Genomic DNA, 57671 nt, shown 5'->3' on the forward strand with positions numbered 1-57671 from the left:
CCAAAAGACCGCTTTGCGTGGCCAGCACGTTGAGAATTTCCTCCAGGGACTTGCCGGTGTGCTTCATGATCACCGGCAGTGCAAATGGGTCGAAATCACCCACGCGGTTGTTGTTGGGGAGCCCTGTCTGGGGACTCATGCCCATACTCGTGAACACGCTTTTCCCGCCAGAAATGGCGCAGACCGAACTGGAACCTCCCAGGTGGCAGGAAATGACCCGCAAATCGTTCCGCCCAAAAATTTCCGCTGTTCGCGTGGCGATATAACGGTGACTGGCCCCGTGAAAACCCCAACACTTCACGCCCCATTCCGCCCATTCGTAGGGAACGGCGTAGAACCGGTTACGATCCGGAATGGTGCTGTGAAAACCGGTTTCAAAGGCGGCGACCAGCGGGATCTCTGGAAGGTTTTCCCGAAGAATTCGCATCGCCCGAATGTAGGGAGGATTGTGCGCTGGCGCGACCGGCACCATTTCCTCCATGGCGGCCAGCACTTCTTCGGTGACCAGTTGAACGCCGCTGATCCGCCCTCCGTGAACAGCTTTGAAACCGATGGCAGCCACTTCCCGAGCGTCTTTCAGGCACCCGGTCTGCGGATCGGTGAGCTGGGCAAGGCACTGGCGAACCGCTGCGGCATGATCGGGAACATGAGCCATCAATTCATACCGCTGCCCCTTAATTTCCACAAAGCAGCGGCTTTGCGGTGTTCCGATGCGTTCGACACCGCCCCGAGCGATCTGCGTCTCGGTCTGCATGTCGAACAATCGGTATTTGAAGCTCGTGCTTCCGATGTTCGCCACCAAAATATGCATCCTGCAGCCTCCTGACAAATCCCGTTATCCCACAGCGCCAACGTGTTCCTCGCCGAAAAAGCCACTCTTCTCCCTTCCCCGGTTCTTAGGACGTCCCGCGCAGGCGCGGCCTTCCTATGTACGGAGCCCGCACGCCAGATGGGAGGCACTCCCGGGCAATGGTCTTCCTTCAGGAGCCCGCCATCAGAGTGCCTCGTTCAGGTCAGATACGCTGCAATGACGCCCTCGGCCGGGCGAGGAATGATGTGGCTGGCCACCAGTTCCCCGACCTGCGCTGCGGCATTCGCACCGGCTTCCACCGCAGCCCGCACGCTGCCGACATCGCCGCGCACAATGGTGGTGACCAATCCACCGCCAATCTGCACACGTTTGACGATCTGCACATTGGCCGCTTTCGCCATAGCGTCTGTAGCCTGAACCAGCGCCACCAAACCACGAGTTTCAATCAAACCAATTGCGTCTTGCATGGCGTTCAGTCCCCCTATGCTGCTAACCGAATGATTGTTTTTTCGTTGTTTCCGTGCCATTGCAACTTGCCGTTATCAGTCAGTCTTGCCACCCTTACCGGCACCTGCCGGGAGGACCACCGATAAGTCGTCGTGCGGACGCGGGATCACCTGCACACTGACGACCTCGCCGATTCGGGCTGCGGCAGCCGCACCGGCGTCGGTGGCCGCCTTCACCGCGGCAACGTCTCCGGTGACGAAAACGCTCACCAGACCGCTACCCACCTTGTCCCAGCCCAAGAACTGCACGTTAGCGGCCTTGAGCATGGCGTCCGTCGCTTCAACCAGGGTGACAAAACTCTTCGTTTCGATCATTCCCAGAGCTTCCATTTGTTTGGCCATTGCTGTTCACTCCACCTCAATACTGAAGAACAACACCTTCGTTTCCGAATTCCCTAAACGCACCGCAACAGTGAATCGCTCATCCTCTCTGGTCTTGCCGTCCATGTCACGGTTTGTACAGTTCCACTCGAGTTGCATGCTCGATGTCCGCCGCGTTGCCTTCGTCCGTGTCCAGGTGGACTTCAAGCTTACTGGTTTCATCCGCCCGGACGATCACATTTTCAAAGACCGTGGTGCACGGCCCCGACTCGATCCTCAGACACATGACGTCTCCATTCTTGACGCCGTAATACTCGGCGTCACGGTAATTCATATGCACGTGCCGGGCAGCCCGAATAACCCCCTCCTTAAGGTCCACACTTCCTGCTGGTCCCACGAGCACGCATCCTGGCGTCCCTTTCAGATCGCCACTCAATCGAACCGGAGCATCAATCCCCAGCGAGATGGCGTCCGTGAAAGCGAGCTCCACCTGGGTTTTGGAACGCGGAGGCCCCAGGACGCGGACCGTCGGCAGCATCCGCCGGCGAGGACCGACGATCATCACGGTCTCCTCCGCTGCGTAAAAACCCTCCTGGTACAGCCATTTGTAAGGCTTCAGTTCGTGCCCCGGTCCAAAAAGGATGTCGATGTGTTCCCGGGAAAGATGGCAATGCCGCGCGGAGATGGTGACCACCACTTCGGGCCTTTCCTTTGGCCCGCCGAGAAGTTTGACCACAATCTCCCGAACAATCTTTTCAACTTGAGCGCGATCAATCGAAGGCGCCTGTGCCATAGCTCTCAAACCTTATTGGTCGGAATGGGAGAAAACTGCGTTTGAGCATCCAGAACCGAACGCAATACCGGTTCTTCCGCCGATTCGGCAACCGACGCGAGAATCAACTGCACACCCGCAGAGGCGAGCCTTTCCCGCCACGCTTCCGGAAGCTCGGCGTCAGTGACCACGTAATCCACATCCTCCAGCCTGCAGAGATGAGCAAGGCTGCGATAACCGAATTTGGAGCTGTCGGCAACGATGATCACTTCGTCTGCCGCCCGCATCATTGCCCGCTCGGTCTCCACAAGCAAAAGGTTGTTGTTGAAAAACCCCTCTTCGTCCACCGACGCCACACTCAAAATGGCCTTGCGAACCCGCAGCGAGGCGATCATGGCGTCGGCCTGCGGCCCCTGCGTGACCCCAGAGCGGGGACATACATTGCCACCAACAAACACTAGGTCACTGGTGGGGTCAGAAGCAAGTAAATTTGCCACGGGGAGAGAATTGGTCACCACGTGGAGCGGCATCCCCAGTAAAAGCCGCGCAACCTCGTAGGTCGTTGTTCCCCCATCAAGAAGCACCGAATCCCCCGCCGAAATCAACTCGACTGCCTTCCGTGCAATCGCCCGCTTCTGCTCCCATCGCATCGGCTGCCGGGTCTCAAAATGGGGCAGTTTGGGCGAACTTCCCGTGTACAAAGCCCCACCATGAATCCGTTTGGCATCGCCCTGCTTTTCGAGATACTCCAAGTCCCGCCGGATTGTGGACTCCGAAACCCCCAAAGCGCCGGCAAGCTCATCGAGCGTCGCAAAACGACGTGAGCGAATGAGCTCCAGAAGCTGCGTCCGACGCTCCTGCACTGCCGTGGTTGGATGACCTGCCGGCATATCTCATCCTGACAGAACAGTGAACAACACGTGGTGAAAATCTACCATCCTTCGACTAACTTCAGCCTACCATGCCGGCTTAATTCTGTCAACAGTTGCGCGAATTGTGTCGCAATTTCGAATTATTTTTGGCAATTAGGCGTGAAAAATTCGGCACAATATGTCAACAAGGTCGCAGGCGGGTGGCGGTATCCCCCCGCGCTTTGATCCCCTTGTCGTGCCAATTCCCGTCACATTCCAAAAAGCCCGCTTTTTCAGAAAAGACCTCAAGGTTTGCCTAATTTCGACCGATGGTAACCGGCAGCAGGAGTAATCCCTCGTCTGCTTGACCGGTGCGGGTTTTTCGACCGGTGCCGGTGAGGTGACATATAGCAGGCAAATACCCGGAGGATCCACATGAACAAGCCTCTCCACACGGATGACGCCCCCTCGCAAGGCACAGTGCGGGTGCTGGCACGGCTGCCCTATGTTGGTAGGGAGCGAGAGACGGGGCCCGAGCAAGCCACCTATCCGTTTCGTGCAACTCCCACCCCTTTCTTCTCCGATCCGATTCGTCGCGGACTGGCGTTGGGAGTGGCCGCCGTTCTCCTGCTCGGCGTGATCTGGTTTATCGCCGGGCGCGGGAAGAAATCTGAAATCGCCAGCAACGGACAGGACAAACCGTGGCAAACGGCCGTACCGCGGCCTGATGCCCCGGAAGCACCTGCTTGGAGTCCCCCCTCTGTCAGTCTTCCAGGGGAAGGCGTTCAATCGACGCAGGCCCAACCGTTCGGCCTGGCAACTGATTCCCAGCCGGTAACGCGGTCTCCGCTCGGTTTCGAGCTGCCGCCAGGCAACAGTTGGGGAAGTCCCCAAGAGAACCCGGTAAATTCTCCCGCCATACAACCGGCGTTAACAACTGGCGAGCCGATTATGGCGTGGGAAAACCCGCAACTCACCCAGGGATCTCCGGGACCGGTGGCCATGCAGGCCCAAATCAATTCCCAGTATGGCATGCCTCCGGTGAGTCCCTCCGGAAATCCATCGACTCCCTGGGCTAACGCAGCCGGATTTGGCGCCAACCCGCCTGGACCCACTCCGATGAATTCCACACCGTATGGCTATGCCGGTGTCGCACCGGTCGCGCCGACCGCGGCATCGCCCGCCGGATCAGGGCAGATTGTTCGTAACCCCTACTTCAACAACCAGCCAGTCGCCCAGAGCGCCAATGTGCCGTTGAATCAGTCGGCTGGTGACTTCACACCGGGGGACAATCCGTGGGGCCAACCGGTGACAGCGACACTTCCAGCTTCCTGGCCGACTCCCGTGGAGCTTCAACCACCGAGTACCGTGAGCGGTCCTAGCGTCATAGTCGCATCACGACCGAACGCTCCGCAATTCGCGCAACCCAGCGGTTCGCCGACCGTTCCAAGCTCCGCTCCTGGTACCGGTTACCCGCAGGCCGCGCAATGGAATCTGCCCTCTCTAACAGCGGGAAGCTCGAATTACAGCAATGCGCCCTCGGCCTCCGTGGGCGTTCCCCAAAACGCATGGGGCAATCCGATGAGCCAACTTCCGGCCCCCGGCCATACACTTCCTTCAACCGGTGGAAATTCGTTGGATGGTGGCCTCTACTCGAACGGTGTGCGCGTCAGTCAGTCCGGTTACCAGGGACCGGTGGGCACGCCAGGACAGCAGCAAAGTCCCGCGTATAATGGCCCCAGCGCCACGGTGTGGGGCGATCCCAGAACAGCGGCTCCCGGCCAGATGTTGCAGCCCGGCCAAAACCAGCAGGGCCCCAGCTATCCCAGCACCGATTCGTATCGCTATTACGGTCCCACGTCGCAGCCGGGTGCTCAGCAGCCGCACGACAATCAGGTCGTGCCTGCCACGTATGCGAATCCGTCATGGGGCAACCAGATGAATGCTTTCGCCCCAGGTTCGACAGGAGCTACAGCCTCTCCAGGCAGTTCTCAACGGCAGGTTGGCACCTCTACGGACCAGCTTTACCCGACAACCGGCCAGACCGGCTACAACCTGTATCCCACGTCGGTGCTGCGGTAAAAGAGGAACAGCCCGTGTGACCAATGGTTGGGCAGCATGCCGAGACGCGTCGAGCCGACGTTGTCATTGTCAAGAACCAGCGGTGAAAACGCGATCCGATGGATGGAGGCTGTCCGCGGCTCCCTTTGGTGACTGCACCGGTTCTGTCTGCTTGTGAGTGAGACGCTGATATGAGAGATCGGTCAACGACAATCCGGCTGGAAGAAGCGTTTCTGAAATTGGGGCCTCCAGGCCAGACTAGTGCCGCTCCACCTTTGGAACAAAAACTTCAGGACCAACTCAACGACCCAAGAGCGGCCGAAACGGCTTCCTCAACCCCGGCAACCAGTGTCGCGCAGAACGGCTCTCCTCCTCACGTTCGGCCGGCGTTAGAAGTCGACCGTTTCGCACCCCCACCCGCTTTGGTTCACCTTCTTCAGTTTGCAGCAGAGGCTCTGGAAGGCTGTCTGCAACGCATTCGCCAGAGTGTGCACTCCAGGCCGCGAGTCGTTGGCTTCGCCTCCTGTGAGTCGCACCAGGGATGCACCACGACCGTTCTGGCCGTCGCTTACGAGTTGGCACGCGCTGGGGAAAAAGTCCTCGTTATCGACGGCTCACCCGACCACAGCCTGGCCAACTCCCTGGGAGTCGTGGCCGAGCGCGGCTGGCAAGATGCTGTCCCTAGCAAACTGTCGCTGCGAGAAGTGATGATCCGGTCGGTGGAGGATGGCTTTGACATCTTGCCCTCGCGTCCCGCCCAGACATTTTCCCCTTCCTCGGCGACAGGAGTTCGCCTGCTTCCAGAATGGCAAAACACCTACGAATGGATTCTGGTAGACTATGGCACCGCTTTTGTAAGTGGTCCAGTTTCGCAAAGGGACGACTCCCAGGATATTCGGAGTTTGCCCTCGCGGAGTTCCGTGCCTTTGTCGGAATGCCGGGATTTCGTTGTCGTTCAGCGCATGGATTCAGTCACTTCAATTGTGCGTGAACTCCAAAAACGGGGGCGCGTGCTGGGCCTGATTGAGACGTTTGTTCCTCGCACAGCGGAAGCCAACCGTGTGTTCTGCGAACGTGAGGCGGCATGAGCACAGGCCCGTGCGGTGAAAACACCGTTCGGTGGAGCGAGTATGTATACAGGTTTCTGGAAACTTCGCGAACAGCCCTTTCGGAACGAGTTTCGCCCCTCATTTTATTTCCCAAGCGGCTCTCATCAGGCGGCTATCTTGAAGGTGCGCTACGCCGTAGAACAGCGCCATGCCAGCACTCTTCTTGTTGGTCCGGCGGGAACCGGCAAGTCCTTTGTTACGGAGCTGCTTTCCGCGTCACTTCCCGACTCGTATCAGCCTATTGTCCGCAAAACAGCCCTTTTCGACGATCCTGAGGCGTTCCTCGTGGACCTGGCCGAAGAGCTGGGATCGGCACCGCAACGGTCTGGATACACAGCTTTCCGTTATCTCGAAGAAACTCTGACAAAAAACCGAAGCGAGGACCGTCACGGCATCCTCATAATCGACAATGTACACGTTTTTCAGCACCAGCGAACCTGGGAGGTCCTCCGTAACCTCATGACAATCACCGTCGACGGCCAGCCTGCCTGGACCGTGATCCTGGTGGGACACCCCCTCGTATTGCCGATGATGGAACAACTTCCCCATGTCGATGAATTGCTGGCCATAAAGTCTTTCCTGCGTCCCCTGACGGCTGACGAAACCCGGCACTACGTGGAACACTGTCTCCGGCAAGCAGGTGCCACGGATTCGATTTTCACGCCGGAAGCCCTCCAACGGGCAGCCGACCTCTCCGGCGGTATTCCCCGCCGCATCAACAGGTTGTGCGACCTTGCTCTCCTTGTGGCCTATGCCGAAAAATCACCCCGGGTGGACGCCCACCACGTGGAAGCGGTGTTTGACGAACTCTGCGGTATTCCGGCGCAGTGACGTCTTCTAGAGGTTCGGAATTCCTCATGCATCCTTCTCCAAAAAACCGAAAAAACCGGCTTTTCACAAGTAGTTTGCATACAGCGCAGTACCCCTCTCCTATTTGCAGTTGAGTTGAACTGCTCCTTTCAAGGCAGAACATTACGCCGGTGGATCCGCGGGGTTTTCGCTGGGCCCTTGGTTGGCAAGGCCGTGACAAGCCCGGTGCGGCCGGTGCTCCGTATCTAAATTTGCGGGATTCCGCTTCCAGCCTTTCCTGGGCAGGAGAGTTGTCCCACTCCCTCCCTGCGCTCAGCTTGCTAAAGATAATGGAGGTATGGACGACGTCCCTTCCGTGCTGCCAGCATCTGGCGTGAACTTCCGTGGCCCTCTTCATCGCACCCCCGGGTGGATTGGGTGCGCCTGCGGTGTCATCACCTTCTGCTGCCTGCTGCTGACGTCGCCCATCACACCCATGGCCTGGGACGAAGGCGACGCCATTCGTCGGGCCGAGCGAATTCAGACCTGGGTTTCTGAGCTCTTCTCACCTTCCGACAATGGCGAGATGCCCAAGGGCCATCCTTTTTCTCGGCGTAAAGTCTGGTGGGGATTTCCTTTCACGACACAACGGGAAGGCCATCCGGCGCTGTATGGAATCGTCATCGCCCTTGGAGAGGCCGTAGCGCCGGAAGTGCCGGATCCTCTTACACGCTACCGCTTCGGTCCAATTCTGCTCTTTGCTGTGGCGGTGGGTGCTGCGGCTGCGAAAATGGCTCGTTATTGGGGACCGCCGGCAGCGTGGGCCGCCGTGACCGCCCTGATCCTCCAGCCGCGTTTGTTTGCTCACGCTCATTATGCGTCCTTTGACGGGCCGCTCACCGCATTCTGGCTCCTCTCCTGGGCTGCCTTTCCAGAAGGGGCTTTCACCCGAGCCGCAAAGCCCACACTGAAAGAGGACATCCTTCCAGCGATACGCTGGGGGGCCCTGCTGGGCGCAACAATGAGCTGCAAATTCACCGGTTGGTTGGCTCCACTTCCTTTTCTGATCTGGCCCATTTTACAACGTAATCGTCGCACGTGGTTGCTTTTGCGCTGGGGATTTCTCACGGCCGTGGTGACCTTTTTTGTGTGCAACCCTCCCCTGTGGGTGCGTCCGGTCGTCGGGATGCTCATGTTTTTCCGCTTCAATCTGCACCGCGAGCAACTTCCGGGACTCAATATTCCCACTTATTTTTTGGGAAAGATGTACGACCTCTATCATCCCCTGCCCTGGTACAATACGTTATTCTGGACTGCTATCGCGGTCCCCCTGCCGATACTGCTTTTCTTTATCGTGGGTCTTGCCACCATAATCCAGCGACAGAACCGTAATTGGGTGGCTCTCCTGGCAGCGCACTGGGGTATTCTCATTCTGGTGCGGGCAATGCCCGGGGCACCGCCCCACGATGGAATTCGACTCTTCCTTCCCGCGTTTGCATTTCTGGGGTTGTTCGCGGGCTTGGGTGTCGTGATGGGGCCAAAAATTCTAGTGGGAAGTTTATCCAGTCAAAGATGTCCGTCACGGAATTCGGCCGACGTTCCAAAGCAGAGGGAGGAGGGTGAGAAACTTTTTTCGCCACGGCGTTCGCAGTGTTGGTTTTACCACCTGCCGCGGATTCTGGCGTGGGTCGGATTGTTTCTATGTATCATTCCTCTCTCCTGTTTCGCACCGCAGTGGCTATCGTACTACAACGTGGTGATCGGCGGCTTGCCGGGCGCGACCGAACGGGGCATGGAACCGACATATTACTGGGACGGTGTGGATCATGAGGTCCTCCTGTGGCTGCGTATCCACTGTGTTCCCGGTGAACAAGTCTATTTTTCCGCAGGGTCGCCGGACAATCTCGACCTCCAGCACGCGTGGGGATGGTTGGCTCCAGCACCCGCTTCTTCCCCTGCTGATGCCCGGTGGTACGTTATTCAGCACCGCCCCAGCGCATGGAACGCCATTGACGAATGGCTGGCCCGGCACGGCGAACCGGCGTATGTGAAATACGCCGGACAGGCGTCCTGCTGTCCTCTCGTGGGCCGCGTTTGGGTGGTGAAGATTTTTCCCATCACAGAATACTGGCGCGCCAGTCACAGCACGGCCGTCGAGACCAACCCTTGATTTCTCGCGACCAAGAAGTCTTCCGGTTGGCAGGCGACTGGTGATAAGAGCCGGCCAGCGGTGAAGCGTTTCACTTGCACCTTTTCAACGGACACCCGCGGTTCGCGAGAGGAAATGCTCTTCCACATACTGTGTGATGAGCCGGGCACCGTCAGGCAGGGAAAACTGTCGGTCTACATTGCCTTCGACAAAGGCGACTTTGTTCATCCCATAAACGTCGGAAGTGGCCTCATCCTGGCCCAGCACATATCCGCCCGCTCTGCGAATGGCGCGACAGCCATCGGCGCCATCGCGGCCCATTCCCGTCATGATGACCCCCAGCACCCGTTTGCCGTACACTTCCGCCACGCTGTTCATCATCACATCCACCGAAGGTTTATGTCCGCTGACCGGCTCTCCATCGAATACGCGGATTCTTACCACCGGTGGGCGTCCGGAGACAGCCATATGAGATCCCCCCGGTGCCACATAAGCGTGGTTCGGTCGGACCACCTCGCCGGATTCTGCCTCTTTGACCGTCAGTGCACTGACGGAATTGAGCCGCCACGCAAAAGGCTTGGTGAACTGCGGCGGCATGTGCTGTACCACAAAAATGGGAGGCATCGGCGGCTTGAGTTCTCGAAACAGGGCGGTCAACGCGGGCGGTCCACCTGTGGAAATCCCGATGGCCACACACGCATCGCGAAGCTGCGGGCAATCGCTGTCGTCCTTGGCGGCAAGAGGTTTCACGGCTGACGGGACAATGGCCGTCGCCTGCAACCGTTGTCGGCGAAGCCGGATGATTCGTGCAACGTCACAGGCGGCAGCAAACCGCACCTTACGAACCAGTTCGATCCCAAAAGACTTCCCAACCGCCGCAGCACTGCTCGGTTTTGTGACGTAATCCACGGCACCGCGTTCCAGGGCATCCAAAGTGATGGCGGCCCCGGCCTGCGTCAACGAGCTGACCATAATCACCGCGACCGGACGCTTGGAGACAAGGGCATCCAGCACGCTCAGACCATCCATGCCGGGCATCTGAATATCCAGCGTCACCACGTCCGGCTGCAGCTCGTCCGCTAATCGCAGGCCGCTACGTCCGTCCGGTGCCATTCCCACCACCTCCATGTCGGATGCGGATGAGAGCACATCGCTAATCAACTGCCGCATAACCAGCGAGTCATCCACCACAAGAACTTTGATACGGGGTTTACTCAGCATTGCTCTGTGTCCTGCTTCAGTTTCTCCGGTCGCCGGTTGTTACATTCGCTCAGGACGAACATGGCCGCTCGTGAGAGACGTCGTGGCCGGGCCGCGGTCCCACTCACGTGGTACCATGGTCACCGTCAAAAATATGGCATTTTCTCCGGCGGAGTATAGGCAGAATTGATCCACAAAGCCGATACATGCGTTACGATCGGAACCGCAAAAGTTACAGTGGGGTCCAATTATGCAAGTCGGAAAAGTTTTCGCAGCGCTTCGAGAAGCTCGTGCGGAGAACTGGCGTGCGAATGCTCGTGAAGAGACGCCAGAGGCGGATGCAGCAACTTGGCCACAAGTCGATCGAAGCTCTTTTGGATTTCGGCCTTCAATTGCGGATCAAGGTTTGGATACTTTTGCCAGAGGCGCCGCAATTCGTCTTCCTTTACAGCGTCCCATTCTGCCCGCAACCGCTGGATGACAGGCGTGGCCGCACGCCGATACAAGGTGTTCAGTAGTGCGGAAACCTCCTGTTCCACGATGGCGTAGGCGTGCGGAAGCTCGCGATCCCGGGCTTCCCGATTTTTCTGACACACCTCCTGCAGGTCATCCAGGCAGTAAAGATAGACGCCCGGAATGTCGCCCACACTCGGTTCAAAATCTCGCGGGAGAGCCAGATCCAGGACAAACAGCGGGCGTTCCGGTCGGGAGGCCATGACAGGCACCACAGTCTCCCGCCTCACAATGGGTTCTGAGGATCCCGTGGTACTGATCACCACATCCGCCTCCCGCAGCGCGTTCCCCAATTCATCCCAAAGACGGGCCTCACCTTCCCATCGGGCGGCCAGCTCTTGCGCCCGTTCGAAACGTCGGTTGATGACGATGATTCGCCGAGCGCCTTCCTCGCGCAGGTAGCGAAGGGTTTCCTCGGCCATCTCCCCCGCCCCAATCACCAGAGTAACTTTATCCTCGAAATGCTCAAAAATTGCCCGGGCAAATTCGGCTACCGCGATACTGGGAATACTCACGCGACGCTGCTGGATGGAAGTTTCCGAGGCTATCCGTCGTGCCGCTTTGAGGGCGTACTGAAACGTCTGGTGGAAAATTGCCCCCACCATCTCGTGATCGACGGCGATTTGATAAGCTTGCTTAACCTGGTTGAGAATTTGGGGTTCCCCGAGCACCATGCTGTCCAGTCCGGCAGCGACACGAAAGAGATGCCGCACCGCATCATCCAGATCATACGTGTAAAAAAAGCGTTCCCATTCCTCGTGCTCCTGTCCACGCGAACTGACAATAAAATCGATCGTTTCGGCGACGGGCGGCAGAGGATACGTGTCACTGGCCAGATAAAGCTCCACGCGATTGCATGTGGAGAGCAGCACAACTTCCGTGGGTCCCTTTTGCTCTCGCCACGCCTTCAAAACATCGGGCACCTCCTGGAGTCCGAAGGCCAGTTTCTCCCGGATCTCCAGGGGTGTCGTGCGATGACTGCATCCAACGACCCGAATATGCATGATGATCTTAAAAGTTGACAAATTCGATGTCACACCGAAAGTTTATTGATGTACCTGCGGGCCATCGGCGCTCGTCTGATCTGGTGAGGCTATCCCCCGTATCTCCGCAGGTCTTTTGCCGCCTGGGACGGCATGCAATGCGGTCCCCCGTGGACGCCCGTGCTGCGTTATCCCCATGGCGGCCAGAATGAGCACCACCAGCATGAACAGAAAGCTCACTGCAGTGAGGAAGACCACCCGACGTCCCTCACGCAGCGGTGGATAAACCAGTCCCACAACCAGTGAGGCCCCCAGCCATAAGAACAATACCGAGGTCGCCACTACGACGGGATCACTCCAGGGAAGACGTTCCTGTGGCGCGGCCCCTTCGATGGCGTTGAGGAAAGCTCCCGAAAAAATCCCCACGGCGAGCATGGCCACGGCCAATCCCAGGGCATGCGTGTTGGCTTTCTGAGACCATTCCAAACTGGGGAGAGTCCATCGAGCGGTTCGCAACGGTCGAGATTTCAGCCGCCGCACCTGGCCGAGGTACATTAATCCCGCCACAAAAGCCACCGAAACAGCAAGCACCGCCAAAAGAAGTGACGCGCCGTGAATAAAGCCCCATACCCGGGAAGCGGCATGCCGGGCAAAAGGCAGCGGATCCCCCCAGAAATACCCCACTACGATCAGAAACAGCACCGGAGGAAGTAAGAACAAACCGAAAGGCGTTTTGGGGCGAAGTATCATCCAAATCAGGCACACCACCGCTAATCCCCAGGCAATCCCGTAGTACCAATCCTGCCGTACAGACAGCGGCGTGCCCCCCGATTGTGATTGTTCGAAAAACGTCACCCCCCGGTAAGCCAGCCAGACGGTATGCAGGAGCAATCCCGCCACCAGAAACCCGATGGCCAGGCCCGGTTGAATCCGCGATCCACGAAGCCGGAGCCACTCTGTGCCGATGACGGCCGCGTAGGCCAGCGCCATGCACATCAGCAAAACTTCCATCATAGGCTCAATGGTTTTTCTGACAGGATGTGTTGGAGAAAGGGGTTTCCCCGTCCCATCTATAGGGCTTGCTTCCCGTAGACCGCCGGGCGGGCTGTAAGCCTACAGTGAATCAGCCATCTCCGACCGGCGCCGAGGATTTCTCCTGGTCGTCGGGTATGCTTTCATGATTTCCTGAATCTGGCTCCAATCCCCATTCTTTCAGCTTTTTGCGCAGGGTATTGCGATTGAGCCCAAGTTGCGCTGCGGCCTTAATCTGAACATGATGACAGCGATCCATGACCTGGAGGATCAATTCGCGTTCGACCCGTCCCACAATCTCTTCATAAAGATTTCCCTTTCCCGGGGCAAACTGGATCAGCGCGGTTGAGACCAGATCCCTAATCATCCGGTCGAGATTTCGTCGACGATAACCCAGCCGTGGTGATTGCCTTCCGACAACGGCGTCCGGCAAAAGATCGCAGGTGATCTCATCACCTGGTGCCAGAATCACAGCGCGTTCGATGTAATTCTGCAACTCGCGGACATTTCCCGGCCAGTCGTATGCCTGGAGTGCCCGCATCGCGTCCGGATGAACAAACGGGACATGTCGCCGGTTCTTTTCGTTGTACAAGCGCAGAAAATGCCCCACCAGTTCCGGGATATCTTCGCGTCTTTCCCGCAGTGGGGGAAGATAAACCGTCACCACGTTGAGCCGATAGTAAAGGTCCTCGCGAAATCTTCCTGCTTCCACTTCTTCCAACAGATCACGGTTGCTGGCAGCGATGACACGGACATCAACCTGGATCGTCCGCGTATCACCGACCCGTTCAAACTCGTGCTGTTGTAACACGCGGAGCAGCTTAACCTGAAGCTTCGCTGTGGTCGAGTCGATTTCATCCAAAAAGATCGTACCGGTGTGGGCTGCCTCGAATCTTCCGGTCCGGTTCTCGACAGCACCTGTGAAAGCCCCTCGCACGTGGCCAAAAAGCTCGCTTTCCAAAAGGCCTTCCGGAAGGGCTCCACAATTCACCCGGATGTACGGTCCCCCTCGTCGAGGGCTGAGCTGGTGGATGGCCTTGGCGATCAGCTCCTTCCCCGTCCCCGTCTCGCCCAAAATAAGGACGGAGGCATCGGAATTCGCCACCCGCCGAACAAGTCGGTACACTTCCCGCATGGCTGGGGAAGAGCCGATGATCTCGGGTAAGGGAGGCGAATCGTCGGCCCCGGAAAATGGGGGGATCCTGGAACTCATTCAGCGTCTGCTCCGCTAGTCTCCTTGCCAAGCGCGGCATTCTCTCAATCAAACTGTTATTGTACGCGGAACCGTTCCCAACGGGGATTCCTGACGGTCAGTCAGGCGATTCCTTCGTGCGTGGCAGGACGGACACTCTACGGGTTCAGTGCTGTCCCTGTTTCGCGGAGTCGCGCCGGAGTTTCAATACAATCGAGGATGAGTCCCAGGAGCTTCTGCACGGCCGGATCGCGGTGCGCGCTCTGATTGTATCGCTCGTACTGCCGAAGAATTTGGTCGGTCGTCAATTGCACCCCTCGTTTCTCAATAGCCTGTCGAAATCCCCCGAGGGCCTTCACGCGAAGTTCGAGCGGCCACTCCTCGCGACTGGCCGCTTCCACCAATTGGGTCTGCGCTCCCGGAGTCGCCAAACGGGCGAGAATCTCGATGGCCAGCATTTCCTGACCGGGCACCTCCAGAGCGGTCGTTGCGATTCGCTCCAGATCCGGGATGGATATCCCCTGCGGCAGACTCTCACAAAGAACAAGGATCCAGGTCAGCGCCTGCTTGGCCTGCTCGAGTCGCCGGGCCCCCGTCGTCCGATCGGCACCCTCCAAGCTGGCCACACGAGTAATCAATCCCGCCAGGTCCTCCGGGCTTTGCGGCGTTGCCACACTGATACTGACGGGAATCCTCTGGGCGACATGGTCGGCCCGCGGCAGCCACTCGCTCTCGGCATACAGTAGCACGGGGATCTGTGCCGTGTGCGCGTTCGACCGTAAACGCTGGAGTGTCAAATCCAATGGAGGACTTTGAATCGCGGCCGACACCAGAATCACCTCGCAGTCCGGCGACTGTGCCGCTATCCGCAGAAGATCGCCCCCTGTAGTGACGACCGCCACGCGACGAAACCCGATCGTTTTCAAGTAAGCAGCCAATTGCGCTCCCTGCGTCGGACTTGGTGCGGCCACCACAGCTTCGCGGGCCCCCGTTGCCCGTGCAAAATACATCAGTTCGTCCCACAGGTAACTGCTACCCCGAAACATGCCGCCCGGTGCCAACTGGAGAACTGCTTTCAAGGCAGCGAAACGCAGCGACCGATCAGCCGCTCGTGCTGCTCTCACAAGTGGGGGAATTGTCTTGGAGTTCAATACCGCGGGGTTCTTTTCCTCCGCCAACCACGCGATCGCCGCCCAGGCTCCAGCATTCCATCCCTGATCCAGGCACTGATCCAGCCAGCGGTTCATATCGTCGAGGGTGGGCTTCAAGAATGCCAACGCCTGGTCCACCTCCTGACGCACCGTGGTAAAATCATTCGTCGCATCAGTAGTTTCGGCCGGAGAATGATTACCCTCGTGCGCCGGCTGCATCGAATTTTCCGTCCACTCAACGCGATGCCCATAACCGAGTTTCTCGAGGGTCAGCACCGCCACCAGGTCGCGAAGTTGTGGATCGTCCTGTGAAACCGCCCAGGCGGCCTGAGCGAGATAGGCAGCTCGTTCCCTCCGCCACAGTTCATACGTCATTTGGCGAAGAACGACGGTGCCTGTCGCTGTGTCCCATTGAAGAAGCGAGACCACCTCCCGCCCCAGCGGCACGGGCGATTTGATGACCACCTCTGCCTCACGAATCATGAGCCGCACCGAATCGCGGGCACTCGGCATCGCTCCGACAAGGGCTTCCACCGCTGCTTTGGCTGCACCCCGGACCTCGACTCTACCCATCTCGCATGTGGCGGTGGCCAGCAGGAAGGGAACCGCCGACTTTATCTGAAGGGCCGTTACGGCATGGATCGGCCCCAATTTCTTGTCTTCTGGCACAGACAACAAAAGGGAAATGACGGCCTCCTCTGAATCCGGTCGAAGGCGGGCAAGCACTGTTTCCACGCGCGGCCAGGCTGAAAAGCGGTTGGGATCCAGGAGAACACTAACCAGAGGAACGATAGCCGAAGTTCCAACCTCGATGAGTTCCTCGGCAGCCTGGGCCCACCCCTCTCCCTTTTCCTCACACAGTTTATCCACCAGTGACTGGAGCCGGGATGGGTCGGTTCGAAATTGCCTCACGGCATCAAACACCAGTTGGGCCAGTTGAGGGCCTTCGGGAGCCAGATCCGAGCGCGAAGCAAACTCAAAAAAGGGGGCCGAACCAAATTCCTGATGGAGCGCGTTGAGCGTGAGCGGATCGAGGGGACTGCTCACCACCTTCTGGAGCATCTGTTTGGCGAGATCCACCCGCCCGAGTTTCAAAAGCACGATTGCCGCCCGAACTCGCTCGCGGGGAGTCAATGGATTGGCCGCCAGAATGGCAGCGACTGCGGGATCTTCCAGTGGAGCCTCCTGCTCCTCGGTGGAAGCCTGATTCGCTTGCGGGGCCGGCCGGCCCGGTGGTTCGGCCTTCACTCCCGGTGTGGGAAATGCGAGTAGGCAGACTGCCGTCCCAGCAACGACAACACCCACCCATCGGAGCCGGCGGTGCTCACCCATTCGCTCAACCCTCATCGATCCGATTCAGATCGCCTGTGTTTTACGGGCGGTCTTCTCAACGCATTCTGGAGGAGCCAGAATGATCGCCCGGCATCCTACCCCGAAGGAGCAAATGCATTTCCCCTGCTTTCCATGATAATTCACGCATCGACGGGTGTGAAATTTTTCCTTCGGCCGCGGGCGGGTTTCAGTACATTGATCCAGATCCCCAGAGTGACCCGGCGGGCCACAGCATCCGCCTGGGGAGATGCATATCGCACTTTCACTCGATTTGTTTCCGTGTCAAGCCTTGGCAGCCGAACGGTAAACCGTGATGCGCGGATGTTACGAGCGCTGGGCCAGTTTTTCCCTCCACCAGTCGATCTGCCGCCTCACCTCATCGGGGGATGTTGACCCATAACTATGCATGGCTTGGACCGCATTTCGCACGCCGAGCACGCCATACACACGCGAATCCAAACTCGGTTCCACCGCTCGGAAGACATCCAGTGGCAGATCGGCCAGCCGACAGTTGCGATCCATGGCTTCGCGGACAAGCTGTCCCACCATCCCATGAGCAGTTCGCTGGGGAATTCCCCGCGAGACTAGATACTCCATCAATGTGGTGGCATCCAGGTGGCCTTCTTCCAGGCGAGCGTTAATTGCCTCGCGATTGAGCTGTGCGCCCCGAATGAGGGGCTCCGCCACCTGCAGGCAGCCCATCACTGTGTCGTAAGCATCGAAAACCGGTGGTTTGTCCTCCTGGAGATCTCGGTTGTAGGCCAGCGGCAAACCTTTGAGAAGCACCAACAGCGTCTGCAAGTCCCCAATTACCCGCGCGGTTTTACCGCGGATGAGTTCCAGAACGTCGGGATTCACCTTCTGCGGCATAATGGACGAGCCCGTGCAAAAACCCTCGGGTAACTTTAGAAATCCGTATTCGGTGGTGGACCAGAGGATCCATTCCTCCGCCCAGTGACTGAGGTGAACTGCCAGAAGGCTGAGCGCAAACACAAATTCCACAGCAAAATCGCGATCACTCGTGGCGTCGATGCTGTTGCGTGCCGGGCCGTCGAACCCCAGTTCTCGCGCCGTCATTTCGCGATCGATCGGCAAGCTCGTACCAGCGACCGCGGCCGAGCCCAGCGGACAGACATTCACCCGCTTTCGACAATCCACCAATCTTTCCACATCGCGTTCCAACTTTTCGCAATACGCCAACCAGTAGTGCGGTGCAAGGACAGGTTGGGCCCGCCGCAGGTGCGTATATCCGGGAAGGATGACGTCGAAATCAGTTTCGCAGCGATCAACGAACGCCGCTTGCACAGCTCGGATCCGGGGAATGAGCTCGTCGATCGCGTCCCGCACCCAAAGCCGAAAATCTGTCGCCACCTGATCGTTACGGCTGCGTGCCGTGTGCAACTTTCGCCCCACATCACCCAGACGGTCGATGAGTGCCCTTTCAATGTGCATGTGGATGTCTTCCCACTCTTCCGAAAAGGGAAACCGACCGCTGGCAATCTCTTCCCGGATTTCCTGCAGGGCCGTGACGATCTGGTTTGCCTCATCCGGGGTGAGCAATCCCACCTGGGCCAGCATCCTAGCGTGGGCCATAGAACCCGCTATGTCCTGCTGATAGAGCCGCTGATCGAAGCTGATACTTTCCGTGAACCGTTCCACACGCCGATCTGTGGCTTCCCGGAACACACCACCCCAGGGTTTTTCTGTCACAGCGAAAACCTCCTATTCGATGAACAAACGGGGACCCGGTCATGCCAAGTTGGCTTAACGAGGGAAACCTCCCCCGCTTTCCGCGTTCAGGACAGATTGGAAAAGTGCACAGCCGAAAGTTTTTCCGGCATGTGCGCGACTTGCTTGTAACCATTGTCTTCCAAACAGTACAAGCGCGACGGCGCACGGATTTTTTCTAGACGAGTTCGTACGTCCCGTCAATCGAGCCTCCCGGCTGACCCACACCCACTCTTGCGAAAACCCACGACATGCCACGAGCCCAATTTGTTGTAGGGCCAATTCATGAAGTGTCCCTACCGTTTAACCGGCCATTGACCCAAGCAGTTGGAGCCGGGTCGGTGAAATGGATAGTGCCACACTCGAATGTGGACGTGACAAGTACGTCCCTCCGAAAACGGACCTGACAAGCAGGTCCCTCCGGGTTGAATCTCGCTCTCACGCGAACCCGGTGAAAGTTTGCATCCCCGCCGGCGAGCGAGAAGTAAGCATGAACCAGCCGAAGGGTGGGTTGAAATTCTGCGCCAATTGCCCATAAATGAAGTAATTTGCGCCCCGCTTCACCGAGGTGCCAATGGATGACCGGCGCGGCTCTCCATCGGTCGGGAATTTGACTCGCCTATGAAACTGGCGGGGCCAAGAGGAAATACCGGCGGGTTGTCCGCAGTGCTCATTGATGACGTGGTGGCCGCCCGTTTTTTTCTGGGAAATGGCTCCAAGTTTCGTTAGACCACTGAGAAATCCTGGGGGTTACTACAGACGTGCCACGACGAAACGATATCCACAAAATCCTGCTGATTGGTTCTGGTCCGATCGTTATCGGTCAGGCATGTGAGTTTGACTATTCCGGATCGCAGGCATGCAAGGCCCTCCGTGAAGAGGGGTACGAGGTGGTGCTCATCAACTCGAACCCGGCCACCATCATGACCGATCCGGAAATGGCCGATCGCACCTACATCGAGCCGATCACCTGGGAATTTGTGGCCAAGGTCATCGAGAAAGAACGGCCGGACGCTCTTTTGCCGACGCTCGGCGGGCAGACAGGCCTCAACGTGGCGATGGACCTCTACCGCCGGGGCATCCTCGATCAGTACAAGGTGGAAATGATCGGGGCCAATGCCGAGGCGATTGCCAAAGCAGAGGAGCGCGACCGCTTCCGCCTGGCCATGGAACGCATCGGCCTGGATGTTTGCCGAGGTCGGACTGTCCACAATCTCCAGGAAGCCCAGGAGGTTCTCAAGGAGATCGGCCTGCCCTGCGTGGTGCGGCCAAGTTTCACTCTGGGAGGAACCGGATCCAGCGTGGCGTTTAATCGCGAACAGTTTCTGGACCTCGTGACCCGCGGGCTAATGGCCTCGCCCATTCATGAAGTCCTGCTCGAGGAGTCGGTGCTCGGCTGGAAAGAATTCGAGCTGGAAGTGATGCGGGACGCAGACGACAACGTCGTCATCATTTGCTCGATTGAAAATCTCGATCCCATGGGAATCCACACGGGGGATTCCATTACCGTGGCGCCCGTGCAGACCCTCACCGACAAGGAATATCAGCGGATGCGTGACGCGGCGATCGCCGTGATTCGGGAAATTGGGGTGGATACCGGAGGGTCAAATATCCAGTTTGCGGTCAATCCCAAGACCGGACGGATGGTGGTCATCGAAATGAACCCCCGCGTCAGCCGCTCCAGCGCCTTGGCATCCAAGGCCACCGGCTTTCCGATCGCCAAGATCGCGGCGAAACTGGCGGTGGGATATCGCCTGCACGAACTGGCCAATGATATCACCCGACTCACCAAAGCCTGCTTTGAGCCCACCATCGACTACGTTGTGACCAAGATTCCGCGCTTCGCCTTTGAGAAATTTCCAGAGGCCGATCCTACACTCACGACGCAAATGAAAAGTGTGGGGGAAACGATGGCAATCGGCCGCACTTTCAAAGAATCGCTTCAGAAGGCGCTGCGCGGTCTGGAGGTGGGAGCGTTCGGTTTGGGCTGCGATAGAAAGGATCTCTGGGGCACACCGCAGCAGCCGACGCTCGATGAAATCCGTTACAAACTGGCCCATCCAAACGCGCAGCGGATCTGGTACATCCGGTACGCCTTCAAGGCGGGCATGTCGGTGGACGAAGTGCACGAACTCACGTCTATCGATCCCTGGTTTTTGCACAACATCAAAGAGATCGTGGATCTGGAAAACGAGCTCCGCGGCTACCGCGACATCAGTGAGGTCAGCACGCCAAAGCTCCGGCAGGCCAAACAGTACGGATTTTCCGATCGCCAGCTCGCGGTCATCTGGAACCGCACTGAGATGGAAATCCGCGAAGAGCGCAAACGCCGGGGCATCGTGGCGACCTTCAAGGCCGTAGATACGTGCGCTGCCGAATTCGAGGCCTACACCCCCTACTACTATTCCACCTACGAAGAGGAAGATGAGATCCCGCCTAAAAAGCCGGGCAAAAAACGGATCATGATCCTCGGTGGTGGTCCAAATCGCATTGGCCAGGGCATTGAGTTCGATTACTGCTGCTGCCATGCCAGCTTCGCTCTGCGAGAGCTCGGGATCGAAAGCGTGATGGTCAACTCAAACCCTGAGACGGTGAGTACGGACTACGACACGAGTGATCTGCTTTTCTTTGAACCGTTGACCTGTGAAGACATCCTCAACATCCAGGACCGCGTGCAGGCTGATGGGGTGATTGTCCAGTTCGGCGGGCAAACCCCACTCAATCTTGCCCGGGCCCTCCAGGTGGCAGGCGTGCCGATCATCGGAACCAGCGTGGATACCATCGAGGATGCCGAAGACCGCGAAAAATTCGCCGAGGTTCTCCGCCGACTCAATCTGCGGCAGCCGCCAAATGCAGTGGCCAGAACTCTGCCCGAAGCCCAGCTCGCCGTCCAAAAAGTCGGTTTCCCGGTGCTCGTCCGTCCGAGCTTCGTACTGGGCGGCCGGGCCATGGAAATTTGCTACGACATGGAACAATTTGAACGGTTCGTCAAAGAGGCATTTGAAGCGGCGGAAGGCCAGCCTGTCCTCATCGACCGATTCCTGGAAGACGCCACCGAGGTGGATGTGGACGCCATCGCTGACGGAGAGACAGTCGTAGTGGCCGGTGTTATGGAGCATATCGAAGAAGCGGGGGTACATTCGGGCGACTCCGCCTGTGCCATTCCACCCTACAGTCTCCCCGGTCCGGTGGTGGAGGAAATTCGACAGGCCACCTGCCTGATGGCCAAAGATCTCCAGGTGAAAGGCCTCATGAACGTCCAGTTTGCCGTCAAGCGCGAGGACGGAAAGCCGGTGGTTTACATTCTGGAGGTGAATCCTCGCGCCAGCCGAACTGTGCCCTTCGTCTCGAAGGCAGTAGGCTGGCCACTCGCCAAATCGGCGGCCAAGGTAATGGTCGGTGTTTCGCTGAAAGAACAGGGCTGGACGCGAGCACCGATCCCCAATCGCGTATCGGTCAAGGAAGCCGTCTTGCCTTTCGTCAAGTTTTTCGGCGTGGACATCGTTCTCGGGCCCGAAATGAAATCCACCGGCGAGGTCATGGGGGTCAGCCGTTATTTCTCCATCGCGTATGCGAAAAGTCAGATTGCCGCGGGAACGGCACTTCCCCGCAGCGGACGAATCTTTATCAGTGTGGCTGATCGCAATAAGCATCAAATCGTGCATCTTGCCCAGCGACTGCAAAGCATGGGCTACGAATTGCTCGCCACCAAGGGGACGGCAGATCGTCTGGAACAGGCCGGCGTCAAGGTCATCCGCCTGAAGAAAATCAAGGAGGGTCATCCCAACGTTGTGGATTACATCCTCAATGGCGACATCCAGCTCATCATCAACACCCCGAGCGGTAAGGGCGCACGCACCGACGAAGGTCAAATCCGTGCCCTGGCTATCGCCCAGGGAATCCCCTGCATCACGACAATCTCTGCAGCCGAGGCCGCTGTGAAAGCCATGGAGGCGATGCAGGAAAACGCTGAATTCGATGTCGAGGCCGTTCAGGATCGCTTCCCGAATTACGGCAGACCCGGAGCTTACTAATCCGCGGCTCATAGGGAGAGAACGGTGTGCCTGTGGTGCCCTGCGAGAAGCGGGCTTCGCTGCGGCGATCTGAGTGACCGATCACCGCCGCCGTTTCCAGATTGGTCACTCAGACCGAAAGCCTTTGATACTTTCTCATCGCTAATCGCGCCGCGCTTGTGATAACTGAGCAACTTTCCAGACTGTAGCTTTCCCGAGCTAAACAAAACGCTATCATGGGGAACACACGCGACGGGGTGCATAGCCCCGCCCCCCTGTTTGAGCCCCCGTCAAGGAGTCCACCATGTCACAGCCACCAAAACGCGGTACGAGCTTTCCCAGTTTTTCAGCCCGCCCGAGGGCGAAGACCCGGTTCTGGGTTGTTCGCATCTGGACGGTGTTATGCTGGGTGGTCTTGCATCTGCTTGCCGGCTATTGGGCAAAAGATCTACTGGCCAGTGATCCAGTATTGCGGATCAAGAGACCGGCTTCAGATGGCCTGGTGATTGCCGAGGTCAATCTCACGCCCGCATTCCAGGCATGCGGTGTGACTCCCGGTGACTGGCGAGGATTGCGGGGGTACCTCGAGACGGGCACTCCCGTGCCGGTGCAATTCATTCCCGCTGTAGATTTCGACGCTCAATCGAATTTTGTCGGCACGCTCATTGTGAATCTGCCTCACGCCAATGTGCAGCGCATACGGTTTCGTTTTGAAAAACCCTCCGAGTTGGCGAGCGCTTGGGATGGTAGTGTGGCGGCTGGTAACGTCCGGATTCGGTGTGATCTGGAGCACCAAGCTGGATTCCCTGTGGAATTCGTCTTTTCCGAGTCGGGCACGACTTTCCGAGTTTCCCGCTGGGCCGACCGCGTCCACGATCGGCAGCTCGGAAGCTTCCTCCTCACCGCCGATCCCCATCCGGAAGTTACAAAACTTTCGGAGGGCCCGCTGTGTACCGTGATCAGGATCCGCGCCCGGTACGGAGCCAGCCAGGGAAATCCGCCGCCTGGCGAACCCTTCGCTGTTTACGACTGGCTCTACTTCCACGATCGGCCGTTGATTCTCGTGCAGGCTGTCGCCGTCCAAAACCCTGTTCACCCGTGGAACGAGCACCATTTCCTGGAGCTCCAATTCAACCAGAAAGAATTGCCCCGCTGGACGGTGGCCGATCCCATCGAAAACGGTTCTTTTGCGAACACCCAACAGAGCTATCGCGGCGCACAGTGGGGATTCCTCAGCAATGATAGCCATGCGCTGGGCATGTTGGCCGCTGGAACCGTGCTGATTTACGACGCGCCCGGTGACGATGGCAACTACATTCAGGCATGGGGAGATCGCGCGTGGCAAACGTGGGACACACCGCTGCTCAAAAAGTCGGCGCTCATCTGGTTGGGTCCCGCCAAAAAAGCCGTTTCAGAATTGGCCTCGTTCTCGCAAGCCTGGCCTCGCAGGGAAGAAGTAGTGGCCACAACATGGGAGCTCAGCGACCGTCTGGCAGAGCTTCGGGCGAAGTACCCAGAACTCCCCATCGCGGAACGTCAGCAGGTCTGGTGGCAACTCGCCGCTGAGGAGCTCGAAAAGCAGGGACAAGTCAAGGAAGCCCTGGTGGTCAGCAAAGGTGAAACTCCCTCGCGGTGGTCTGTTATTTCCGCCGGAGAGTTGGGACTCATTCTCGAGCGCACAGAAGACGGGCTGAAGGTACTGGGTCTTTATGACATTCCTCAGGGCCGCTTGCTGGCGTCCTCTGAAAGCGCGCCGCTATTCGAGCTCATCCTCCAGGACACCTTCCATCCCGACAATCCACCACGCCGTCTTCGAGCAGACAAGGGGTGGGAAGCCGTCACCATGGAGAGAAAGGACGTCATCACTTGCGTTTGGAAGTCCCCCTGTGAACTCCCTGGAGCGCCACTGGAACTCGCCGCCGTCATTAAACCCGACGCCGCGACCTCCTCCCTCATCTGGGAGTTTTCGACCCGCCGGGTTCCACCACCCTGGAGTGTTCGGCAAGTCATCTTTCCTCAGCTCGCGATAGCCGACCTGGGTCCCCAAGGGTGTGTCTTGTATCCGCAGGGATGTGGAATCGTCACACGAGATCCGTGGTCGCAAAACTTCCAGTATCAGGGACGTTATCCCAGCGGTTGGACCACCATGCAGTTCCTTGCGGCCTATGAGCCCAACTTAAAGACCGGTCTTTATGTAGGGCTGCACGATCCTTTCGCCAGCACCAAGGAATTAACCGTGGGGACCATTCCCGACGTACGACTTCTCCGACTAGCCTACGAGCATCCCGCGCCTAATATGGGTAAGCCGGAGAACGGCTTCACACTTTCGGGCCAGGCCGTGTGGCGGCTTCTCCGTGGGGACTGGTACGATGCTTCCCAGATATATCGAGACTGGGTCGTCCGCGAAGCCCGGTGGCATCCACAACTCGGTGCAAATGGCCGTGAAGACACCCCGTTGTGGATGCGCGAGCTACCGTTGTGGGCGCTCTACGGTGGGCCGACCGATCAGTGTGCCGAACAAACAATCCGCTTCGCCGAGTATTTTGGCGTTCCCTGTGGGGTCCATTGGTACAACTGGCACATGAATCCGTTCGACAACGATTATCCCCACTACTTTCCGACCAAGCCCGAGTTTCTCCCGGGAGTGGAAACTCTCCGCAAAGCGGGAGTTCATGTCATGCCCTATATCAACGGGCGCCTTTGGGACACCAGGGACAAGGGGCTGGAAGACTGGCAGTTCACCCAGCGGGCGCTTCCGGCAGCCACCAAAAATGAAAAAAACGAACCCTTTATCGAAACCTATGGAAGCAAGGAAAGTGACGGTTCATCGGTTCGACTTGCCGTGATGTGTCCCACCACCGAACTGTGGCAGAGTACTGTACGGGAGATCGTGCTCCGGCTTTTCCGTGAATTCAAAGTGGACGCCGTTTACATCGACCAGATCGCGGCCGCCGCTCCAACGCTGTGCTGCGATCCGACCCATGGTCATCCACTCGGGGGCGGCCATTGGTGGACCGAGGGATACTGGCAACTCCTCGACAAGATTCGGCGGGAAAAACCCGTCGATTGCATGCTCACCACCGAATGCAACGGCGAGCCGTATATCCGTTGGATGGACGGTTACCTCACGTGGCACTGGCAATACGACGGCCAGGTTCCTGCCTTTCCCGCCGTCTACGGGGGTGCGATTCAGATGTTCGGACGCTCCTACGGGGGCGGTCCTACCCGCGACCTGGCGCTTCGAATGCGAGCAGCCCAGCAACTCGTATTCGGTGAACAGTTGGGCTGGATCTCACCGACTGTCATCAATGAAAAAGAGAACGCAGAGTTTCTTAAGCAACTGGCGCAATTGAGATGGCTACTAAGGGAATATTTTTATGCCGGCCGGATGCTCAGGCCACCACAATCTGATCGACCGTTGCCCACTGTGAAGGCGGACTGGCAATGGGGCGGCATCCGGTGGGTCACCACGGATGCGGTTCTCACCGGATGCTGGTGGCAACCTGGCAAATGCCGAGCGGTTGTCATCGCGGTCAATGTGAGTGATCAGCCCGTGGAGACCACGTTGATCGCAGATCTCGCGCCTGCCTTTTCGTCAGACAGGTCCTTTCAAAGTAAGCCGGTCGGCACAACGCCTGCTGTCACCATGGAAGCCTCACCAACCGGCGTGCGAATCCCGATGACCATTCCTGCCCGGGTGGCCTGGGCCTGGGAAGTGACTTCCCCAGAGACCCCGCATCGCAGTCAATGATAATTGCCCGCGGCATGCTCACCCACATTCTGCCTCTCTTCCTGGGCTCCAAAATTGCCCTTGACCCCTGGAACTTTTTCTTGGTAACTTACGCCTGTTGATCATTTGGTGGGAGGTGTTATCTTCTGATGTGAAGGGTAGCCTGACGGGAAACTGACCACCAGTAAAGAAAAGGCGATCAGCAGGTGGCCAGTTTTCAATACAGGCAAGCCACGGAAGGCAGAATTCACATCGAGTCCCTGCTGGTTCGGCCAGGGAAGGCGTAACGGCGGGAAGCGGAAATACCTCCCATTTGCTCCCGGAACAGTCTTATGTCCTCCCCCCTGGGACGCTGCATTCCGGGGGCTTTTTCTTTGCGCTGATGTCTCACCAAGCGGCTTGCTCCCAGAGCTCGCCCGAGGTCTCCGCCTTGGCAATGACGGTCACGCCGTTCTCGGTAACCACAAAGCCGCGAGCACGATCTTTTTCCGGGTCGTAGCCGATTTCGGTTCCCTCAGGAATCCGCACCCGCTTATCGATGATGGCCCGACGGATGCGGCAATGTCGCCCGATTTCAACCCCTGCAAAAAGGATGGAGTCTTCCACCCAGGCATAGCTATTGATGCGGACGCGATGCCCCAGGATGGATCGAATCACAGTCCCGCCCGAGACGATCGTCCCATTACAGACAATGCTGTCAAGCGCCTGACCACGGCGCTGGGGATCAGCAAACACAAATTTCGGTGGTGGATAATTGGGCTGGTAGGTGCGGATCGGCCAGATCTCATCGTAGAGATTGAGCTCCGGTTCGACGGCCACCAGGTCCATGTTGGCTTCGTAGTAGCTGTCGAGGGTCCCCACGTCCCGCCAGTAAGCGTTCTTTTTGCGGTTTTCGTCCATGAAGGGATAGGCATACACGCGGTTCTCGTCGATGAGCGAGGGGATAACATCCCGACCAAAGTCGTGGGTGCTTCCACGCCGTGTGGCGTCCCGACACAGAACCTCGAAAAGGAATCTCGCCGGAAATACGTAAATCCCCATGGAAGCGTAGCAGAACTCGGGTTCTCCGGGGATCGGCTTAGGATGCTCCGGCTTTTCCTCGAAGCCGATCACCCGGTTGTCCCGGTCCACCTGGAGCACCCCGAAGCGACGGCTGGCCAGCTCACACCGTTCTTTGAGGACACCGATGGTGACATCGGCTCCCCGCTCGATGTGATAATCGACGAATTTACGATAGTCCATTTTGTAAATATGGTCACCGGCCAGAATGACGACGTATTCTGGCTGTTCTTTCTCGATGGCGTAGATATTCTGATACACAGCGTCCGCCGTGCCCTGATACCAGTTTTCGTCGATCCGCTGTTGGGGCGGCACAACATCGGCGAATTCGCCAAGTTCTCGACAAAAATATTTTTGCCAGCCCATATTGATATGGCGATCCAGACTCATCGCCTTGTACTGCGTCAAAATCAGGATTTTTCGCAGTCCGCTGTTGAGGCAATTCGACATCGTGAAATCAATGATTCGATAAGCTCCGCCGAAAGGCACGGCAGGCTTGGCGCGATCACGAGTCAGCGGATCGAGTCGCGAACCTCTTCCCCCGGCCAGGATAACCGTGACGATCTGGTCATTTCTCACGTAAGCCATCGTGTGCCCTCCCTGAATCGTCTTCCGGGGATTTACGGAACATCGGATGTTCGAGACAAAACAGTTTGCCAACACTGTTCTCGGACACAAAGCGTCCCAGGCTATGAACAGAAATCCTTTCCCGCTGGCAACGGGTTTTGTCTTTGAAAGCCTCTTGGCCAGAAATGCCAGTCCGTACTGACGATTTTCGATCTTCGCTGGCAATTCTCGATTTCCGGGTAACAACCTCAAAACAGCCGTTATCCCGCCAATCGCTCCAAAACCACAGCCTGGTGTGGAAGTTGAAACCGCGGTGAATCGCTTCACCCCGATCAACCACTCATTCCTGTAACTTGTCGCCTGGACATTATTTTAACGGGGAATCGCACACCTCGGCAGGCGTTGCCTACAGGACGTCAGGCCTGCTAGACCGCTCGACTCACCGGAGTCAACATGTTTCCCAAGTCAAGGAACTCTTCGGCATCGATCCAACGCCGAATCCACAGTTCGAGAAAAAGCAGCGCCCAGATGCGATAACTGTGGTTCCACCGCCCTTGCTGGTGCTCTTCGAGAAGCTTTTCAATGGCCTCCTGGCGGAAATACCCTCGCCGCATTGTCCGTGGATGGAGAAGAATCTCGCGGGCCAGTTGGGCCAGCGGCCCACGAAACCAGTGATCCAGCGGTACACCGAATCCCATCTTTCCCCGAGTCTGAATGGCCGGAGGGATGAGATCACGAAACGCCTCAATGAGAATGCGTTTACCCCGCCTGCCGCGCACTTTCCACGAGCCGGGTAGTTTTCCTGCATACTCCACGAGATGATGATCGAGGAATGGCGGCCGAGTCTCCAAACTGTGGGCCATGGCCGCAATGTCCACTTTGACCAGGAGGTCACACGGCAAATACGTGAACAGGTCGGCCAGACTGATGGCCGAAATCACGTCGCGACCAGCCACCCGCGCGAAGGTCTCCAAAAAGAATCTCTCGGGATGGGCCATCGCCAGACACTCTTGAAACTCTGGAGTGTACAGCGCCCAACGGCGGCAGTTATTGAAAATCGCGATCCATTCCAGATATCGTTCACCCACAGGGAGGTGGAGGCCCTCTGTGAAACGTCGCACCCGGCCCCAGAATGACTTCTGCCGCGACTGCGAGGCCCACCGCCATAAGCGCTCATGGAACACCCAACGCAGCCAGAACGGAAGCCCATGAATACCTTCTGCCAGCGCAATGGCCCAATACCGCGGATAACCACCGAAGAGTTCATCGCCTCCGTCTCCGGTCAGGGCAACTGTCACGTGCTGGCGGGTCATCTCCGCCACGTACCATGTGGGAATCGCAGAACTGTCGGCAAAGGGTTCGTCGTAATGCCAGACTAGTCGCGGGAGAATTTTCACCGCATCTGGCTCCACGCAGAATTCTCGGTGATCCGTGCCAAAACTCTCCGCTGCAATTCTGGCGTAACGTGTTTCATCGTACTCAGCCACCGGAAAGCCGATCGAAAAGGTCCGCACCCGCTCACCGGCCAGTCGTTGCATAAGCCCCACCACAATCGTGGAATCGATGCCCCCGGAGAGAAAGGCACCCAGGGGAACCTCGGCTTCCAACCGCAATTCCACCGATCGCCGGAGGAGTTCTCGTACCTGCTCAACGGCATCCTTCCAGTCGGGGCGTTCCTCTTGGGAGAAATCCGGCGTCCAGTAAGGTCGGACCGTCAACTGGCTATTCTCATAAACGGCAAGGTGCCCAGGCGGTAATTTTCGGATACCCCGATAAATGGTCCAGGGGTGCGGCACGTACTGATACAGCAAATATGCGTCGAGGGCTTCCGGATCGATTTCTCGGACAACACCGGGTACCTCCAGCAGAGCCTTCAGTTCACTAGCGAAAAGGAGACGATCGGCTTCGCACTGATAGACGAGCGGTTTTTCGCCCAATCGATCTCGTGCGAGTACAAGGCGCCGTCGGGGCTCATCCCACAGCGCCAGAGCAAACATGCCGTTGACATCGGCAAGAAAATCGAGCCCTTTTTCTTCATAAAGGTGCAAAAGGACCTCTGTATCCGAGCGAGTAGCAAAGCGGTGCCCTGACTGCTCAAGGTTCTTGCGGAGGCTCCGGAAATTGTAAATCTCCCCATTGAACACAACCCAAAGCGTCCCCTCCTCGTTGCTCATCGGCTGGTGCCCGCCCGAAAGATCAATGATGGAAAGCCGCCGATGCCCCAGAGCGACGCCACATGCGGGCTGATTTTCACCCGCCAGACGTTTCAGGTAAAAGCCTTCATCGTCCGGGCCGCGATGCCGCAAAACATGCATCATTCGCCCGAGATCTTCTTCACTGAGGGCTTTTCCTGCGTCGTACCAAACGGCTCCCGCTATTCCACACATGTCACAGCCGTATCTTGCTTAGCTCGGAGTGAGTGGCAGAAATCGCCCCGGCACCTGTTAAGGCTCGATAAAGCGCCTCGTAGGCCTCCACCATCTGTTCCACGGAAAAGTGCGTGGCGATCCTTTCCCGACCTGCCATTCCCAAACGGGAGGCCAGCTCGGGGTCCTCAAGTATTTTCTTCGTGTATTTGGCCATCCCAGCCCGAAATTGAAACCCTCGCGGCACCAGATATCCCGTCTCTCCGTGAACGACAAGATCCCGATTACCGGGAATGTCCGAAGCGACCACCGGGATCCCCAGGGCCATTGCCTCCATGAGAGAATTGGACTGACCTTCGTATCGACTCGTGTTCCAAAAGACATCAAGATGCGCCGTGATGCGCAGAGCATCGCGCCGATGGCCGAGAAAATGAACCCGATCGGTGATTTCCAGGTGCTCACAGTAGCGCTCCAGGGCGCGGCGCTCCGGGCCGTCTCCCACAATGAGAAGATGAACGTCGTCGCGAATGCGTTTCAGAAGGTCCTCCGCCCAAATCGCATCTCGAAGACTTTTTTGCGGCCACAACCGTCCGACCACTCCCACAAGCCGGGCATCTGCGGGCAGCTTCAACTCCAACAGGAGGGACTCTCGTGATCCGACTGGTCGTTCCGGAATGGCCATTCCGTTTGGAATGACGACAATTTTTTCTTGGGGAACTCCCCTGGACACATAGAAAGACGCCACACCCGAACTGTTCACCACGATGCGATCGGTCCACCGTGAGAGATACCGATCGAACACGAAATGCCACCAGCTTTTCCAAAGATCGACGCAGCGTTCGGACGTCAGGATGTGCGGTACTTTTGCCTGTTTGGCGGCGATTCGTCCATACACGTTGGCCGCAAAAAGCCACGTCTGAACGATCGTCGGTTTCACCTCTTCCAGCCAGCGACGCAGGCGAATGAGTGCCGAAAAGTCCACCTTGCCCCGTTTATTCACATAAAACACAGGCACCCCCGCGGCTTCCAATTCGGCTCGATAAGGACCATCCCGAGTGAGAACGGCCACGCGGACGTCCCAGCCACGGCGGCGGAGCTGGCAGACGAGCGTCGTCATCTGTTTTTCCGCGCCCGCCTGATCCAGCGTTGGTATGATATGGACGATTTTGTCTGTGCCGGATGCGCTCATTGCCGATTTCGGAAGTTCGTAACGCGGTTCTTCACACTCCGTTTGTTGCCATTCCCGCAGGCATGCCTGGGACAGCCGATTGATCGGGCATCTGAACCCGGAAAGTTATCGCAACCGGACTCCCCCTGATACCTTGCCGAAAAATGGGCGGTTCCTTTTATCATCCTATCTGCACATTTTTCATGAATTGGGTGTAGATCTGATCAAAAAGTTCCAGATGGCGGCGGACTGTTTCCTCCAGGGAGAAGTGCATCACTGCCACAAAACGGGCGCGCTGGGCCAAGCGCTCGGCCAACTCCCGGTTTTCGGCGAGGCGAGCGACCGCCCCCGCAAGCTCTTTCGGCGAATCAACTGGCACCAACAGTGCCGATTCGTCGTTTTGTACCAGAGCCCGATTGCCCGGAATATCGGTGGCCACAATCGGCAGTCCCGCCGCCATCGCTTCCAGCAGTGCCAGAGACATCCCCTCCCGATGGGATGGGAACACAAACAGATCTGCTGCCTGGAGGATTTCTCCCACATCATCAAAACTGCCGGTCAGCACAACCCGTGAATGAAGCTTAGCCGCCTCGATTTGGCGAAGGAGTTCGGTTTCCATGGGGCCCTCCCCCACCAGCCACAGCCGCAAGTTCGGGCATCGCTGGACCACCAGCTTCCATGCTTCGACTAATTCGCGCAATCCCTTGCCCAGATGAAGCCGTCCTACGAAGACGGCCAACTTTTCATCGGGCTGGAGATGAAACCGCGGATGCAACGCCGCAAGACTTTGACGGGCTTGGTAGCGACGCTCCGGTGTTCGCTCTGGAGGTATTTTCACCCCATGTGGTAGATAATGGATTTTTTGCGGTGGATAACCGGCCTGTAAGAGCTCTTCCTGGATTTCCCGACTGGGCGCGATCACCGCGTCCGCCCGGTAACAAATTCGGCGAATCCACATCCCTAAAACAGCCTGCTCCTGCCAAGCACAGTCCCCTGTGCTGCCACTTCCCTCCGCGATGAGCACCAGGGGACGACGGCCTTTCACAGCCCAGTGAGCCGCCACGGCGTCATGCTTCAAAAGAGACACGAAGACCAGGTCATAGGTCGATTGATGCCGGCGCAGCCAGCGCCGAAGCGCTGCCATATAGACGAGCGTGCCGACGAACCGTGCTCTGAATTGCGGAAGCCGAATCACGGGCACCTCACGATAAGTGAGTGAGCTCGGCCAGGAAGGTTCCCACCGTGCCGTGAGAAGTGTCGTGGATCGCCCCTGCCGTTGGGCTTCCACAGCAAATTCTCCCATAAATCGTTCCGCCCCACCGATCAGTGGCCAAAATCGCCGCGTCACACACACCAGCCGAGCAGCGATCACGTATGGTTCTCCCGAAAGTTGGCCATTTCTTCGGGGGTTAAAGAAGCGATATACGGAAGATTCCGGTAATATCCGCGGTAGTCCATCCCGTAACCCACCACGTACACATCGGGAATTTCAAAACCCACGAAATCGGGGGCCACGGGCACACGCTGCCGACCCTGCTTCTTTAACAGGACCGCAGAATGGACGGAACTCACATTGAATTCATCGAATTGAGGAATCAGTTCCCACAAGGTCTCACCCGTGTCATAAATGTCATCGATGATCAGCACGTGTCGCCCCTTGACCTCTGGCATAAGGGAATCGGCGTGAATAACAAGCTGTCCCGGCCGATCCTCCTCGGTGGCCATCTGCCGGGAAGAAATCATGGCCACTCCGTAGGGAATCGTCAGTCGCCGCATCAAATCCGCGAGGAATACGACACTTCCCAAAAGGACTCCCACGAGGGTGAGTTTCTTCCCCCGATAGCGATCCTCAATCTGCTGGGCAAGACGGTCAACGCCTTCCCGAAGCGTGTTCTCATCTAGTAGGACCTGCATGCGTACCTCCTTTGAAGCCTGCGAACAGTTTCAGCAGGTCTGCCGCTATTAACTCAACCAGACGGCAATAAATGCCCCGACACCAGCTTGGAGCGATTGACTTCCCGCATGTTAGCCGAGTTTTTGCCCCATTGGCAAGATCAGCCCAGATGATGGGCATGCACGTTCTGGCGTGTTCCAAAACCAAGCGGCGGAAGAAGCCACGTACCCACCTGCAGACGCAGTTCCAGCGGTATAATACCCGCGGACGCAAATCTCAAACTGTGATGAGGGAGGACCGAACCGTGAAAACGAGCAGACCGGAATGGACACGCGGCAACGTTTCTACCGAAAACGCGCTGCTGCCAAAAACCGTTTTGTTGATCGCCTCGGCGATTGCTACTTCGGGGATATTGCTTTGCCATCCCGCCCTCGTGGCCTCGGAGAGTGGTCCTCAAATTACTGAGAAAGTTCGGTGCGAACACCCCCGAATCTGGCTAACCCCCGAGGAATGGCGACGATTTCCTTCTCGCCGCGAAGAGGCCAGCTTTCCTGCCGAAGAATACGAAGACCTTCGGCGTTTTGCTTATTCCGAAGGTTTCAACCCCAATCTTTGGGTCACGCCGGACCAGGCCATCGCCACGCTCATGGTCTTTCTTCTGGACAAACAGGATCCCAAACTCCGCCCGCGCATTGACAGGTTCACCGACTACCTCTGTACAGCGGAAGGGGACTCGTGGACACGGCCCAGGATGCTCAAAGCGCTGGCGATAACCTACGACTGGCTCTATCCCATGCTGTCGCCGAAGGAGAAGGCCCGTCTCAGTCGGCGCATGCAGGATCTGGTGGCCGCCATGAAAAAGCAGTACCGCCACTCGGATTACAACAATCACGTGTATCTGGAATACGGTCCTCTGGTCTACGGAGCCCTGGCTCTGGCCCACGAAGAGGCATGGGCCGACGAACTGCTCGTGGAATGCGACCGAATGCTCAAGCAGCACTTCATTCCCACGTTAAACCAACTGGGCGGTGGCAAGCCTGGTCGGATAGGCGAGGGTGGCTGGCACGAAAGCATGAGCTATTTCAGTTTCTTTGCCTACGAACTCGCCCATCAAATGGAGGCCTGGCGGACGGCTACGGGTGAAGATCTGTTCGCGACGTGTCCCGGACTCGGGGGTGCCGGGCGGTGGCTCCTCTACTGCACTCGACCTTTCGACAATTCTTTCGCCCCGATCGCCGACATCGAAACCCCTGCCCGGTGGGGCCATCAGGAAACAGCCTACCTCTGGCTGCTGGCCCAGCGGTATCAGGATCCCTTTGCCCAATGGGTGGCCAATCATACTCCCCTGCGGTACCCCTTTCACATCTGGCCCAAGATTCTCTGGTTTGATCCCTCGATCCGTGAAGTGCAGCGGGAGAGCCTTCCCACGGGCTGTCTTTTCCCGGCTGTAGGCTGGGCCAGCTTCCGCAGCGACTGGGGTCCCGACGCCGTTTGGGGTGTGTTCGTGTCTGGTGATAGCTTCGCCGGTCACCAGCATGCCGATCAAAACAGTTTTGTGCTCGCTGCCGGGGAAGAACTTTTAGTGGACGCGGGCCAATATGGTGCAAAAGCCACAGAATTCCACAATACACTCTTGATCGGCGGTGGACAGCGCGTCCTGGGAAATGATCCGCGACAGTTTGTCGGTCCCACGGTTCCGGAAGGACCATTCGACACAGGCGACATCCTGGCGTTCCAAGAACATCCGCGATTCACGATGGTGGTGGGGGATGCCTCGAACGCTTATGGTCGTTTCGAGAAAGGCCGCCGAATCGATCCTCGACCCACGTTCATTCGGAGGCTCCTCTTCCTCAAACCCGACGTTCTGGTATTGGACGACTATGTGGTTCCCCCGACACCTGAAACCACTGTCTCGATCCTTTTCCATTTTCCCCAACCCCCCGCGATTGACGGTAACACCATTCGTTACGCCGGGAGCAAATCGGCACTGGAAATGCTCCGGATTTGGCCTCCGTCTCTTCCTGCCGAAGCCACCACCGTCAGCGAGGAAGTTGCTGGACAGCAAAAGCGGCGGAGTACCCGCGTGACCATTAGCTTGCCCAACCAAACTGCCCAGCGGAACCTCTGGGTCATGGCGGTGGGAAAGGCGGACCAGCCCCCGCATTTGAAAGACCGCGTCAACATCCTTTCAGCGACAGCGAGTAAGATTGCGCTCGCCATCCGGTCGGCGGAAGGGTCCACCGTTCGGCTCGATCTCCCTCTCCCGGACTGGAGTCAGGCCACCATTGCGTACACCGACGACCCAATCATTTCCGTTGATCGTCCGTGGCCCTTGGCTGCAGGGGTTCTGCCATTCACTTTAGAGGGCCTTGCCCTCATCGAGCGCTGGGACGGCGCGTATCACTCGGGCAACAGGCCACCCTGGGACACAGGTCGACCCTCCAGCGATCTTCGCCAGGCTATCGCAGAGAAGTGGCTTCACCCCGGCCAAGCCCTTGAACTGGGCTGTGGCACCGGCACGAACGCCATCTATCTGGCACAACAGGGTTTTGATGTGACGGCGATCGATTTGGCACCCACCGCCCTCGCCATCGCCCGCGACAAAGCCCAAAAGGCCGGCGTGAACGTCCGATGGCTGCTCGGCGACGTGCTCAATCCTCCGGCGTACTTGCCGAAGTTTGACTGTATCTACGATCGCGGGTGTTACCACGGCGTCCGCCGCACGGCCGCAGCCGAGTATCTCGCCACTCTTCGCCGTGTGACGAAACCCGGCAGCCGCGTGCTCATTCTGGCGGGCAATGCCAATGAACCGGGGACGGGTGGTCCACCCCGGGTGAGCGAAGAAGAAATTCGGGGAGATTTTTCTCAGGACTTCCACATCCTCAAACTGGAACCGACACGATTCGACACATCCAGCAGTGACCGGCAGGGGGCGTTGGCGTGGACCATCCTGCTCGAGCGCAAAGCCACTCCATGACAGAGCCTGCGAAGCAAGGGATGGCCCCAACCCAACAACCACCGCCCTTTCGTTGACACGATCTCCAGCGACCGGTAGCATTCAAATTGTGGCGACCGAACTGATCAAGAGGTGTGGCTTCTTGACGGTCTCAGGGCTCAATAAGGATCTTCGCACGTGTCCACAAACAGTGGTCTGGCTAATGGCCGCACGCTGGATTTCCCGTTGCGGGTAAGGGCCGGGGGCTGTGTGCCGGTCAGTGCGATTCTTATCGTGCTTGGACTGATTGCGGGAAACCCGGCGATGGGGCAGCTTTCCCCCGACAGCCCTCTGGTGCGGCAAGCTGTAGAACGCGGGCTGGCTTTTCTGGAAAAGCCCGATTCCCACTACAGCGGAATGCAGATCGGGGCCTGGGCCCTCAATGGTCTGGCCATGATCAAGGCCCATCGCCCGGCTAATCATCCCGTGATTCTCGAAGCAGCGCGAGAAATCAGTCAGCGGATTCCCCAGAGTGGCCAACCGCAGGATTTCGACATCGGAACCTGGGACATTTACAGCACAGGGCTGTCGCTCATCTTCCTGTGCACCTATGATCCGCAGAGTTACCGGCGGGAAATTCAGGCCATCATGGATTACCTATTGTATCGGCAGAAACCGCACGGGGGCTGGGGTTATCCCCCCGGACACACACATGCTGCCACGGGCGATACATCTCAAACGCAATATGCCGTGCTTGGCTTGTGGGAAGCAATCCAGGCCGGCTTTGCCGTCCCCTCCGAACCGCTCAACCGGGTTGCTTTGTGGTTGATGCGAACGCAGGATCCCAGCGGTGGTTACGGCTACCAGGGTCAGGTGGCCCCGGGTCCGCAGCTTATCCCGCAAAATAGCGTTCGCATCGGTATGGCCGTAGCGGGGGTCGGAAGTGCCTACGTCCTGGCTTCCCTTTTAGACAGACAGCGCGTTTCCACTCCCGAGACCGACCTGCCCCCTGCCCTGCAACGAATCGACAATGCGCGAGCCAGCGGCCGACTCCGATTGTCGATCGATCCGGTCGCTCTCCGTGCCTGTCTCCAACGCGGCAATGCTTACATCTCCAACAACTTCAAAATTCCGTCGGGAATGTACAACTACTATTACCTTTACACTCTGGAGCGCTATTTCACCTTTCGTGAACTTGTTGACGGGCCGGGAAGCACCATTCCAGGCTGGTATGAGGCCGGCGCCGATTACATCCTCAAGACCCAAAACTCTGATGGAAGCTGGAATCACCAATGCGGCCCTGTACCCGATACAGCGTTTGCCATCCTCTTTCTGGTGCGATCCACGAAACAGAGCATCGAACGGGTGCGGGATTTCGGACCCGGTGTTCTCGTCGGTGCTCGGGGACTCCCCAAAGAGACCGACAACGCCATTATCAAAAACGGGCAGGTGGTCGCTCTGCCGCTGCGGACCACGCCGGAGGATCTGATTGCCATTTTGAACTCCGGCGAGAAATCGCAGGTCCTGGGCGTCATTGAGGCCCTGGAGAACCTGCCCCCTCAACAGGTCCGACTGCTTGTTTCCGACCAGGAGGAGCAATTTCGGCGACTCGCCGCCAGTGATCGGCCGGAAGCTAAAGTCGCCGCCCTCACAGCACTGGGACGAAGTGGAGATGTCCGCAATGCCCCTGTGCTCATTTTCGCGCTCAACGATCCCAATCCGGAGGTCGTCCTGGCCGCCGACAGAGCCCTCCGGCGGCTCAGCCGCCGGTTGGAAGGCGGCCTGCCTCCAAATTTTAGCGAAACAGAACGGCAGGCGGCTCTGGAGAAATGGAAAGCCTGGTACCGTCAAATCGACCCAACTGCCAGCTTCGACTAATTGATTTCGAAGAAGTGTACGTCACGCTCGGATGGTGAAATAAAAGCAAATGCCCAATTGTGAAACAGAGTGGAAACGAAAAGGAGGAATCGAGCCTCTTCCCTTGGAACTAGTTGTCTCAAAAACTCCCCCAACGGTTTTTCGCCTGAGAGGCAGAGCTCAGATTTACCCATGAAATACGAAAAATGACGGAGCGCACCGCACCCTTAATTAACGATCCCGGTTATGCTCTCCGCGTGACCGCTTACGATCGCGCGGTCAGCGCCATTATTTCCTGTCTGATTCTGCTGGGGATCTGCGTGCTGGGGCTTTTCATCATCTGGTTGACGGGACGCTCGCATGTCTCCCAGGTGACGGTGCCGGTCAGTTATCAACCGATCGGTGAAGGAGGACTCCCTCTCGGACCGGAGATGGAAATCAATACAGAGCCCCCCGGGCAGGAAGTGGAGATGGAAGAACCAGAGCTGCGGGACGCCCTGGCCTCGGTGGCCGACGTGGTAGCGGCTCGACTGGCCGATCTGGAAAACCCGCTCGTTGCTGATCCGGAATCAACGGAGCGTGGCGGTCCGAAAGGTTCCCCCGTCCGCAGTGGCGCCGGCGGAACCGGTGGCAGCGGTATCCCGCGTCGGTGGGAGATTTTCTTCGACAAAGGCAACACCCTCGACACGTACGCTCGCCAGCTCGATTACTTCAAGATTGAACTGGGGGTTCTCCTTCCGGGAAACAAAGTTCAGTATGCATCGGGCTTCTCACAACCCCAGCCCAAAGTGCGGATCGGCCCGGCCGACGCTGAAAAACGATTCTATCTCACCTGGCAGCGTGGTGACCTCCAGGAGGCCGACAAACAATTGCTGGCCAAAGCAGGAATCGATGCAGACAATCGAATCATTCTCAAGTTTCTTCCTCCGGAAGTCGAAGCCCAGCTCGCCGCCCTGGAACGCGCCCATGCCGGCAGCCGGGCCGATCGGGTGAGTTCCACGCGATTTGGGATTCGACGGGAGGGAAGCGGTTTTGCCTTCTACGTCATTTCCCAACAATTCCGATGAGAATTTTGCATGGTGACTGTCAGCCCAAAAGTGATGTTGAGCGCGTATTATCGCGGATCAACTCCTGAACATGGCGAAAAACGGTGCGGGGACTCAACTCTCCCGCGCCGGCGGGAAGGTCATTGTCAGCCATTCAACACTGTCAGCCTTCAGCGAGATAAGAAATCAGACCCATGAGACTCGACCTGAGCACGATCACGACCTATTTGGGAAACGCGGACTACGCCGCCCTTGCCCTCGTCGCGCTTTGGGGTGCGTTCTGCATGGTGATGCTTGTCCGACGAATTCGTCGCTTTCGGTTCGTTACGGAACAGCAGCAGGAGGAATTCCTTCAGCGTGTGGAAGACCTTATCACGCGGGGAGATTTCACGGCTGCGGCGGACATGTGCGCCGAGGACAGCCGCGCTTTGCCCCAACTCGTTCGGCTGGCCCTGCTCAACCGGCGGCTGGGCCTCTCCCGGCTCCGTACACTGCTCGTGGAGCGCTTTCAACGGGATGTCCTCGCCGATCTCGAATACCGTCTCTCCTGGATCTACACCGTCATCAAAAGTGCTCCCATGTTGGGGCTCTTTGGGACTGTGCTGGGAATGATGGGAGCCTTCGCCAAGCTCTCGGGCGGTGAGAAGGTGGATCCCACCAAACTCGCCGACGATATTAGTCTGGCCCTCGTCACAACGGCCATCGGTCTGGCTATTGCTATCCCCCTGGTCCTGTGTGCGGCATCTGCCAGCATCCAAATTCGCAAGCTGGAAGACTTTGTCAGCTCGGGTCTCAATCGCCTCCTCGATATGCTCAAAAGTGTGGGAGTTCGTGCCGAGGGGCCAGCCACACCTCCTCCGGCACCAACCCCCCCAGCCCGTGCTGCAGCCGAGCGAACTTTTCGCACCGAATAGCCCGAGCCAAAAATATGCGGAGAGTCAAAAAATTGCGAATGTGGAGCAAGGCGGGAAATTGCCACAATGAGTAGCGATGTCTGGACACGGGTAGTGGGTGACGAATCTGAGGCCATCGTCTTCCGCCGGCCTCGCCAGGAATCGGTGGATTTCGACATCACACCGATGATTGACGTGACATTCCTGCTGCTGATTTTCTTTCTGGTGGCCTCATCGATGGACGTCGGGCGTGCTCTGGAACTTCCTCCTGCGCGATATGGCAAAGGTGCCAATCCTGCCCAGTCGACAATCATTACGGTGGCCTATCAGGGTGACAACATGCCCCCGGCCGTGTACCTTGCGGACGGAAAACTCGGCACACCCTTGCCGGATGACTCTCAGCAACAACGACAACAGCTTGTGGCCGCGGTCCGCGAAGGGCTGCTCAGCGGCAAGCGGGATGTGATTGTCAAGGCGGAACGAAAGCTTAAGCACAAAGACGTGGCGAGAATTCTCGAAGATATCAGCGAAGTGGAAGGCGTCCGCATTTATATCGGGGTTATAGAAAAAGATTAAACCGATTGGCATGGTTCGGCAATTCTTCACGTTGGTTCATGTTGGCACGTTTGAGGATTGTCACGCGCGAAGTTGAAAAAACTCAGGAGCCGGCATGCTTCGGGTGAGATGTCCACAATGTGGAACGGTCGTAACGGTGGCGGACAATCTTCGCGGCACATCTGGTCCCTGCCCGGCATGTGGACACGTCATCCCGTTTGATGGCCCATCGAAGACCACTGTCGAGGCAGTCGAGGAAGCGCAAGATGTACCCATCAGGTTCACCCGGCCGGAGATGCCCGAAGAGGTCATGGACATGACGCCGATGGTGGACGTGGTGTTCCAGTTGCTGATATTCTTTATGATGACGGCGGCATTCAGCCTGCAAAAAGCTCTTGAAATGCCGCCTCCCGACAATCAGGAAAAAACAGCCCAGGCCCAAACGCTGGAAGAATTGGAAAACGAAAGTGATTTCGTTATCGTGCGAATCGACCGTGATAACAATATCACGGTGGACGGAGAGGATGCCCCCAGCGACCAGGAGCTCCTCAATAAGCTAAGAGAAGCGAAGCTGGGCCAACTGGGCCAGGGAGTGCCGGGGCGCACCGGCCTGTTAGTTCTGGCAGACCCCCAATGCCGCCACGAAACTGTTGTCAAGGCACTCGATGCGGGGAATGCCGTAGGGATGGAGCGAATTCGACTGGCCACCGTAGAGGATACGGCATTTTAAAAAGCATTTCAAAATGAAGCCTCAACCGGAGGTTCTCGAAAGGTCCTGTTCCAACGTAACACAGAACCGCTAAAAAACGCGGGAGGAAAGGTGCCGGATAGAAGATCATGATTCCTGCGGAAGCGCTCTTCAAAGTCCTCGAAGAAAAAGACCTTGTTCCCGCCGAGGTCCTGGCGGAGCTTCGGGCGCATGTGGCACGCTCGTTAAAGACGCCCAAGCCCATCAACGCAGCGATGGCCGCTCGCATTCTTGTGGAGCAGGGGTACCTCTCACGGCTTCTCGCTCAACGTTTGATGAGCCAGATCGAAGCGGAATGGGCAGCCAAAAATCCGCGACAGAAAATCGAACCGCTGGTCCTCCGTCCGCTGGAAGAGGCACCCGTTAAGGATGAAGAGACCCTCTCGCTGGCGGACGACGTTGTGGACCTAGTGCCGCTCGAAGAAGAACCTCCGCGAAAAACACCAGCCGCGCCGTCATCACCTCCCAGGGCCGTCCCTCTGGAATCGGGTGACGCGACATCGGAAGCCGCCTCGGGGAACATCGAGACACCCCCGTCCGGCCCTACCGAAGATTTACTGAGCGAACTCTTACCTTCCACCAGTCCAACACCGGCGACCACCCCACTGGCAGCTACCTGGACCTCACCCCGTCGCAAAACGCCGTGGGAATCACCGCTCATTTTGTTTGGTGGAGGGGGAATTCTTCTCTTGTTGTTCGCTGGAGTGGTCCTTCTCTGGTCTCTCAACAGGCGAAGTGGCGATGAGCTCCTGGCCGAAGCAGACGCCGACTACCATGCCGGTTCGTACACCCAGGCCATCCACAAGTACACGCAGTTTCTGGATAATTTTCCCCGCCATCCCCAGGCAGGACCGGCGAAAGTGCGGCGAGGACTGGCACAAATCCGGCAAGCCGTGCAGACTCAGGAAAGTGTGGCGGCACTTTCTGCGATCAAAGAGGTCCTCGACCAAATCAGCCCTCTTCCCGATTTCCACGCCGAGGCGGACGCAGAACTCACGGCCATTCTTCCGCCGCTCGCTGATAATTTAGCGCGGGCGGCCCTTCAAAAAGTAGATCCCGCCCTCGTGGAAAAGGGCCAAGAGGCCCTTGCCTATTGTCGGCGATTCATCCCGCAGGACAAACGGCCAGTGGCGAAACTCGACGAAATCGCTACTATGCTCGAACTGGCACGGCGTCGTATTTCCCAGACGGAGGAATTGACCCGAACAATCGGCCGTCTGGAAGAACTTCTCGCAAAAGGGGAACTGGATCAGACCTATGAGGTGAGAAAAAAATTTCTTGAGGATTATCCGCAGGCGAGAAACAACGCTGAGCTCATTCGCGTTATGCGGCGCATTGCGGAAGCGGAAAAAGCCCGAGTGAAGTTTGTTGAGCCCTCACCTGTTCCAAACGCGCCCAAACGCCCTCCGCTGGAGCAAACCGCCGTATTTGCCTTTTTGAAAAAGGGGGAAGCCCCACTACCGGAAGACCGCGTTGTCACGTTCTCCGACCAGTCATCGGTTTTTGCGATTGAGGCGCGTACAGGAAAACTCCTCTGGCAGCGCCGAACAGGCGAATCAGTCGCTACCATTGGGCCTTCTCAAACGCCGTGCGTCCTTGAGATTGATAACCGTCCGGCCATTGCTCTGCCAGACCGCATTAACACATGTATTGCCTGCTTGGAGGCCGGCACGGGAAATCCACTGCGGGAAATTAGGCTCCCAGAACCCCCGGTCCAGTGTGCTCTTACAGACGCTGCCACGGCAACGGTTCTGGGAGACTCCGGGCGCATCTACGTGGTCGATTTCCAGGAGGGAAAGGTCCTTCGAGAACTGACCCTTCCCCAGAAACCCGCGTTCCTTCCGGTACTGGGTGGAGACCCGGTTCGCTGGTACCTCGTAGGAGAGCACTCCAACATCTTCGTCCTTGATCCGGTGGAAGGAAAATGCGTGGATGTCTGGTATGTTGGGCACGAACCGGGCCAGCTCTGCGTTCCGCCGGTAGTGATCGGCGAGTATCTCGTGCTGCCAATGCAGAACGGTGAGAAAACCACGCAGCTCCGCGTCCTGGCACTTTCCCAGAGAAGTGGGGAACCGAAGGAGAGCCAGGCAACCGAAGCACTCATTCAGGTCATCCCGCTGCCGGGAAAACTGCGCACGGCCGTCCAAGTCCAGGGATCGCGGCTGAGTTTGATTACCCACGAGGGCCATGTTCAGGTCTATCAATTACGGGCAGGCGATCGTCAGCAACCTCTGGTACTTCTTGCGGAAGGAAAGTCGCCGAGAGGGCTCCCACAGTTCGATCAGTGGGTCGCCCCTTGGGTTGTCCTGGCGGGTGACTCCCTGCTCACGGCCGATACCTCCCTGGCGCAATTTGAGCTTCAGGCGTCTGCCGCACGACTCATCCCGCGATGGGTGGCCTGCGAAAACACGCGGGCCATCGCACCGCCAGTGATTATGGACTCCACAGTTTTTTACACCTATCGCCGGCCGAATCGGCCTGGGATTTTCATCTCGGCCCTAAATGCCACGGACGGTCGAAGTTACTGGGAAGTTCACCTGAGTGATCCGGGGATCGCTCTGACCCCCTCTCCTTCCGATCCATCGCAGGTGCTGGCCGTGACATGGAGCGGTCACGTGGCCGGGTGGAATCGCTCTGGAGAAAATCAATTGCCAAAGGTTGTCCAAGCCCTAGCAACCACCGAGATGCCACTGGTTCCTTCCCCCGAAGTGGAGCCGCTGACGTGTTCTCCTGCTCCGGGACTTTGGTTGATAACCTACCCGGGAAGTTCCGATTTGCTGAAGATTGATGCGCGAGCCAATCCCCCAAAGCACCAACTTATGCGCTTTGCAAAAGCCGTGGCTGGTCCACTCCTTCCATTGGCCAATGGGTGCACAGTGGGACTCGACGATGGGAGCCTCGTCTGGCTGCCTTGCGATCAGGAAAATCCGCAACCGGTTGCCTATCTCGGCCCGACCGTCCCCGAGGAGACCACCCGTTATTCGGGCGCTGTTGCTTTGGAAGACCAGGGGCTTATTGCGGCGGATAACCGAGGGCACCTTGTCAAGCTCCGGCTGGAGGGCACTCCCCCCGATCAGTTCCGTTTGGAATGCGAGCGATCCCATCGTCTTCCCTTCGTGTCGCCCCTGGCGCGACTCGATAAGCTTGTTGTCATCAGCGATGCCGAAAAAAATCTGGTCTTTTTCGACGCAGAGACCCTTCAACCCACGGCAACCATTCCTCTTTCTAGCGAATGCATTTGGGGACCGGTGGCCGGCGAAAACCTCGTTTATTTTCTGACGGCCGCCGGAACCTTTTTCTGGTTGAGCAATGCCAGCAGCATGGGGCAGGTGGCGATAGGAAATCGCATGCCGGTAGGGCTCCCCATCCGCCGCGGTCAATTGTTACTTGTCGCCACATCGGCGGGGGACCTCATCACCATCGATCTGACCACCGAGAAAATCACCAGTACCACGCAGCTGCAAATCCCTCTCGCCTCGGCTGGCACACTGCTGGGCGATGAACTCTGGCTGAGCACGCTGGAGGGATGCTGGTTGCGCGTCTCCCTGGATTCACTGCGGATGAGTCGGACCACCGGTAGCGAAACCCTCTCCGCCGCTCCTTAAAACATGTGACGGATTCGGCGTCTCAGGAAATGGATCGGATCGGGAAACAACATATCGATCTGTCGAAACGACGTACTGCGGAAACACGGCGACTTCCACGATGTCGCCGGATGTGCCGTACCGCCTGTATGCTGGTCCTTTGTATCCTGGGAATGCCTACCTGCGCCGAAGCGCCGCAGCAGCAACCCACTCCGCTGACACCTCAAGTGTCAAAACAACTAGCTGAACCCAACATTGATACGACGACTCCATTGTACGAGCAGCCGCCATTCGATTTGCTGTACCTCAATCCAGCCAATAATAATGCTGTGCTGAAGCTATTGCCTGTTCCTCTGCCCGATCGCAAAGTTCCGCAGCCATTACCCCGCAGTGGGTATCTGGAGATTGAACTTTTCGACCGCCCGGGAGAACGTTATCGCGTGCCGTGGCAGGCCGTGGTGCAGCTTAAACTGTTTGAACAACTCCTGCTGGAACAGGCGATGAAACTCATCCAGGAAAAACGCTTCGATGAAGCCTACGATTATCTGGACTACGTCGCCACCCATTATCCCAAGGTGAGCGGATTTTCCGAAGTCGAGCAGTTGTTTTTGATCGAGGAAGCACGGGCAACCCTCGCTCAGGGACAATCGGAACGCGCATTTGCCGACCTCTGTCGGCTGAGCGAACTTAATCCGAACCATCCAGAACTCTCCAATCTGATCGGCCAGGCAGTTGATACGCTGGTCGCACAGCGATGGCAAAAGGGGGAATATGCCGCGGCACGGGGGGTGGTGGAGACGCTCTCGAAACTTCTTCCCCAACACCCTGCCATTCAAAAGTTTCGACAGCAGTGGCAAACTGAAGCGGCCGAGTTGGAAAAGCAGGTGCAACAGGCACTGGCCGAGGGCAATGCCCGCCACGCTGACCGGCTCGTCCGCAAGCTCAGGCAGGTTTGGCCACAGCAACCCCGGCTGGACCAATTGATCGCGGAAGTCCGAAAAGCCTATCCGCGATTCCAGGTGGGGATTACCCAACCAGGTGCCCGGCCTGATCCGACTTCGTTAATCGACTGGGGAAGCCGACGCTGCGGGCGGCTTATCCGCGAGGCCCTAGTGGAGTATACCGGCCCTGGTCCGGAGGGTGGCGAGTATCAGTCTGCATTCCTGATGTGGCAACTCGATGCTGAAAAGCAAACGCTGACGCTGCGACTTCGGCCTGAGCGTCCCCGATTTGCGGATGGGCGATCCTACACCGCATACGATCTCGCCCAGCAACTGGCTAATCGGGCGGACCGACACCACGAGGGATACTTTCCCCCATGGGCGGAGGTTGTAGCCGGTATCCGTATTTCGTCGCCCGAGGAAGTGATCGTCCATCTTCGATTTGTTCCTCTTAAACCGGAGTCGCTTCTCCAGTGCGTGCCGGAGCCCGCGCTAATTCTCGCTTCCGCCGCCAAAGATCGTTTCCCTGGCGTCGGGCCATTTGTTCTTGCCGCAGAAGAATCATCCTCATCCCGGTGGGTTTTCCGTCGCAATACTCACACGGGAACTGCTTCGGACGGAGGTAGGCCGGTCCCCAATGGTCCGGCCGAGATCGAAGAGATCGCCTTTCCGCGATGCCGGGACGCTTTGCGGGCCTTGCGCGAAGGAGAGATCGACATCGTGGATCGCGTCAACCCCTGGGAGTTACCTCTGCTTGCCCAAGCCCGCGACGTCACTGTGCAACCCTACCGGGTTCCCCTCGTTCACATGCTGGTTCCCAATCTCTCCAAGCCATTGCCCGGCAACCGTGATTTTCGCCGCGCCATGTTGTACGCCATCGACCGCGAACGGATCCTGCAATCATTGCTGGGTGGCAAACCTCAATCGGGATGTCAGGTCGTCAGTGGTCCCTTCCCGGCGGGAACGTCGTTCGGTGACCCCATGGGCTATGCATACGATCCTCAAATCAAGCCCCGCGACTATCAACCTTCGCTTGCCCTGGCGCTGAGTGAAATCGCCTTCCGTCAAGCCCAGGAAGTGGCAAACAAGCGCGGGCTGCCGCCGCTGAAAACCCGGGAGGTGGTGCTGGCCCATCCGCCCCATGAGATCGCCCGAGAGGCCTGCCGGCAGATTCAGGAGCAGTGGCGTCTCATAGGTTGGACTGTGAAATTGGTGGAAGTGTCGCCTGAGCAGCCACCTCCGCCGGAGTACGATTTCCTGTATGTGGAGGCTGCTATCTGGGAGCCGGAAATTGACGTTATCCGGTTGATCGCAAATCTGATCCCCGAACGGCAGTTTCTGTCGCCCCAGGTGGAGCTTGCCCTTGCAATACTGGGCAGCTCCGCAGACTGGCCCACATTAGGACAGCGTCTTCGCGACCTCCACCACTGGGTGTATGACGATCTCAGTGTGCTTCCGCTGTGGCAGCTAGTGGATTTTTACGCATACCGTTCCGGAATCAAAGGATTAGGTGAGCCGCGCGTTTCCCTTTACCAGAATGTAGAGACCTGGCAGTTCGCTCCAAATTAGCGGTGTGATGGGCAGCTCACAGACAAGCGGACGAGCGTCCCGTAAAGTGATCAGATTCCTCAGTGAGGAGGCATTCTGCCGCTTAGGGAGGAGATATGGGTTGGCCAGCGCACTTCTGCAAAAGCTAGTGAGTTATCTCGCGGTACAGGTAACCCCCGCAAGACAGCAATGGCCGGCGGGGCAACATTTGCCGGGGCCGGTCGGTATTCGGCGAAAAATGAAACTCACTTTTCTTGTGTTGACAGGCGGCAAGATGAGGCGACGATCGAACGCAAAAAGCCGTTTGAGCTGGCAATCGGTTGTGGCCGCGATGGCTCTTATCTGGTTGGGAACTTTTCCAGGCGTTTACGCCCAGAGCTTTTTCACGCTCGTACCATGCCGGCTTGAGGTGATCTGCCTGCTACCATCCGAGATCACAACCTCCAGCAGTTTGGAGAAGGAATTTTGCGATCAAGTTGCCAAGAGGCTCACAAGCGAACAGGGGCCCGCGTGGCGTGTTTCCGCAGCACCACCGAGTTCAGACGACCAGGCGATTCTCTGTGCTGCACTCCGTCGAGATCTGCATTTTGATCCCCCCGAATCTTGGCGCAAGCTGGCCCTGCGTGACAAGGTGGCAGTGGTTGCGGTGAAAAGAACCGGACTGGGTTGGCACGTCATGGCGCGGGACTGGGATGTGAGGGTCGAACGGCTGGGCCCGCTAGTGAAGAAAACCGCCCCGACCTGGTGCGGAGTAACGCAGGCTGCCGTTGAAGCGGTGCAGGAGGCTCTCGTTCCAGTAGCGCGAATTCGTCTGGTGGAACAACAAGCCGTCCGCCTGGATCTCCAGGGAAGTCTCCTGATGGAGGAACGTCCCCCGTGGCCGCGCCGCCAGTTTCTCGCCCTTGCCCGGTATGAAGATCGCGACGGAAATGCTCGCGCGGTAGTTCCCCTCCCATGGACCATCTTGCAATCGCCGGAGGGGCCCCCTGCCGAGGACGGGAGTGTGGGTTGCCAGATCATCTCTGGCGTGAAAAATCCGCTCAGTGCCCGGCGTCGCGGGAGGGTACAGCTTCTGGCCTGGGCTGTGACACCCCAGTCCCATTCCGTGACGATTTCCCTAAAGAATCGTCAAGACCCGCAAAAACCGCTCGTGGGATACGAAGTTCTAGCCCAGCCAAACGGGGAAGGCTCCCCTCAATTCCTGGGTCGCACGAACTTCGCCGGCCAAGTTGAAATACCGGCCCAGGACCCACCAGGATGGAAGCTCATCTGGGTCAAACATGGCCGCCGAGTCCTTGCCAAAGTGCCCGTGGTGGATGGATCAGCCGAGTTCACCGAACTCGCCCTTCCTGACGACGACCCCCGGCTTCTGGCCGAAGGCTACCTCATGAGCGTCCAGGATCAACTCGTGGATCTCGTCACTCTGCGGAGTGTCCTCATCGCACGCCTTCGTGCCCGAATTGCCGCTGGGGATTGGGATCCGGCCATTCGATTGCGAGACCAGCTCTTACAGCTCAAATCCCGAGAGATCTTCTCCAGCGAGTTGACACAGCAACAGCAGCGGCTATTTTGTCCAGATCCGGTGGGTCAAAAGCAGATCGACAAAATGTTCGAAGAGACCCGTCGGCTGGTCAATCTTTACCTCAATCCGCGAGAGGTCGAAGAGCTTGTCAAAGAGATCGCCATGAAAGCGCCACGACGGACCGGCACTCCCTGAGCCTGCATCGACCGTCCTACCTTCTCCGCCTGGATTCGCGAAAACACACTTCCATCGTGCCCGAAAACTGACGCACGACATCTTCCGGGGTGAGATTCATGTAAACTTTGGGATCAACGGTCCAGTGGTCTTTGTCGAAGCGGAAAATGGCCACCCCACACCGCTGCGACTCCTCTGTGGCGGGCAGCCACTCGGATTCTGTCCCCAGCGTGACCAGCACAACCGCAGCGAACCGTTGGCCGCCGCGCTCCCGCAAATAGAGAACTTCATCATCAAACTCACAGTCTACCCACTCAAGCTCGCCCGCCACCACGGGAACCGCTATCTGCCGGACAAGTTTCGCCTCCAAGCTTTCACGCTGGCGATGAAACTCGCGTCGTGCCCTTTCAAATACAGTTCGACCCTGCAACCTGCGGAGTGGTCGCCAAAGCGCCGCTATGATGACGGCCACAGCGAGCGGAATCAGAATAAACGAGACCTCGTCCGCCATAACCGACCCCACTTTCCCCAACCAACCGTCCACTGGCATTGTACGAGGGCTCCCCCCGCCGATGCAACCCTCTGGCAAAATCTGACTTGTATCCGCCGCTGTGGGACCGTTGGCCTGCCATTCATTTGCCACCGGCGTTGGAAGGAATAACCGGCACGACAAGCGTACCCGTTCACTCCTGGGGACGGCCCTGCCTGCCAAGCCGCTTGCCCTTTTTGGACAATCCATTCATCATCACCAGCCACAACAAGCGTGTCCCCGGGGAACTTCGCACCCGCCAACGACACCACATGGAACCTCCGCAACCGGCACGCGTCCCGGCGATTGACGAATAAATTGCGCTTGATACATTGACCGTGGCATGTTTCGTCGCGGGATCTGGACCGGGTTGTAGTGATAGCACAATGGGAGGGATGGAATGATGCGCACACTCGGGTGGACTGTCGCAACTCTGCTTTTCTTGAGTGGACCGCTGGTCATTGCCGGTGATTTTGCCAAAGAAGACTGGCCTCAATGGCGAGGTCCCAACCGCGATGGGAAAATCGCCGTCTTTGACGCACCGGAAACCTGGCCTGCCTCGCTTATCAAAAAATGGGAGGTTGTGGTAGGAGCGGGAGACGCAACTCCTGCACTCGTCGAGGGCCGTCTGTATTTGCATACCCGGCAAGGCGACGAAGAAGTGATCCTCTGTCTAGATGCAGAATCGGGACAACAAATCTGGGCAACCAAGTATCCGAGCCCGCCGGTGACGGGCCCCGCGTCGCGACATCCAGGACCACGAAGCTCCCCCGCAGTGGCTGACGGTAAGGTGGTTACGCTGGGAGTGGCGGGAATCGTTTCATGCGTGGACGCGACATCCGGCAAGCTGCTGTGGCAAAACAAGGATTTCAAAGGTACTCCTCGCTTTTTCACCGCTATGTCGCCGATCGTCGTTGATGGTCACGCCATTTTGCAATTGGGCGGACCCGATTCGGGAACGATCGTGGCTTTCGCGCTTGCCACGGGGGAGATCCGCTGGAAGTGGGAAGGCGAAGCCCCTTCCTACGCCTCCCCGGTACTTCTCACGATCGGGGATGAAAAACAAATTGTCACTTTTACAGAGCAGAGTTTAGTTGGCCTGTCGGCCAGGGAAGGAAAACTGTTTTGGCGAGTCCCTTTCCCGGCTTCGGGTCGCAATTACAATGCCGCCACACCAATCGTAGACGGCCAGACGATCTACTTTGCCGGTGCAGGTCGTGGCAGCCGAGCCATTCGCGTGGAAAAAAGCGGGGATGAGTACGTGGTTCGGGAACTGTGGACCAACCCCGACGTCGCTCCCCAGTTTAACTCGCCTATTCTCAAAGACGGCAAACTTTTTGGACTTTCGCAACGTGGCAATTTCTACTGCCTCGATGCTCAAACTGGGAAAACACTTTGGCTAGATGACAATCCATACACGGCTTTCGGCGCTCTTCTCGACGCCGGTCCTGTGATGCTCGCGATGACCGAGCGCGCCGGCCTTATCGTGTTTCCACCCAGCGGTGATGGCCTGCATCCTGTGGGGAAATACGAGGTGTCTTCGGCCCCGGTCTACGCCACACCTGTTGTGGCAGGCAAGCGCTTTTACATCAAAGATTCCGAATCTCTCAGCTTGTGGACACTGCCCTGACGTCGCCTTGGTGGCGACGATAGAATGAAGCGAATCTCCGTTTTCCCGTAGCATTCCGCCGGGAGGGGATTCGTTTTTGTTTTCCGTGCACGAAATGAATGCCCAATTGTCCAAGAAGGGTCGCTGTGTTCAGATGCGACTGGGAGTCTTCGGCGGTAGTTTTGATCCGGTGCATTACGGACATTTGCTTTTGGCAGAAAGCTGCCGGGAGCAGCTTGGCCTGGAGAAGGTGCTCTTCGTGCCGGCCGGCCAGCCACCCCACAAACGCCAGCGGCCACTCACCCCGGTAGAACATCGGCTGGCGATGCTGGAACTGGCCATCGGCGGTGAACCGGGGTTCGAAATTTGTCGGTATGAAATTGAACGCCAAGAGGTAAGTTACACGGTGGAGACACTTCGCTTTTTGAAGGGTCAGCTTCCACAGGCAGACTTGTTCCTCCTCGTCGGGGCGGACATGCTCAACGATCTTCCCAACTGGCGGGAGGCCGCGGAAATCTGCCGCCTGGCAATCCCCGTAGGAGTCCGCCGCGCGGGAATGCCACTTCCCTGCCTGGATAGCCTCCGAGCGATTATGGAACCCAGCCGGTTCGAAAAAGTTGTGCAACTTCACGTCGACATGCCCCAAATTGAATTATCGGCATCAGACATCCGTGCCCGGGTGGCTGCCGGCAAAAGCATTCGGTTCCGTGTTCCCAAGGCCGTGGAGATGTATATTTTACAGCACGGGCTGTATAAAGATCCGATCGGTAATGCGCCGGGCACAACGGAGAGCCAAGTCTGCTGAACCTGACTCAGGCCCGTCTGGCCATTTTTTCAATCGAGTGATCGCAGGATTCGAGGGCGGAGCAGATCTCCCGGAGCTGGGCCATCTGCTCTCGGGGAGTCAGGCTGATATCGACAAAGACGACCTTTTGACCACGGATTTCGCACATATGGCAGCCCCTGCCGTTAAGCCATTCTTCTCTTATTGCCCATCCTTTACCAATTAGTTCTCTCCTTAATTCATCCAAGCTACGCAGAACATCGCTTCCATCCATGCTTTCGATTCCTTGCTACCGAGAAACTGCAGAACCTGGCGGATCTGTTTGCGTGCTGCAAACTGTTCCTGCGAAACAGGGAGGGTTCAGCCGATGATCTCTATAGCAATGTCAAATGTCTTCGGTGGGCAAGCCGTATTTCCACGCGGTGGAATTTTCTGAAAAGTCGCGTGGAAGCGGGTGATTCTTTACCAGGAACACCTGTAAAAACACGGCCCCACAGCAGTCTATAGTCACCGTGGTACTCTGTTGCAAGGGCACTTCCGTGGACGAAAACACCCTCAAATCACTACCACCCGAGCAACAAGTAGCATTTCTCAAAGAACAACTTCTACAAACCCAGCGTTACACCGCCCTGGGCGAGCTCGTGGGCACAACCACCCACGAGTTTAACAACGTCCTTACGACCATCATCAACTGGGCACGACACGGCCTGCGGCATCGCGATGATGCGACCCGGGACAAGGCTTTCGAGGCAATTCTCGCTGCCGCCACGCGCGGGTCACGGATCACACAAACGATTTTGGGAATGGCACGGCGACGCTCCAACACCATGGAGCCAACCGATCTCCGTCAGTTGCTCGCCGATACATTGCTGCTTCTGGAACGAGAGATGAACAAATACCACATTCGGATGGAGGTGGCCGTGGAAGAGGTGCCCCCCGTGATGGCCAACCCGGGGCAGATTCAGCAAGTGCTTCTCAACCTTTTGACCAATGCCCGGCAGGCCATGCCGCGCGGGGGACGTCTGGTCATCCGACTTCACCACGACCCCGGTTGTGAGTTTGTGGACCTTCAAATCCGTGACTACGGCACAGGGATCCCGCCAGAAATCCTACCGAAAATCTTCGATCCATTCTTTACAACCAAGACCGGCCCGGATGCGAGCGGAAAGGGTGGAACAGGCCTGGGGCTGTCAGCCTGCAAGGAGATTATCGAGGCACACCGGGGACGCATTCGGGTAGAGAGTGCGGTGGGCAAAGGCACATGTTTCACCATCCGGTTGCCCTGCGCTGCGACACCGACATCGTCCCCCTCCACGGAATCCGCACCCTCGACGGTCTCACGCTCCCAATCCGCCCCGGCGGCTCCCACCTTCGCCCGCCTTGCGAATGGCGAACTCCCCATTGAGCCGTTTTCATCAGGCCAGGAGGGATCGCTGGACAACGTCTCGTCCTGAGCTTAATCGGCCGGGGACCATCGAAGAGCGCCGGGGAGTGAGTGGTGTGCGGAATCCGCAGGAAATGTTACCCACTACCCCCGATCTAAGGGTTTCTTCCCGGAACTGGCTCCAATGGCGGTAAAGGGTTCTGCTGAATGACATGGCCGCCCTGAATCGGGGAATTAATATCCTGCAGCGGCGACATCGATGTGGCGGGGCCAGGAAGCAAGCCAAATCGAGCCCCGATCATTTCGATGATTCGCTGTTCGAGCGCGGTGTCCCGCCCCATAGGAATCCAGCCCGCATGGGTTTGCTGTTCCCCAATAGGCGACACAACCCGCGTGAGAGAGCTGTCGTTGCGAAAAGTTGCGGAAGAGGTGGTGGCGGCGAGGGGCTGGCCGACATCTTCCAGCTCCTTGAAAACCAGCACGGTGATCCAGTAACCACCGTCGCGTGGATCGACCCGAATTTCCGCACGCCGCCGGATACTCTGAAGCGTGGCCTCCCAACGTGAATACCGATCGACCGAATCCTTATGCCACGGTTCCAAAATGGTTGCCCCTATTTTGGGGAAGGTGTCGATTCGGCCGGAGGTGAGAACGCTGTCGAACTGGCGGATGGGCTCCTCGCGTTCAATCTCGAAATAGTCGTCCACAACATCCACCAGTGTTTCCCAAAGGACGTGAGGGTCTTTCGCGGTCACGAAGATGGGGTTGGGGTAGTAAACGTTCAGGATGGGGCTGGGTGTCAGAAAAAAGGGCCGAAAACACCCCCCTATCAGTAGGAGACCCACGAGAATTCCGGTCGTTGCTACCCTGAGGTCACTCACCCGTGCAGGATTCCTTTCCTGAAGACTTCATCCGCATTGAGCGCATTGTGCCCCCGCTTCAACGGGGGTCGATAAGTGTTGCACGGGACGGCTGAACATGCAAGGGCAAAATTCCTGCATTGAAGGAAGCAGAGCCAACTTGCAAATGCCAACCGATGGTCTCCGCAGCCGTGCGCAACACCCTTCGTCTGCTTCCGGTTCATGTGCCGGGAAGACAACGACGGCGGGGCAAATCACCGTGCGTACACGGGCCGCCTCACCGAGGCACGTTGTTTCCCCGCCGACTCGTTATTGGACAGCACTCGCTGCGCCTTGTTGAGGTCGTTGACTTTCACGACGGCCACGCCCCCGCCTTTCGCCCCCAACTCTGTTCCGAATGAGTGATAAGCATAATCGATATTGAGATGATGTTCCGCCAGCCGCTCACAGATTTTGCGAAATCCTCCCGGCTGTTTGGGCACATCCACAAGCAGGACATCGGCTACCTCATAGGGGAGATTCAACTGTTCCACCACCTTGATCGCCCGTTCGCTCTCCGTCGGCACAAACCGCACTGTGCCCCGATCTCCAGAATCCATCACCACAAGAGCGCGGCACCGCACTTTAGCCTTAGCCAAAGCATCCAGGAGCTGGGCGAGCCGACCGGGCTTGTTGACGAGCTTGACAGAGACCTGTTTGGCCGTTTCCATAGCGTCTCCCTTTCGTGCAAGTAAGACGTGGCCACAACCGCGTTTCTCCAGCTAGACGAGCAGGGTATCCTACCGTGGAGCCACCCAGGCAAGGTGCGCTTGGGCAGCTCTGTCAAAAGGATACGTTGGCCGGTGGTACGAGTCAACCACGAAGATAGGGCAGCGAGCCCGGTCGCGAACCACGTGAACTGTCATACCCGAGCGGAACTTTTTTACGCTGAAAATCGTCGGACCTAATGGAACCGCCAAGCAGCCTGGTATCTGCTTCTCTGACAAGCGGCTGATTGAACGGATGCGCATGCTGTGTTATGCTCCTCGCGGATGGGATGGTGGAGCCATGCTAACAGGAGGTCTCAAAAATGGCCAGCTACTCTCGACTTCGACGTGTCCGATCTGGCATGGTTGCTGTGTTAGGTCTGATGATGAGCCTTGTTGTGACAAGCCTGGCCCAGGCCCAAGGAATTCTTGTTGTTGAAACCGACGGCTTTCGATTGCCCCGGCCACCGATCATCATTTGGCCGCCATTCCCCCCCCATCCGCCTGTTCCTCCGCCTCGCCCGGTACCACCGCCTCCCGCTATCAGTTATGCGGTTGATTCCCTGGAAGTAAACGGTCGTATCAGTCACCGCGTTGCCCAGGTGGAGGTTTCGCAGACTTTCGTCAACACAGGGAGCCGCACCTTGGAAGCTTCGTTCGTGTTTCCTCTTCCCTACGATGGTGCCATCGACCGCATGACCCTGCTTGTGGACGGCAAAGAGATTCCTGCGCAACTCCTCAAGGCAGATGAAGCACGGCGGCATTACGAAGAGATTGTCCGCCGGAACCGCGATCCCGCGCTTCTAGAGTGGATTGGAACAGGAATGTTCAAAACGAGCGTCTTTCCCATTCCCCCCGGGCAGAAGCGAACTGTGTTGTTGCGCTACACACAGTTATGCCGACAATCGGATGGGATGGTGGATTTTCTCTTCCCGCTGAGCACGGCCAAGTATACGTCAAAACCACTCGATCGGCTCAACATTCGTCTCAATCTTCGTGAAGATCAGCCCATTAAGAATGTTTACTCTCCCACCCACGAAGTTGAGGTCAAACGGCTGGACGAAAACACCGTAACGATCACCTACTCGGCCCGGGATATTGTGCCGATGAGCGACTTCCGCCTCATGTATGATGTGGCAGGGGGGCCTGTGGCAGCCAAACTCATCAGTTACAGATCTCCGGATGAGAAGGATGGATTTTTCCTGCTGCTGGCCACCCCGCAGATCGCAGCGGATCACAATAAACCGCTCCCCAAAACGGTCATCTTTGTACTGGACCGCTCCGGCAGCATGAGCGGCAAGAAGATCGAACAGCTCCGCGAAGCGATGCGGTTTGTGATCAACAATCTGCGCGAAGGCGATCTTTTTAATATCGTTGCCTACGATAGCGACGTGGAAACATTTCGGCCGGAACTTCAACGCTACAACGACAAAACCCGCCAACAGGCCCTGGCCTTTGTGGAAGGACTGGTGGCGGGAGGAAGTACCAACATCGACGCGGCCCTGAGAACAGCCCTGGCCCAACTCCAGGATGAAAGTCGCCCCAATTACGTGATTTTCATGACCGACGGCCTGCCCACCACGGGGGTCACCAGTGAGATGCAAATCGTGGAGAATGCCCGCAAGGCCAATACCGTCCGCGCCCGGATCTTCTGTTTCGGCGTGGGGTATGACGTCAACAGTCGGTTGCTGGACAAGCTGGCGAGGTCCAACCGTGGTTACACGGAATACGTGCGACCGGACGAAAATCTCGAAGATCGAATCAGCCGGTTCTACCGCAAGATTGAAGCGCCGGTCCTTACCGACGTGGAAGTGGAATTTATCTTCGATGACGCAGAGAGCGTTTCGCCTGTTTATCGGTTGAGCCCCCAGCCGCCCTTTGACCTCTTTGCAGGAGAGCAGCTCGCCCTGGTGGGCCGGTACCGGCGCTCGGGAACGGCTCAGCTTGTTCTGCGAGGAAAAGTAGCCGGGGAGACCAAGACCTTCAAATTCCCTGTCGAATTCACCGCCCGAACCGGAGACGAGTCCAATGCTTTCGTGGAGAAATTATGGGCGATCCGACGGGTCGGCGACATTTTGGACGAAATTGATCTGCATGGGAAGAATCAGGAACTCATCGACGAATTGACCCAGCTCGCATTGAAACACGGCATTCTCACGCCATACACATCCTTTTTCGCGGATGAAAACGTGCCCTTGCACGAGCTTACCGAGGCAAGGCGTCAGGCGAGCAGCCGTCTGGATGCATTACAGGCTACCGAGGGAACCGCGGGGTTTGCCCAGCGGGCTTTCAAGGGACGTGCCCAATCGTATTCAGCCCTCGACCTAAGCGCCATGATGAAAGACCTTCAGCCGTTTGCTGGTTTCGGTGGCGGCGCTGCGCCGGACCAGTCTGGCTTGGCAGCGGCTGTACCGGCGCCACTCCGCCAGGCAGATCGAGAAATCGTTCAGGCGACTGCTGGCCAAACGGTGCGGTACGTCGGCAACCGGGTGTTTTATCGCCGTCAGGGACAGTGGATCGACAGCACCCTCATCCCTGAACAGCAAAAATCCCCGCGACGCATCAAACAGCTCAGCGAGGAGTACTTCGAACTTCTGCGAAAATACGGACGCCAAATCGCGCCGTACATCGTCTTCGACGAGCCAGTTCTCGTGAATAT

39 protein-coding genes (1 of these 39 cut by a window edge) are annotated in these 57671 nt (G+C 57.7%); 19 read left to right on the plus strand and 20 right to left on the minus strand.

Annotated features, from left to right (window positions below):
• The 5 genes from ABJK56_RS19430 to ABJK56_RS19450 all read right to left on the minus strand — a co-directional run.
• The coding region (locus tag ABJK56_RS19430; RefSeq protein WP_347246346.1) for an acetate/propionate family kinase at positions 1–811 on the minus strand (811 nt) is incomplete at its 3' end.
• A gap of 197 nt (positions 812–1008) precedes the next feature.
• Positions 1009–1278 carry a BMC domain-containing protein gene (locus tag ABJK56_RS19435; protein WP_095414388.1) on the minus strand — a complete coding sequence of 90 codons (270 nt, stop codon included), beginning with the start codon at positions 1276–1278 and terminating at the stop codon, positions 1009–1011.
• A gap of 75 nt (positions 1279–1353) precedes the next feature.
• Positions 1354–1659 (minus strand): BMC domain-containing protein, encoded by a 306-nt coding sequence (locus tag ABJK56_RS19440; protein ID WP_347246347.1) that lies wholly within the window; start codon positions 1657–1659, stop codon positions 1354–1356.
• Positions 1660–1765: 106 nt separating this feature from the next.
• Positions 1766–2431: a phosphate propanoyltransferase gene (locus ABJK56_RS19445; protein WP_297032074.1), complete on the minus strand. Its 666-nt coding sequence runs from the start codon at positions 2429–2431 to the stop codon at positions 1766–1768.
• Between the two features lie 5 nt (positions 2432–2436).
• Positions 2437–3300 (minus strand): DeoR/GlpR family DNA-binding transcription regulator, encoded by an 864-nt coding sequence (locus ABJK56_RS19450; RefSeq protein WP_347246348.1) that lies wholly within the window; start codon positions 3298–3300, stop codon positions 2437–2439.
• Positions 3301–3696: 396 nt separating this feature from the next.
• Here ABJK56_RS19450 and ABJK56_RS19455 point away from each other — a divergent pair, with 396 nt between their 5' ends.
• The 4 genes from ABJK56_RS19455 to ABJK56_RS19470 all read left to right on the plus strand — a co-directional run bounded on the left by ABJK56_RS19455 (position 3697) and on the right by ABJK56_RS19470 (position 9390).
• The gene (locus ABJK56_RS19455; RefSeq protein WP_347246349.1) at positions 3697–5343 is read left to right on the plus strand and encodes a hypothetical protein; all 1647 of its coding nucleotides are present in this window, start codon (positions 3697–3699) and stop codon (positions 5341–5343) included.
• Between the two features lie 170 nt (positions 5344–5513).
• Entirely contained in the window at positions 5514–6410 is an 897-nt protein-coding gene (locus tag ABJK56_RS19460; RefSeq protein ID WP_347246350.1) for a cellulose synthase operon protein YhjQ/BcsQ, read from the plus strand.
• A 42-nt stretch (positions 6411–6452) separates the two neighbouring features.
• The gene (locus ABJK56_RS19465; protein WP_347246351.1) at positions 6453–7262 is read left to right on the plus strand and encodes an AAA family ATPase; all 810 of its coding nucleotides are present in this window, start codon (positions 6453–6455) and stop codon (positions 7260–7262) included.
• A 316-nt stretch (positions 7263–7578) separates the two neighbouring features.
• Positions 7579–9390: a phospholipid carrier-dependent glycosyltransferase gene (locus ABJK56_RS19470; protein ID WP_347246352.1), complete on the plus strand. Its 1812-nt coding sequence runs from the start codon at positions 7579–7581 to the stop codon at positions 9388–9390.
• A gap of 84 nt (positions 9391–9474) precedes the next feature.
• On the opposite strand, the gene ABJK56_RS19475 is transcribed toward ABJK56_RS19470, so the two are convergent.
• The 6 genes from ABJK56_RS19475 to argH form a co-directional block, all read right to left on the minus strand.
• Positions 9475–10590 carry a chemotaxis response regulator protein-glutamate methylesterase gene (locus tag ABJK56_RS19475; protein ID WP_347246353.1) on the minus strand — a complete coding sequence of 372 codons (1116 nt, stop codon included), beginning with the start codon at positions 10588–10590 and terminating at the stop codon, positions 9475–9477.
• A 227-nt stretch (positions 10591–10817) separates the two neighbouring features.
• On the minus strand, positions 10818–12086 hold the full coding sequence (gene hemA, locus ABJK56_RS19480) for a glutamyl-tRNA reductase (protein WP_347246354.1): 1269 nt from the start codon (positions 12084–12086) through the stop codon (positions 10818–10820).
• A 42-nt stretch (positions 12087–12128) separates the two neighbouring features.
• Positions 12129–13079, minus strand: a complete 951-nt coding sequence (locus ABJK56_RS19485; RefSeq protein WP_347246355.1) for a hypothetical protein — start codon at positions 13077–13079, stop codon at positions 12129–12131.
• Positions 13080–13188: 109 nt separating this feature from the next.
• Positions 13189–14310, minus strand: coding sequence for a sigma-54 dependent transcriptional regulator (locus ABJK56_RS19490; protein ID WP_347246356.1), 1122 nt, complete (start codon positions 14308–14310; stop codon positions 13189–13191).
• Between the two features lie 137 nt (positions 14311–14447).
• Positions 14448–16772, minus strand: a complete 2325-nt coding sequence (locus tag ABJK56_RS19495; RefSeq protein ID WP_347246357.1) for a hypothetical protein — start codon at positions 16770–16772, stop codon at positions 14448–14450.
• Between the two features lie 324 nt (positions 16773–17096).
• On the minus strand, positions 17097–18482 hold the full coding sequence (gene argH, locus ABJK56_RS19500) for an argininosuccinate lyase (RefSeq protein WP_347246358.1): 1386 nt from the start codon (positions 18480–18482) through the stop codon (positions 17097–17099).
• A gap of 779 nt (positions 18483–19261) precedes the next feature.
• Between argH and carB the strand changes: the two genes are divergently transcribed.
• Together carB and ABJK56_RS19510 are read left to right on the plus strand one after the other, a co-directional pair.
• Positions 19262–22534, plus strand: a complete 3273-nt coding sequence (gene carB, locus ABJK56_RS19505; RefSeq protein ID WP_347246359.1) for a carbamoyl-phosphate synthase large subunit — start codon at positions 19262–19264, stop codon at positions 22532–22534.
• 283 nt (positions 22535–22817) lie between these two features.
• Positions 22818–26264: a DUF6259 domain-containing protein gene (locus ABJK56_RS19510; protein ID WP_347246360.1), complete on the plus strand. Its 3447-nt coding sequence runs from the start codon at positions 22818–22820 to the stop codon at positions 26262–26264.
• 366 nt (positions 26265–26630) lie between these two features.
• Here ABJK56_RS19510 and glgC read toward each other — a convergent pair whose 3' ends face one another.
• The 5 genes from glgC to ABJK56_RS19535 all read right to left on the minus strand — a co-directional run bounded on the left by glgC (position 26631) and on the right by ABJK56_RS19535 (position 33317).
• Positions 26631–27890, minus strand: a complete 1260-nt coding sequence (gene glgC / locus ABJK56_RS19515) for a glucose-1-phosphate adenylyltransferase (protein ID WP_347246361.1) — start codon at positions 27888–27890, stop codon at positions 26631–26633.
• Positions 27891–28294: 404 nt separating this feature from the next.
• Positions 28295–30256 (minus strand): asparagine synthase (glutamine-hydrolyzing), encoded by a 1962-nt coding sequence (gene asnB / locus ABJK56_RS19520; protein WP_347246362.1) that lies wholly within the window; start codon positions 30254–30256, stop codon positions 28295–28297.
• 1 nt (position 30257) lies between these two features.
• Positions 30258–31424, minus strand: a complete 1167-nt coding sequence (locus ABJK56_RS19525; protein ID WP_347246363.1) for a glycosyltransferase — start codon at positions 31422–31424, stop codon at positions 30258–30260.
• Positions 31425–31584: 160 nt separating this feature from the next.
• Positions 31585–32775, minus strand: a complete 1191-nt coding sequence (locus tag ABJK56_RS19530; protein ID WP_347246364.1) for a glycosyltransferase family 4 protein — start codon at positions 32773–32775, stop codon at positions 31585–31587.
• On the minus strand, positions 32772–33317 hold the full coding sequence (locus ABJK56_RS19535; RefSeq protein ID WP_347246365.1) for a phosphoribosyltransferase family protein: 546 nt from the start codon (positions 33315–33317) through the stop codon (positions 32772–32774). The genes ABJK56_RS19530 and ABJK56_RS19535 overlap by 4 nt, the downstream gene beginning before the upstream one ends.
• Before the next feature lie 284 nt (positions 33318–33601).
• Here ABJK56_RS19535 and ABJK56_RS19540 point away from each other — a divergent pair, with 284 nt between their 5' ends.
• The 9 genes from ABJK56_RS19540 to ABJK56_RS19580 all read left to right on the plus strand — a co-directional run bounded on the left by ABJK56_RS19540 (position 33602) and on the right by ABJK56_RS19580 (position 49121).
• Positions 33602–36274: a methyltransferase domain-containing protein gene (locus ABJK56_RS19540; RefSeq protein WP_347246366.1), complete on the plus strand. Its 2673-nt coding sequence runs from the start codon at positions 33602–33604 to the stop codon at positions 36272–36274.
• 156 nt (positions 36275–36430) lie between these two features.
• Positions 36431–38110: a prenyltransferase/squalene oxidase repeat-containing protein gene (locus tag ABJK56_RS19545; protein WP_347246367.1), complete on the plus strand. Its 1680-nt coding sequence runs from the start codon at positions 36431–36433 to the stop codon at positions 38108–38110.
• 185 nt (positions 38111–38295) lie between these two features.
• Complete coding sequence (locus tag ABJK56_RS19550; protein WP_347246368.1) at positions 38296–39156, plus strand: hypothetical protein; 861 nt, start codon at positions 38296–38298, stop codon at positions 39154–39156.
• A gap of 173 nt (positions 39157–39329) precedes the next feature.
• Positions 39330–40049 (plus strand): MotA/TolQ/ExbB proton channel family protein, encoded by a 720-nt coding sequence (locus tag ABJK56_RS19555; protein WP_347246369.1) that lies wholly within the window; start codon positions 39330–39332, stop codon positions 40047–40049.
• 66 nt (positions 40050–40115) lie between these two features.
• Positions 40116–40604, plus strand: a complete 489-nt coding sequence (locus tag ABJK56_RS19560) for a biopolymer transporter ExbD (RefSeq protein ID WP_347246370.1) — start codon at positions 40116–40118, stop codon at positions 40602–40604.
• Between the two features lie 94 nt (positions 40605–40698).
• Entirely contained in the window at positions 40699–41313 is a 615-nt protein-coding gene (locus ABJK56_RS19565; RefSeq protein WP_347246371.1) for a biopolymer transporter ExbD, read from the plus strand.
• Between the two features lie 107 nt (positions 41314–41420).
• A complete protein-coding gene (locus ABJK56_RS19570) occupies positions 41421–44936 on the plus strand; it encodes a PQQ-binding-like beta-propeller repeat protein (protein WP_347246372.1) in 3516 nt (1171 codons plus the stop codon).
• Between the two features lie 110 nt (positions 44937–45046).
• The gene (locus tag ABJK56_RS19575) at positions 45047–47425 is read left to right on the plus strand and encodes an ABC transporter substrate-binding protein (RefSeq protein ID WP_347246373.1); all 2379 of its coding nucleotides are present in this window, start codon (positions 45047–45049) and stop codon (positions 47423–47425) included.
• A 100-nt stretch (positions 47426–47525) separates the two neighbouring features.
• The gene (locus tag ABJK56_RS19580; RefSeq protein ID WP_347246374.1) at positions 47526–49121 is read left to right on the plus strand and encodes a hypothetical protein; all 1596 of its coding nucleotides are present in this window, start codon (positions 47526–47528) and stop codon (positions 49119–49121) included.
• A gap of 16 nt (positions 49122–49137) precedes the next feature.
• Here ABJK56_RS19580 and ABJK56_RS19585 read toward each other — a convergent pair whose 3' ends face one another.
• Positions 49138–49650 (minus strand): hypothetical protein, encoded by a 513-nt coding sequence (locus ABJK56_RS19585; protein WP_347246375.1) that lies wholly within the window; start codon positions 49648–49650, stop codon positions 49138–49140.
• A 379-nt stretch (positions 49651–50029) separates the two neighbouring features.
• Between ABJK56_RS19585 and ABJK56_RS19590 the strand changes: the two genes are divergently transcribed.
• A complete protein-coding gene (locus ABJK56_RS19590) occupies positions 50030–51259 on the plus strand; it encodes a PQQ-binding-like beta-propeller repeat protein (RefSeq protein ID WP_347246376.1) in 1230 nt (409 codons plus the stop codon).
• Between the two features lie 133 nt (positions 51260–51392).
• Positions 51393–52043: a nicotinate-nucleotide adenylyltransferase gene (gene nadD / locus ABJK56_RS19595; protein WP_347246378.1), complete on the plus strand. Its 651-nt coding sequence runs from the start codon at positions 51393–51395 to the stop codon at positions 52041–52043.
• Between the two features lie 7 nt (positions 52044–52050).
• Here the strand turns inward: nadD and ABJK56_RS19600 are convergent, their stop codons facing one another.
• Positions 52051–52296, minus strand: coding sequence for a hypothetical protein (locus ABJK56_RS19600; protein WP_347246379.1), 246 nt, complete (start codon positions 52294–52296; stop codon positions 52051–52053).
• Positions 52297–52561: 265 nt separating this feature from the next.
• Between ABJK56_RS19600 and ABJK56_RS19605 the strand changes: the two genes are divergently transcribed.
• Positions 52562–53476 (plus strand): ATP-binding protein, encoded by a 915-nt coding sequence (locus ABJK56_RS19605; protein ID WP_347246380.1) that lies wholly within the window; start codon positions 52562–52564, stop codon positions 53474–53476.
• Positions 53477–53561: 85 nt separating this feature from the next.
• Here ABJK56_RS19605 and ABJK56_RS19610 read toward each other — a convergent pair whose 3' ends face one another.
• Complete coding sequence (locus ABJK56_RS19610; protein WP_347246381.1) at positions 53562–54287, minus strand: hypothetical protein; 726 nt, start codon at positions 54285–54287, stop codon at positions 53562–53564.
• Positions 54288–54520: 233 nt separating this feature from the next.
• Positions 54521–54976, minus strand: a complete 456-nt coding sequence (locus ABJK56_RS19615) for a hypothetical protein (protein ID WP_347246382.1) — start codon at positions 54974–54976, stop codon at positions 54521–54523.
• 359 nt (positions 54977–55335) lie between these two features.
• On the opposite strand from ABJK56_RS19615, the gene ABJK56_RS19620 reads away from it, so the two are divergent.
• Positions 55336–57671: the 5' portion of a VIT domain-containing protein gene (locus ABJK56_RS19620; protein WP_347246383.1), read on the plus strand. It continues 31 nt past the right edge of the window; only the first 2336 of its 2367 coding nucleotides appear in the window; the start codon lies at positions 55336–55338; its stop codon lies off the right edge, out of view.

Origin of the sequence: Thermogutta sp. (assembly GCF_039793925.1) — a bacterium.
Lineage (GTDB): Bacteria > Planctomycetota > Planctomycetia > Pirellulales > Thermoguttaceae > Thermogutta.

What these genes read in the sequence shown, in the direction of transcription:
- ABJK56_RS19460 (WP_347246350.1), top strand. Translation starts at nt 5,514, where the DNA reads ATGAGAGATCGGTCAACGACAATCCGGCTGGAAGAAGCGTTTCTGAAA.
- ABJK56_RS19475 (WP_347246353.1), bottom strand. Translation starts at nt 10,590, where the DNA reads ATGCTGAGTAAACCCCGTATCAAAGTTCTTGTGGTGGATGACTCGCTG.
- nadD (WP_347246378.1), top strand. Translation starts at nt 51,393, where the DNA reads ATGCGACTGGGAGTCTTCGGCGGTAGTTTTGATCCGGTGCATTACGGA.
- ABJK56_RS19585 (WP_347246375.1), bottom strand. Translation starts at nt 49,650, where the DNA reads ATGCCAGTGGACGGTTGGTTGGGGAAAGTGGGGTCGGTTATGGCGGAC.
- asnB (WP_347246362.1), bottom strand. Translation starts at nt 30,256, where the DNA reads ATGTGTGGAATAGCGGGAGCCGTTTGGTACGACGCAGGAAAAGCCCTC.
- ABJK56_RS19490 (WP_347246356.1), bottom strand. Translation starts at nt 14,310, where the DNA reads ATGAGTTCCAGGATCCCCCCATTTTCCGGGGCCGACGATTCGCCTCCC.
- ABJK56_RS19550 (WP_347246368.1), top strand. Translation starts at nt 38,296, where the DNA reads ATGACGGAGCGCACCGCACCCTTAATTAACGATCCCGGTTATGCTCTC.
- ABJK56_RS19570 (WP_347246372.1), top strand. Translation starts at nt 41,421, where the DNA reads ATGATTCCTGCGGAAGCGCTCTTCAAAGTCCTCGAAGAAAAAGACCTT.
- ABJK56_RS19470 (WP_347246352.1), top strand. Translation starts at nt 7,579, where the DNA reads ATGGACGACGTCCCTTCCGTGCTGCCAGCATCTGGCGTGAACTTCCGT.
- ABJK56_RS19510 (WP_347246360.1), top strand. Translation starts at nt 22,818, where the DNA reads ATGTCACAGCCACCAAAACGCGGTACGAGCTTTCCCAGTTTTTCAGCC.
- ABJK56_RS19615 (WP_347246382.1), bottom strand. Translation starts at nt 54,976, where the DNA reads ATGGAAACGGCCAAACAGGTCTCTGTCAAGCTCGTCAACAAGCCCGGT.
- glgC (WP_347246361.1), bottom strand. Translation starts at nt 27,890, where the DNA reads ATGGCTTACGTGAGAAATGACCAGATCGTCACGGTTATCCTGGCCGGG.
- ABJK56_RS19455 (WP_347246349.1), top strand. Translation starts at nt 3,697, where the DNA reads ATGAACAAGCCTCTCCACACGGATGACGCCCCCTCGCAAGGCACAGTG.
- ABJK56_RS19555 (WP_347246369.1), top strand. Translation starts at nt 39,330, where the DNA reads ATGAGACTCGACCTGAGCACGATCACGACCTATTTGGGAAACGCGGAC.
- ABJK56_RS19590 (WP_347246376.1), top strand. Translation starts at nt 50,030, where the DNA reads ATGATGCGCACACTCGGGTGGACTGTCGCAACTCTGCTTTTCTTGAGT.
- ABJK56_RS19435 (WP_095414388.1), bottom strand. Translation starts at nt 1,278, where the DNA reads ATGCAAGACGCAATTGGTTTGATTGAAACTCGTGGTTTGGTGGCGCTG.
- ABJK56_RS19600 (WP_347246379.1), bottom strand. Translation starts at nt 52,296, where the DNA reads ATGGATGGAAGCGATGTTCTGCGTAGCTTGGATGAATTAAGGAGAGAA.
- ABJK56_RS19575 (WP_347246373.1), top strand. Translation starts at nt 45,047, where the DNA reads ATGTGCCGTACCGCCTGTATGCTGGTCCTTTGTATCCTGGGAATGCCT.
- ABJK56_RS19535 (WP_347246365.1), bottom strand. Translation starts at nt 33,317, where the DNA reads ATGCAGGTCCTACTAGATGAGAACACGCTTCGGGAAGGCGTTGACCGT.
- ABJK56_RS19450 (WP_347246348.1), bottom strand. Translation starts at nt 3,300, where the DNA reads ATGCCGGCAGGTCATCCAACCACGGCAGTGCAGGAGCGTCGGACGCAG.
- ABJK56_RS19495 (WP_347246357.1), bottom strand. Translation starts at nt 16,772, where the DNA reads ATGGGTGAGCACCGCCGGCTCCGATGGGTGGGTGTTGTCGTTGCTGGG.
- ABJK56_RS19485 (WP_347246355.1), bottom strand. Translation starts at nt 13,079, where the DNA reads ATGATGGAAGTTTTGCTGATGTGCATGGCGCTGGCCTACGCGGCCGTC.
- ABJK56_RS19525 (WP_347246363.1), bottom strand. Translation starts at nt 31,424, where the DNA reads ATGAGCGCATCCGGCACAGACAAAATCGTCCATATCATACCAACGCTG.
- ABJK56_RS19445 (WP_297032074.1), bottom strand. Translation starts at nt 2,431, where the DNA reads ATGGCACAGGCGCCTTCGATTGATCGCGCTCAAGTTGAAAAGATTGTT.
- ABJK56_RS19560 (WP_347246370.1), top strand. Translation starts at nt 40,116, where the DNA reads ATGAGTAGCGATGTCTGGACACGGGTAGTGGGTGACGAATCTGAGGCC.
- ABJK56_RS19465 (WP_347246351.1), top strand. Translation starts at nt 6,453, where the DNA reads ATGTATACAGGTTTCTGGAAACTTCGCGAACAGCCCTTTCGGAACGAG.
- hemA (WP_347246354.1), bottom strand. Translation starts at nt 12,086, where the DNA reads ATGCATATTCGGGTCGTTGGATGCAGTCATCGCACGACACCCCTGGAG.
- ABJK56_RS19440 (WP_347246347.1), bottom strand. Translation starts at nt 1,659, where the DNA reads ATGGCCAAACAAATGGAAGCTCTGGGAATGATCGAAACGAAGAGTTTT.
- ABJK56_RS19565 (WP_347246371.1), top strand. Translation starts at nt 40,699, where the DNA reads ATGCTTCGGGTGAGATGTCCACAATGTGGAACGGTCGTAACGGTGGCG.